Annotated in this window: 56 protein-coding genes (2 of these 56 cut by a window edge); 37 read left to right on the top strand and 19 right to left on the bottom strand. The window is 50.3% G+C overall.

Annotated elements, in window-relative coordinates; genetic code table 11:
• The 6 genes from ACJJIK_RS13820 to ACJJIK_RS13795 form a co-directional block, all read right to left on the bottom strand.
• Window positions 1–885, bottom strand: the start of a protein-coding gene (locus ACJJIK_RS13820) for a hypothetical protein (protein WP_444943088.1). Its footprint begins 1,071 nt before the window's first position; only the first 885 of its 1,956 coding nucleotides appear in the window; its start codon is at window positions 883–885; the stop codon falls past the left edge of the window.
• A gap of 6 nt (window positions 886–891) precedes the next feature.
• Window positions 892–1,416, bottom strand: coding sequence for an AraC family transcriptional regulator (locus ACJJIK_RS13815; protein WP_444943087.1), 525 nt, complete (start codon window positions 1,414–1,416; stop codon window positions 892–894).
• A gap of 116 nt (window positions 1,417–1,532) precedes the next feature.
• Window positions 1,533–2,531, bottom strand: coding sequence for an FAD:protein FMN transferase (locus tag ACJJIK_RS13810; protein WP_444943086.1), 999 nt, complete (start codon window positions 2,529–2,531; stop codon window positions 1,533–1,535).
• 12 nt (window positions 2,532–2,543) lie between these two features.
• The gene (locus ACJJIK_RS13805) at window positions 2,544–4,115 is read right to left on the bottom strand and encodes a hypothetical protein (RefSeq protein WP_444943085.1); all 1,572 of its coding nucleotides are present in this window, start codon (window positions 4,113–4,115) and stop codon (window positions 2,544–2,546) included.
• Between the two features lie 93 nt (window positions 4,116–4,208).
• Entirely contained in the window at window positions 4,209–6,728 is a 2,520-nt protein-coding gene (locus ACJJIK_RS13800; protein ID WP_444943084.1) for a LamG domain-containing protein, read from the bottom strand.
• A 3-nt stretch (window positions 6,729–6,731) separates the two neighbouring features.
• Complete coding sequence (locus ACJJIK_RS13795; RefSeq protein ID WP_444928878.1) at window positions 6,732–7,958, bottom strand: hypothetical protein; 1,227 nt, start codon at window positions 7,956–7,958, stop codon at window positions 6,732–6,734.
• A gap of 224 nt (window positions 7,959–8,182) precedes the next feature.
• On the opposite strand from ACJJIK_RS13795, the gene ACJJIK_RS13790 reads away from it, so the two are divergent.
• The 6 genes from ACJJIK_RS13790 to ACJJIK_RS13765 are packed head-to-tail and all read left to right on the top strand — an operon-like array spanning window position 8,183 to window position 14,142.
• The gene (locus ACJJIK_RS13790; RefSeq protein WP_444943083.1) at window positions 8,183–10,798 is read left to right on the top strand and encodes an HzsA-related protein; all 2,616 of its coding nucleotides are present in this window, start codon (window positions 8,183–8,185) and stop codon (window positions 10,796–10,798) included.
• A 3-nt stretch (window positions 10,799–10,801) separates the two neighbouring features.
• Entirely contained in the window at window positions 10,802–11,647 is an 846-nt protein-coding gene (locus ACJJIK_RS13785; protein ID WP_444943082.1) for an outer membrane beta-barrel protein, read from the top strand.
• Window positions 11,617–12,270 carry an outer membrane beta-barrel domain-containing protein gene (locus ACJJIK_RS13780; RefSeq protein ID WP_444928875.1) on the top strand — a complete coding sequence of 218 codons (654 nt, stop codon included), beginning with the start codon at window positions 11,617–11,619 and terminating at the stop codon, window positions 12,268–12,270. The genes ACJJIK_RS13785 and ACJJIK_RS13780 overlap by 31 nt, the downstream gene beginning before the upstream one ends.
• A 28-nt stretch (window positions 12,271–12,298) precedes the next feature.
• The gene (locus tag ACJJIK_RS13775) at window positions 12,299–12,775 is read left to right on the top strand and encodes a TlpA disulfide reductase family protein (protein ID WP_444943081.1); all 477 of its coding nucleotides are present in this window, start codon (window positions 12,299–12,301) and stop codon (window positions 12,773–12,775) included.
• 4 nt (window positions 12,776–12,779) lie between these two features.
• Window positions 12,780–12,995, top strand: a complete 216-nt coding sequence (locus ACJJIK_RS13770) for a DUF4266 domain-containing protein (RefSeq protein ID WP_444928873.1) — start codon at window positions 12,780–12,782, stop codon at window positions 12,993–12,995.
• Entirely contained in the window at window positions 12,982–14,142 is a 1,161-nt protein-coding gene (locus ACJJIK_RS13765; RefSeq protein ID WP_444943080.1) for a DUF3570 domain-containing protein, read from the top strand. Before ACJJIK_RS13770 ends, ACJJIK_RS13765 begins: the two co-directional genes overlap by 14 nt.
• An 82-nt stretch (window positions 14,143–14,224) precedes the next feature.
• Here the strand turns inward: ACJJIK_RS13765 and ACJJIK_RS13760 are convergent, their stop codons facing one another.
• Window positions 14,225–14,527 (bottom strand): antibiotic biosynthesis monooxygenase family protein, encoded by a 303-nt coding sequence (locus ACJJIK_RS13760; RefSeq protein ID WP_444943079.1) that lies wholly within the window; start codon window positions 14,525–14,527, stop codon window positions 14,225–14,227.
• Window positions 14,524–14,754 (bottom strand): NIPSNAP family protein, encoded by a 231-nt coding sequence (locus ACJJIK_RS13755; protein ID WP_444943078.1) that lies wholly within the window; start codon window positions 14,752–14,754, stop codon window positions 14,524–14,526. The genes ACJJIK_RS13760 and ACJJIK_RS13755 overlap by 4 nt, the downstream gene beginning before the upstream one ends.
• 200 nt (window positions 14,755–14,954) lie before the next feature.
• Between ACJJIK_RS13755 and ACJJIK_RS13750 the strand changes: the two genes are divergently transcribed.
• On the top strand, window positions 14,955–15,647 hold the full coding sequence (locus ACJJIK_RS13750) for an ArsR/SmtB family transcription factor (RefSeq protein ID WP_444943077.1): 693 nt from the start codon (window positions 14,955–14,957) through the stop codon (window positions 15,645–15,647).
• Window positions 15,648–15,652: 5 nt separating this feature from the next.
• Here the strand turns inward: ACJJIK_RS13750 and ACJJIK_RS13745 are convergent, their stop codons facing one another.
• Window positions 15,653–16,246 carry a DUF998 domain-containing protein gene (locus ACJJIK_RS13745; RefSeq protein WP_444943076.1) on the bottom strand — a complete coding sequence of 198 codons (594 nt, stop codon included), beginning with the start codon at window positions 16,244–16,246 and terminating at the stop codon, window positions 15,653–15,655.
• A gap of 262 nt (window positions 16,247–16,508) precedes the next feature.
• Between ACJJIK_RS13745 and ACJJIK_RS13740 the strand changes: the two genes are divergently transcribed.
• Window positions 16,509–17,936, top strand: coding sequence for a pyridoxal phosphate-dependent decarboxylase family protein (locus ACJJIK_RS13740; protein WP_444943075.1), 1,428 nt, complete (start codon window positions 16,509–16,511; stop codon window positions 17,934–17,936).
• Between the two features lie 123 nt (window positions 17,937–18,059).
• On the opposite strand, the gene ACJJIK_RS13735 is transcribed toward ACJJIK_RS13740, so the two are convergent.
• Window positions 18,060–18,845 (bottom strand): DUF2884 family protein, encoded by a 786-nt coding sequence (locus ACJJIK_RS13735; RefSeq protein WP_444943074.1) that lies wholly within the window; start codon window positions 18,843–18,845, stop codon window positions 18,060–18,062.
• A gap of 182 nt (window positions 18,846–19,027) precedes the next feature.
• On the opposite strand from ACJJIK_RS13735, the gene ACJJIK_RS13730 reads away from it, so the two are divergent.
• Window positions 19,028–21,421 (top strand): zinc-dependent metalloprotease, encoded by a 2,394-nt coding sequence (locus ACJJIK_RS13730; RefSeq protein WP_444943073.1) that lies wholly within the window; start codon window positions 19,028–19,030, stop codon window positions 21,419–21,421.
• 51 nt (window positions 21,422–21,472) lie between these two features.
• Here the strand turns inward: ACJJIK_RS13730 and ACJJIK_RS13725 are convergent, their stop codons facing one another.
• The 3 genes from ACJJIK_RS13725 to ACJJIK_RS13715 all read right to left on the bottom strand — a co-directional run bounded on the left by ACJJIK_RS13725 (window position 21,473) and on the right by ACJJIK_RS13715 (window position 23,069).
• Window positions 21,473–22,309: a transglutaminase domain-containing protein gene (locus tag ACJJIK_RS13725; RefSeq protein ID WP_444943072.1), complete on the bottom strand. Its 837-nt coding sequence runs from the start codon at window positions 22,307–22,309 to the stop codon at window positions 21,473–21,475.
• A 4-nt stretch (window positions 22,310–22,313) separates the two neighbouring features.
• Window positions 22,314–22,544 (bottom strand): DUF350 domain-containing protein, encoded by a 231-nt coding sequence (locus ACJJIK_RS13720; RefSeq protein WP_444928863.1) that lies wholly within the window; start codon window positions 22,542–22,544, stop codon window positions 22,314–22,316.
• Between the two features lie 231 nt (window positions 22,545–22,775).
• A complete protein-coding gene (locus ACJJIK_RS13715) occupies window positions 22,776–23,069 on the bottom strand; it encodes a putative quinol monooxygenase (protein WP_444928862.1) in 294 nt (97 codons plus the stop codon).
• A gap of 210 nt (window positions 23,070–23,279) precedes the next feature.
• Here ACJJIK_RS13715 and ACJJIK_RS13710 point away from each other — a divergent pair, with 210 nt between their 5' ends.
• Window positions 23,280–24,242, top strand: a complete 963-nt coding sequence (locus ACJJIK_RS13710; RefSeq protein ID WP_444943071.1) for a LysR family transcriptional regulator — start codon at window positions 23,280–23,282, stop codon at window positions 24,240–24,242.
• Between the two features lie 123 nt (window positions 24,243–24,365).
• On the opposite strand, the gene ACJJIK_RS13705 is transcribed toward ACJJIK_RS13710, so the two are convergent.
• Together ACJJIK_RS13705 and ACJJIK_RS13700 are read right to left on the bottom strand one after the other, a co-directional pair.
• Entirely contained in the window at window positions 24,366–25,868 is a 1,503-nt protein-coding gene (locus ACJJIK_RS13705; RefSeq protein WP_444943070.1) for a S8 family serine peptidase, read from the bottom strand.
• A gap of 1,757 nt (window positions 25,869–27,625) precedes the next feature.
• Complete coding sequence (locus tag ACJJIK_RS13700; RefSeq protein WP_444928859.1) at window positions 27,626–28,024, bottom strand: globin; 399 nt, start codon at window positions 28,022–28,024, stop codon at window positions 27,626–27,628.
• Between the two features lie 697 nt (window positions 28,025–28,721).
• Here ACJJIK_RS13700 and ACJJIK_RS13695 point away from each other — a divergent pair.
• The 3 genes from ACJJIK_RS13695 to ACJJIK_RS13685 all read left to right on the top strand — a co-directional run bounded on the left by ACJJIK_RS13695 (window position 28,722) and on the right by ACJJIK_RS13685 (window position 32,141).
• Window positions 28,722–29,885 (top strand): phosphoglycerate kinase, encoded by a 1,164-nt coding sequence (locus tag ACJJIK_RS13695; protein ID WP_444943069.1) that lies wholly within the window; start codon window positions 28,722–28,724, stop codon window positions 29,883–29,885.
• An 89-nt stretch (window positions 29,886–29,974) separates the two neighbouring features.
• The gene (gene fba, locus ACJJIK_RS13690; RefSeq protein WP_444928857.1) at window positions 29,975–31,039 is read left to right on the top strand and encodes a class II fructose-bisphosphate aldolase; all 1,065 of its coding nucleotides are present in this window, start codon (window positions 29,975–29,977) and stop codon (window positions 31,037–31,039) included.
• Between the two features lie 115 nt (window positions 31,040–31,154).
• Entirely contained in the window at window positions 31,155–32,141 is a 987-nt protein-coding gene (locus ACJJIK_RS13685; RefSeq protein WP_444928856.1) for an alpha/beta hydrolase, read from the top strand.
• A 1,107-nt stretch (window positions 32,142–33,248) separates the two neighbouring features.
• Here ACJJIK_RS13685 and rarD read toward each other — a convergent pair.
• Entirely contained in the window at window positions 33,249–34,157 is a 909-nt protein-coding gene (gene rarD / locus ACJJIK_RS13680; RefSeq protein ID WP_444928854.1) for an EamA family transporter RarD, read from the bottom strand.
• A 198-nt stretch (window positions 34,158–34,355) separates the two neighbouring features.
• Window positions 34,356–35,603: a phosphoglycerate dehydrogenase gene (gene serA / locus ACJJIK_RS13675; RefSeq protein ID WP_444928853.1), complete on the bottom strand. Its 1,248-nt coding sequence runs from the start codon at window positions 35,601–35,603 to the stop codon at window positions 34,356–34,358.
• 149 nt (window positions 35,604–35,752) lie between these two features.
• Between serA and ACJJIK_RS13670 the strand changes: the two genes are divergently transcribed.
• The 5 genes from ACJJIK_RS13670 (at window position 35,753) to ACJJIK_RS13650 (ending at window position 39,717) form a co-directional block, all read left to right on the top strand.
• On the top strand, window positions 35,753–36,415 hold the full coding sequence (locus ACJJIK_RS13670; RefSeq protein ID WP_444943068.1) for a fumarylacetoacetate hydrolase family protein: 663 nt from the start codon (window positions 35,753–35,755) through the stop codon (window positions 36,413–36,415).
• A gap of 184 nt (window positions 36,416–36,599) precedes the next feature.
• Complete coding sequence (locus ACJJIK_RS13665) at window positions 36,600–38,108, top strand: aldehyde dehydrogenase (protein ID WP_444943067.1); 1,509 nt, start codon at window positions 36,600–36,602, stop codon at window positions 38,106–38,108.
• Between the two features lie 260 nt (window positions 38,109–38,368).
• Entirely contained in the window at window positions 38,369–38,767 is a 399-nt protein-coding gene (locus ACJJIK_RS13660) for a hypothetical protein (protein ID WP_444943066.1), read from the top strand.
• A gap of 69 nt (window positions 38,768–38,836) precedes the next feature.
• Window positions 38,837–39,148: a putative signal transducing protein gene (locus ACJJIK_RS13655; RefSeq protein WP_444928849.1), complete on the top strand. Its 312-nt coding sequence runs from the start codon at window positions 38,837–38,839 to the stop codon at window positions 39,146–39,148.
• Window positions 39,149–39,330: 182 nt separating this feature from the next.
• Window positions 39,331–39,717, top strand: a complete 387-nt coding sequence (locus tag ACJJIK_RS13650; RefSeq protein ID WP_444928848.1) for an STAS/SEC14 domain-containing protein — start codon at window positions 39,331–39,333, stop codon at window positions 39,715–39,717.
• 147 nt (window positions 39,718–39,864) lie between these two features.
• Here the strand turns inward: ACJJIK_RS13650 and ACJJIK_RS13645 are convergent, their stop codons facing one another.
• Complete coding sequence (locus ACJJIK_RS13645) at window positions 39,865–40,692, bottom strand: DUF5694 domain-containing protein (RefSeq protein WP_444943065.1); 828 nt, start codon at window positions 40,690–40,692, stop codon at window positions 39,865–39,867.
• Window positions 40,693–42,131: 1,439 nt separating this feature from the next.
• On the opposite strand from ACJJIK_RS13645, the gene ACJJIK_RS13640 reads away from it, so the two are divergent.
• From ACJJIK_RS13640 to ACJJIK_RS13610, 7 genes are all read left to right on the top strand, one after another.
• Window positions 42,132–42,968 (top strand): hypothetical protein, encoded by an 837-nt coding sequence (locus ACJJIK_RS13640; protein ID WP_444943064.1) that lies wholly within the window; start codon window positions 42,132–42,134, stop codon window positions 42,966–42,968.
• Window positions 42,969–43,320: 352 nt separating this feature from the next.
• Window positions 43,321–43,563 carry a hypothetical protein gene (locus ACJJIK_RS13635; protein WP_444943063.1) on the top strand — a complete coding sequence of 81 codons (243 nt, stop codon included), beginning with the start codon at window positions 43,321–43,323 and terminating at the stop codon, window positions 43,561–43,563.
• Window positions 43,564–43,566: 3 nt separating this feature from the next.
• Complete coding sequence (locus ACJJIK_RS13630) at window positions 43,567–43,839, top strand: hypothetical protein (protein ID WP_444943062.1); 273 nt, start codon at window positions 43,567–43,569, stop codon at window positions 43,837–43,839.
• 451 nt (window positions 43,840–44,290) lie between these two features.
• Window positions 44,291–44,641 (top strand): hypothetical protein, encoded by a 351-nt coding sequence (locus ACJJIK_RS13625; protein ID WP_299589350.1) that lies wholly within the window; start codon window positions 44,291–44,293, stop codon window positions 44,639–44,641.
• A 107-nt stretch (window positions 44,642–44,748) separates the two neighbouring features.
• A complete protein-coding gene (locus ACJJIK_RS13620; RefSeq protein WP_444893094.1) occupies window positions 44,749–45,102 on the top strand; it encodes a hypothetical protein in 354 nt (117 codons plus the stop codon).
• A gap of 449 nt (window positions 45,103–45,551) precedes the next feature.
• Complete coding sequence (locus ACJJIK_RS13615; protein WP_444943061.1) at window positions 45,552–45,914, top strand: hypothetical protein; 363 nt, start codon at window positions 45,552–45,554, stop codon at window positions 45,912–45,914.
• 147 nt (window positions 45,915–46,061) lie between these two features.
• On the top strand, window positions 46,062–46,334 hold the full coding sequence (locus tag ACJJIK_RS13610) for a hypothetical protein (RefSeq protein ID WP_444943060.1): 273 nt from the start codon (window positions 46,062–46,064) through the stop codon (window positions 46,332–46,334).
• An 84-nt stretch (window positions 46,335–46,418) separates the two neighbouring features.
• Here ACJJIK_RS13610 and ltrA (ACJJIK_RS13605) read toward each other — a convergent pair whose 3' ends face one another.
• Window positions 46,419–47,690: a group II intron reverse transcriptase/maturase gene (gene ltrA, locus ACJJIK_RS13605; RefSeq protein ID WP_444943059.1), complete on the bottom strand. Its 1,272-nt coding sequence runs from the start codon at window positions 47,688–47,690 to the stop codon at window positions 46,419–46,421.
• Window positions 47,691–48,365: 675 nt separating this feature from the next.
• Between ltrA (ACJJIK_RS13605) and ACJJIK_RS13600 the strand changes: the two genes are divergently transcribed.
• The 12 genes from ACJJIK_RS13600 to ACJJIK_RS13545 all read left to right on the top strand — a co-directional run.
• Window positions 48,366–48,647: a hypothetical protein gene (locus ACJJIK_RS13600; protein ID WP_444943058.1), complete on the top strand. Its 282-nt coding sequence runs from the start codon at window positions 48,366–48,368 to the stop codon at window positions 48,645–48,647.
• 108 nt (window positions 48,648–48,755) lie between these two features.
• The gene (locus tag ACJJIK_RS13595; RefSeq protein ID WP_444943057.1) at window positions 48,756–49,220 is read left to right on the top strand and encodes a hypothetical protein; all 465 of its coding nucleotides are present in this window, start codon (window positions 48,756–48,758) and stop codon (window positions 49,218–49,220) included.
• The gene (locus ACJJIK_RS13590; RefSeq protein ID WP_444943056.1) at window positions 49,217–49,522 is read left to right on the top strand and encodes a hypothetical protein; all 306 of its coding nucleotides are present in this window, start codon (window positions 49,217–49,219) and stop codon (window positions 49,520–49,522) included. Before ACJJIK_RS13595 ends, ACJJIK_RS13590 begins: the two co-directional genes overlap by 4 nt.
• A 336-nt stretch (window positions 49,523–49,858) precedes the next feature.
• Window positions 49,859–51,148, top strand: a complete 1,290-nt coding sequence (gene ltrA, locus ACJJIK_RS13585; protein ID WP_444943055.1) for a group II intron reverse transcriptase/maturase — start codon at window positions 49,859–49,861, stop codon at window positions 51,146–51,148.
• Window positions 51,149–51,597: 449 nt separating this feature from the next.
• Window positions 51,598–52,095 carry a hypothetical protein gene (locus ACJJIK_RS13580; protein WP_444943054.1) on the top strand — a complete coding sequence of 166 codons (498 nt, stop codon included), beginning with the start codon at window positions 51,598–51,600 and terminating at the stop codon, window positions 52,093–52,095.
• 881 nt (window positions 52,096–52,976) lie between these two features.
• A complete protein-coding gene (locus tag ACJJIK_RS13575) occupies window positions 52,977–53,417 on the top strand; it encodes a hypothetical protein (RefSeq protein WP_444943053.1) in 441 nt (146 codons plus the stop codon).
• Between the two features lie 833 nt (window positions 53,418–54,250).
• The gene (locus ACJJIK_RS13570) at window positions 54,251–54,574 is read left to right on the top strand and encodes a hypothetical protein (protein ID WP_444943052.1); all 324 of its coding nucleotides are present in this window, start codon (window positions 54,251–54,253) and stop codon (window positions 54,572–54,574) included.
• A gap of 81 nt (window positions 54,575–54,655) precedes the next feature.
• Window positions 54,656–55,081: a hypothetical protein gene (locus ACJJIK_RS13565; RefSeq protein WP_444943051.1), complete on the top strand. Its 426-nt coding sequence runs from the start codon at window positions 54,656–54,658 to the stop codon at window positions 55,079–55,081.
• Between the two features lie 201 nt (window positions 55,082–55,282).
• Window positions 55,283–56,257 carry an IS4 family transposase gene (locus ACJJIK_RS13560; protein WP_444943050.1) on the top strand — a complete coding sequence of 325 codons (975 nt, stop codon included), beginning with the start codon at window positions 55,283–55,285 and terminating at the stop codon, window positions 56,255–56,257.
• A 54-nt stretch (window positions 56,258–56,311) separates the two neighbouring features.
• Window positions 56,312–56,632, top strand: a complete 321-nt coding sequence (locus ACJJIK_RS13555) for an IS4 family transposase (RefSeq protein ID WP_444943049.1) — start codon at window positions 56,312–56,314, stop codon at window positions 56,630–56,632.
• Between the two features lie 34 nt (window positions 56,633–56,666).
• Complete coding sequence (locus ACJJIK_RS13550) at window positions 56,667–56,945, top strand: hypothetical protein (RefSeq protein WP_444943048.1); 279 nt, start codon at window positions 56,667–56,669, stop codon at window positions 56,943–56,945.
• A gap of 84 nt (window positions 56,946–57,029) precedes the next feature.
• Window positions 57,030–57,090 carry the 5' end (the start) of a hypothetical protein gene (locus tag ACJJIK_RS13545; protein WP_444943047.1) on the top strand. Its footprint extends 266 nt past the window's final position, so the window shows 61 of its 327 coding nt (coding positions 1–61); its start codon is at window positions 57,030–57,032; its stop codon lies beyond the right edge, outside the window.

Below are 57,090 nucleotides of genomic sequence, written 5' to 3'. Positions count from 1 at the left end.
GTAGCGGTGCTTGTCCAGTAAAAATTGTAGTGCGTCTATGCCCGCCTGGTAGTCCTCAGCGTTGATGGAGGACCAGGCCATGCCCAAAAGCGCACGCGTGGCCCAGGGGGTGTTGAGGCGAACTCGGGAAAATGCTTGCCTGGCTGCACTGTGCTGCTCGGCAAGGGCCCGCGCATAACCCAGGCCAATATGGGCTTTATCGACGAGTATGGGGATTTCTGTCGACGGGGTATCTAAGGTTTCTGCGAAATTAATCGCTGCCTGATACTCGTTGATAGCGCTGGGCAATTGAGCGGACCTGGCGAAGGCCGCAGCCAGGTTAATATGCCCCAGTAATTGCTCCGCTGGAAATAAGCCACTGCTCTGCAGTAACTGTTGTGCTGCGCTGAGATCGCTGCTGCGCAGGGCCAGGTTGAGTGGTAGCGAGGACGCATCCGCAACCCCGGACTTGTGCAGGTGTGCCGCCGCGCTGACAAAATCACCGTTCAGGTAATTTAATTCGGCCAATTTTAACCAAGCGGTGCTGCGATATTTGGGCGCTGCGTTGGAGCTGCCCTGTTGCTCAAATAGTTCGGCCGCGCGCCTGTGTAAGCCGAATCCGAGGCTGATCCCGCCCTCTATCAACGCGGCATTGTCCCGGTGAACCTGAATCGAATCCCGCTGCTGGGCAACCAGTAGGGTACTCAGGGCAGCAAAATAATTTCCCTGAAAATAATCGTAGAGGGTGCTTCCATAGGCCAGGTCTTGAGCCCGCTGGTATTTTTGTGGGGCGCGTTGCTCGCTGCTGTCTAGACCGGCAGCAGTTTCTGCTTCCTGTGCACAGAGGCTGCCCGCTGAAAGGGCGAGCGCCAGGGATAGGGTGCAGGTAAAAGATCGATAGTACATGGCTAATTAGGGCGTTGGCCACAGTACTAACTCAAACTCCGGCTGTTGCTTGCCGGGGTTGTCTGAGATGACCAGTTCGATGACGGCGGGCTCGTCCGTTTTATTAAATTCCAACTTGGCCGCCCGCTTGTATTCGCGCCCTTCGGGTCCGAGACCTGTGACAAAAGCAGAAATGGTGTATTCACCGGATTTCAGGTTGCCCTTGTACAGTGGCTGGATACCGCCGCGAATCAGCGCTTGCCGCTGGTGTTCGGTATAGAGGTGGCTCGCACTTAGCTGGTTATCAATGTGGAGCTTTACCGCATCCAGAGTAAAGTAGTGGCCCACATCCATAGAGACATAAAAAGCGATTTGACTTTGTGCGGGATAGAGCAAATCCTCTTCAAGAATTAATAAATCCCGGTTTAATTTGAGTACATCGCGCTTTAACTCTTCCAATTTCTCTGCGGAGAAATCGCTTTGCTGGGCCTGCACAAGCAGCGAGGCAAAAAAGCCGATAAAGAAAATAAAGCACTGAAGAGGGCGTCGCATGGCAGACCTTTTGATGGGGATTGGCATTATTCTTTGGTCGGCGCAAATTATGTCAGGGGATCAACGATCTGGTGTGATCTTGTTGGCAAATTTTCTATATGGCTAAAATGGAATAGTTAAAGATTCTCCAAACCGCGACTGAAAAATAGTTTCCGGTTACTATCGATAACAACGGCTTCAAATTGCGGCAACCGATTGATCAATGCCAGGCCCTTTTCTTTCCCCAGAACAAACACACTGGTCGAAAGGGGATCGGTGTCAAAACCCCGGGGGCCAATAATGCTGACACTGATCAACTTATCGGTATCCTCTGCAGAAGTTGCGGCAGGTTTTCCTGTGGATGGATTAAAAATGTGGTGGACCCTATCCTGATGTTCATCAATAAAATAGCGTTCGTAGTCTCCAGAGGTAGAGATAGCGATATCGCGCAGGGGGATAACCGCAGCATTTTTGCTTTTCTCGCGGGGGTGGCGAATACCCACTAACCAGGGTTGGCCGCGTTTATCGCCGAGCATACGCGCATCGCCACCGGCACTGACACTGGCACAGCAAATTTCTGCCTGTTCAAGGATCGCAATCGCTCGATCGACCGCGTAGCCCTTGGCGATTCCACCCAGATCTATTTTGGTGTCCTCATGGCTAAAACGCAGTGTGTTGGATTTTTTATTCAGTTTTAGGTGGCGGTAATTCAGGGCGGCTAACAGGGAGTCTGTCAGCTGGGCATCGGCCTGTTTTTGCTGGCGGAAATCATAGTGCTTGCCCAGGGTGGCGTAGCTGATATCGAATGCGCCGTCGGTAAGCTGGCTAAACCACAGGGATTTATCAATAAGGTTACTGAGTTCTGCGGAAATATTGACGTTACCCCGGCCAGCCGTGCGGTTTACCAGTGAGAGTTCACTGTTTTTCTTGTAGGGCGAGAGCTGGTTGTCGAGGCGCTGGAATTCCGCCATAACCTCCTCAATAAGATGCTCGGCTTCATTACCATCGTGGTGCCAAAGTTGCAGGCGCACCTGGGTGCCCATAATGGCGCGTTCGGCGTAGTGCCACTCGGCTACCGTGGGAATAGCGCACAGTGTCGCCGCACAGAGTAATAGTGTGTTAATACAGCGGAGCATTACTTATCCAGGTTACACAATGGGGGCAAAGGCGGTCATGCTGTCTTGCAAGGTGCTATCGCCGAGTCCGTGGTCTGGAAATAGCGTGGAGAAATTACCTTGCTCCCCGTGCAGGGCCATATAGTTGAGTATTACCGTCTCCACCAATAAGTTAACGTTGTTGGCTGCGGGAGTGGAGGTGGTTTCTACATCACCGGAGCTGCGCATATAGCCGAGCTGTTGGTGAATTGCCTGTTCGTCTACGCTACTGCCGAGTAACTGCGGCCGCCCTGCCGGGTTGTACACCAGGAAAAATGAGGCGGCGGTCTGCTGGTCGTCACCGGTCCAGACGCCTTTGCCGCGCCCCTCTACCGAGTCGTCCAACATGCCGTTGGAGAAAACAGAACCATCACTAAAGACGTAGATCATCAGCGGCTGGTTGCGGCGTGCGGCATACTCCAGGCAGGCGCCGATACAGCGTCCGGCGCGTAGGTCGCGCAGTTCACCAGTAGCTCTGTCACCGGTGTGGTAGTCGTAACCGCCCATACTGATAGTGCCGGCGCCGGCGTAACCATTGACGACCAGCTTCATCACGGAAGCAGTTTTTTGGAACTCGCTGTCGCTACTCAGCTCTGAGCTGGTAAATACACCGGAGGGGCCGACGATATCGGGGTCGGATTCCGGGTTTAAATTGGCCGGGTTGCCGAAGCGATCAGCTAGGTCGGCACTTTTCATATAACCGCAGCGCACCAGATCTTTAATAACGGCATCGGTGCTGATTTGAGTATTGACGTTGCTGAGTTTTGCTTCGGAGATGCGGTACATAGACTCCATGACCGCAACGGTGTCCTCCTGGCTGAGCAGGCCCACCAGGTCTCCCACGTCCACAAGGCCGGTAACGTCTGAGGGGCGGTCTACTTTGGTTGGCCGCACTTCGGGGTTGATCATGGCGGACGGAGCCATAGAGTTGCCGCCGGAATCGCTGGAGCTGGAGCCGATTAAGGCCAGCAGCGAACCATTGGCACCGGCCTGGTTGATACCGTACATGGGGTTGTGGGGGTTGTTGCCGGTGTCGTTTTCCGAGCGTGCGGGAATCACCGCACCATTTGTCGCCGATGCGGTGCCGCTGCTGATTTTTTCCAGGATACCGCGCAGCATGCCGCTGTCGCTGTGGAAGGCGAGACCCAGATCGGTATTGATAAATTCATCGCCCAGCGATGGAATCATATCGCCGGGGAGTCCCTGTTTGTTGTAGCCGGCCGTACCGAGGAAATCCATTTGCCCGCCTTGTTTGCCTACCAGCACATTGGAGCCTGCGATATTGGCGCCGCCGGCGAGATCGAAACAAATAAAAGGAATTTTTCCGGCACCGAAAGAACTGACATCACAGGGCCCGCCATTGGTTTGGCGCAGTGCCTCCAGGTCTGAGGAGAGGGCCGCATGGGCACTGCGGGGGTCGGCAAACAAACTGAATACAGAGCCCCCCAGTACTGTTGCCATACCCGCGCGAAAACCCTGGGCGAGAAAATCCCGACGTGTTACCGGGCGGTGGTGGTCCGGATGCCGCAGGGGCTGGTCCAGATCAAAATGTTTTTTCTTGCTCATAATATTCCCGGGTAAAGTGTTCGGTATGCCGGTTATTTATTCTGATGCGGCTCTGGGCGAGTTGCCGCTAAAGCCGCTGTTGTTTTGCTGTAATTAGTGAATCAGGATCATGGCGCTACCCATTGCGGCGGCGCACACGGCTTTCACTGTGGTTGTTGTGCGGTCGGCATCACAGCTGCTGGCGCAGGCTGTCATGGTGTCGATCAGTGAATCCAGTTCTGTCTCTACCAATGCCAGGTCTGGTGCGCTGGCAAGTTGTGAGACGCTGCCGTCGTGCCAGTTCATCTCGTGGCCCAGCAATCCCTCCATCAGCGGGTCGATAATCTGAGCGCGCTTGCTGGCACTGTCGAAGGCGGTATCTGCGGAGGCACTGAAATCAAACCCGCTGAAATAACTGCTGCGATCACTGGAGTCCACCAGAGTGCTGCAATACTTCACCGCCAGTTGGGTGATGCCCATTTGCTGTGCGGCGAGGAATCCTTCGATGTCACTTTCTACCGGCAGTTGGCGTTTCACCGTTTCCCAGGTTTCATAGATATCCGGGTGGGCCATAGAAATTCCTGTTGCCTGGGACAGGCTTGCATGGATCTGTTCAAAGCGGCGCAGACCTATGCGGGATTGAGGTTCCAGGTCGGCGGCCTCAGACGGTTCCGCTGGCGTGGCCTCCACGCGGTTATATGTTTCGCTGCCGATTTTTTCGAAGGTCAGGAAAAATTCGTCGTCGAGAGGGCCCTTGTCCAGAGTGATAATGGTTCCGAGCCTGGACAGTTGCTGACCCTCGCCGGTTACATAGCTATCGTCGACAGCGGTAGCCAACTTGGCCCAGGCCTGGCCCACTTCCGCTTCGCGGCCATTAATGCCGATACGCATCCCCTCAATGGCGACCCCGGATGGGTCGACACTCTCATCGAGACTGACAAAGGTGGGCTCGCTAAATAGATAGGCATAATTATCGAATTGCTGCACGGTAAACATGACATAGCTTTCGGCAATACCGGTGTGCTCTTCAACTTTGAATAACAGCAGATATTTTTCCCCGACACCGACCTCGTAGTTGGTGGCGATATCTTCTTCCGACAGCGCGCGGGAGTGAATTGCCAGCAGGCGAATGGAGCCCTCCCAACTGTTGCCGTTACTGACCTCACTGCCTACAGCGAGGGCGAAGGTGTCGTCCCAGGTGGAGAGCAAACCGGCTTCGCTGGGGTCCAACTCGCCGGTATTGGCACCGTTGACGTAGAGCTTGCGTCCGTTAATGGGGTCGTAGGTGGCCACTACGTGCTGGAGGCTGGCTTGTACAACCTGATCGGCATCATCCGTTGCCAGGAACGGCATACCGTCCGCATCGGTGTTGTCGTTGCGGTTTTGCACGGTATAGCTGTATTGCTCCTGGCCGAGAGTAAAGTTGCGGATATCATCGCCGCCGGAATAGGTGACGATGCGCGCCGGGCCCTCCTGTGAGACATTGCCGGGAGCGGCCCAGATCTCGATGGAGTATTCGCCGGTGGCGCTGAGGGTATCGTAGAGCTTGCTGCTGGTTGCGGTAGCCCCCTGCGCTTTGCCGCCTTTTAATTGCAGTCCCCAGGAATCGATCCACTCCACATCGCCGGACAGGGCGAGATCGATCGCCGGGTTCACCCCGGAGGTGTCGTAGGCCGTGGTGCCGCTGCCGGTTTTAAATTCATAAAGAGCGATGGCATTGCTCTCGATACGCCCGCCACTGCTGGCCACAATGCCGTCGGTAAGACGCAGCGCTTTACTGATAACCCAGTCGGGGTCTACCTCGGTGAGACTGATCGTATCGGCGAAGGCCTGGATTGCATCGGTCATCTCAGCTTCGTTATCTGCGCAGTCATCCCAGCAGTTGTGATATTCACTGCCCAGGCGCACGGAGAAGCGCGAATCGGCAGGGGAGTCCAGGTTTATCTTGCTGACGGCATATTCGTAGGCGAGATCGACATCGGGACTGGCGAAGTAGGGTGTTTGTGCCGTCGTCGCATCTTCACTGTGACAGTCGGCACAGTAGCTGCGCAGCAGGGGATAAACGGTGGAGCTAAAACTGCCGCTGGACTCGGGGAAGCTCTTACTGGCCCCCACTTCGCGCTCGACCGGGGCGACCAGGCTAATTGTATTGCTCAGGCTGCCGCTGGCTCGCGCCCACTCCTCGATATAGTTGGTAATAATTTCCGCGCAGGCATCATCGCTGGAAAGCCAGCAGTTGTGCCCACCGCCGACCTTGGTTACCAGGCGGGATTCATCGGGGACCGATAGGTTAATCAACTCGCGGCCGGCATCGTAGGCCGCATTGATATCGTCACCGCGCACAAAGTGCGGGCTCTGATTATTTTCAATATGACAGCTGCCGCAGCGATTTGTCGCTGCCAGGTTATCCCAGATATAGAGCTTGTATTGGTTGACGTCATCAGTCTCAGGATCTGGCCCGGAATAGGACGCGGTGCTATCACTGTCGCTGGTGTCTGGCTGAGTTTCAGTGCCTTCCCCACTGCCGCCGCTACAGGCACTGAGAGCCAGCGCTGCGCAAAATAGTGAGGCCATTCTCAGTGTGCGAGCTGTCAGTGAATTTTCTACCACTGGGAGATATTTATAGAGTTTCATTTTTTAATCTCCCGCACAGTACACCGCAGTGTCTGCGTATACCTGCTTGAGTTTGTAGCCGGTATTGCTGAAGTCGTCGGCTATCGTTTCTATACGTGCGCGGTCGCTGGCATCTTCCGGCTCGCGCAGGCAAACCTGATGAAAAACTTTAGTCACTTGGCACTCGGCAAAAGCGCGGCTATTGGACAGCTCCTCTCCCAGGGATTTAATTCCATTGCCACTGCCCGACAGGTCGTCGCTCCAGCCCAGGTGCATATTGGTTCCCTCGCGCCAGTAGTTAATCCAGCTATCATCGTCAGTGATAAATCCGTGGGAGAAATTACCGCTGTTAATCAGGTTTTTAGCCTTGACGCGGCTGCCGGTCTCGGGGTCGATATCGCCTGCGGTGTTGTAGTCCAGGACTCCCTCTTCACCGTCGGGATCATTGTCCGCATCGTATACATAGTCGTAGTAGGCAAATGCCTGGGCCATGGGGTCCATGCCGCTGTGGCAGCCGATACAGTTATTTTGAAATACGCGGCTGTCGCCTCCGGGGCTGCGGCTTACATCCTGGCGGATTCGATCCGGCGAGCGCGAGGTGTCCTGCACCTGCTCCATGTCATTGCACAGGTGATTGAGCATGGTGAAGCGAAACATAGCGCGATTGGTTCCAGCGCTAAAAAATGCCTTGGCCGCAGCGCGGCTGGTGAGAACGCCGGCGGTGGCATCTGCGGGCAGACCGTTTAGAGAGGATTGGGTTTCCTGCACCAGGTTGTCCTGTAGGGAATAACCTCCGGCCTCCAGGGTTTCGTAGTGGTTGTTGTTGCCGGTGTTGTAGGCGGGCAGCCCGGAAATATCGCCGATATAGAGAATATTGGCCGACAACAGCTGGCGAAAATCCATATCGTCCCGAACCATACCGATCACCGTCGCGCTGTAATCGTTTAATGGTTCAAATACATCCTGCTCCTCATTGGTCCAGGGGGTGGCCAGATTTTTTAACGTGACATTGTAGAAGGCATCGTCCTCCATTGCGGTATATGCCGCAGCGGTAGGATCGCCGTTCTCAATATCCTCTGCCATATCCAACAATACGCTTTCACTGGGCATGGTGCCGGTGAGGCGGTTGTGAATTTGCAGGGCCTGGTCCTGTGATGCGGATAGGGCAGAATTACTCCACAGACCTACTCCGAGCAGTGCCGTTACCGTGGTGAGCCGGAATACACGCGCTCGAGACGAATTATTTTTCATTGGACTATTTTTGTCGGTGAGATCACTGGGATGTGGCGAAGCAGTCTAAAAGCAGATTTCAATAATGTCAGAGTGACTTTTAATATTTGCGTCCCAGTTGGCAAACTTTTTGTGCGCAACTTGCGAGAATTACCCTCAGCGGTCAAAGCCGTATAAAAAAGTTCTCAGGCGAAGAGCACAAAAAGGCGAGCGCTGCTCGTACCAAACCCCGGTGGATAACAAAAATGAAATGTTTGCGTGCGGTGCCGCTTTTGCTCCTGGTGGCGGCGTGTAGTGGCGGTGGCAGCTCCAGTGGTGATGAAGACCAGGCCGAAGATCCCGTCGTGGAAGATTATCCCGTTGCCTTTGTGCGGCGCCAGTTAACTAGTGGCGATGATGGCAGCCTGCTTCAGGACAATATTTATCAACCCGGGGAGTTTTTTGCCGGTGCCGAGCTGATTTTAAAAGATCGCGCAACCGCCAGTGCCGCAGAAACCGTTATTAGTGCAGATATTTTTGACGGCGATTACGATGTTAAAGACCTGAACACTTCGGCCGATGGTAGTCAGCTTATATTTGCGATGCGGGCACCGGAAATTGAAGATGCCGATGATGACGAGCAGCCCACCTGGAATATCTGGGTATACAACTCCGAGACAGGAGAACTCAATCGGGTAATTGAGTCAGATTTAACCGCAGAAGAGGGCCAGGATATCGCCCCGGCCTTTTTACCCGACGGGCGCATTGTTTTCTCCTCTACACGGCAGCGGCGCTCCAGAGCTCTACTGCTGGATGACGATAAACCGCAATTCTCGGCTCTGACCGAAAACCGCGAGGAGCCCGCATTTGTCCTTCATGTGATGGAGGCGGACGGAAGCGATATTACCCAGATATCGTTTAATCAGAGTCACGATTTGAATCCCGTTGTGCTGAGTGATGGACGCATCCTGTTTAATCGCTGGGACAATACGGCAGGTATCGATAAATTAAGTCTTTACAGCGTCAATCCAGATGGCTCTGATCTGGCGGTTTACTACGGTTATCACAGTCAAAACACCGGTACGCAAGACACCGAGGCGGTTTTCAATCGCCCGCATGAAATGCCCGATGGCCGCCTGTTGGTGACGCTGCGCGCTCCCTCGGGGCTCACCTATGGGGGCGATCTCGTTACTATCGACGGAATTGTTTATCACGAAGCCTACAGTGAGCCGGAGCAAAGCGGCGAAATGGTCGGACAGGCCTCTATCAGTGTCGGGGATGTCACCACCGACGATACTATTTCTCCACACGGCACTTTTGCCTCCGCCTGGCCGTTCTACGATGGCACCAGTCGCCTGCTGGTAACCTGGAGTGAGTGCCGGATTATTAACGGGGAAACCGAGCTGCTGGAGACCTGCCCTGACAGTGTTGCTGAAGAGGAAGAGGTCCAATTGGCGGACCCACTCTACGGCCTGTGGATTTACGATTATATTGCCGGCACGCAACTTCCCATTGTTGTTGTGGAGGAGGGGGAAATGATTTCTGAAGGGGTGACTCTGGAGCCCCGCAGCGAGCCCACCTATATCCCAGATCCCGTTGCCGGAGTCGATGTCGATGCAGATCTGGTCGAGGAAGCGGTTGGCATCCTGGATATTCGCAGCGTTTACGATTTTGATGGTGAAGATATTGTCGGAATCGAAGCCCTGGCAGATCCTGCCCAGACCACCGCAGACCTGCGGCCCGCACGATTTTTAAAAGTTTCCAAGGCCGTGGGCATTCCCGACGATGATATTCTCGACTTCGATGGAGCCGCATTTGGCCGCAACGGTAATTGGGGTATGCGGGAAATACTGGGATATACCCCTATCCAACCCGACGGTTCCGTCAGGGTAAAAATTCCAGCAGATATGCCCCTGGCAATCTCTGTAGTGGATGCGGATGGCAAGCGTATTTTCGATGCGCACAACAACTGGTTACAGCTGCGGGCGGGAGAAGTGCGCAGCTGCAACGGTTGCCATAGTGGCGATAGCGAAATTCCCCATGGGCGTACGGATATGCAATTGGATTCCGCCTGGGATGGCGCGCCTACTTCGTCTGCACCATTTGCCAATACTGAGCCTGCGCTACTGGCGGAAATGGGCGAGACCATGGCCCAGCTATTGGCCCGCTACACCGGTGAGGCTGAACTCGAAGGGGATCTGCATTTTACTGATTTGTGGACAGATACAGCGCTGCGCGCCAAGGATGATGAGCTACTGCTGTCATACAGTGATTTGAGCACCGAGGCACCGGTAGATACCACCTGCTTAACGGAGTGGGACAGCAGCTGCCGAATCGTTATTCACTATGAACAGCATATTCAGCCGCTATGGGACTTATCCCGCGAGGTACTGGATAGTACTGGTGCGGTGATCGATGATTATACCTGTAGCGCTTGTCACTCCCCGCTCGATGCCGCTGGAGCCATACAGATTCCCGCTGGACAATTAGATCTCACCACCTCGGCCTCTTCGGTTAACGATGCCTGGTTTATCTCCTATTCGGATCTGGTGGCTGATCGTGCCGAACTGGAATTGCTCAATGGCGTATTAACAGCGCGACTTGTGCAGGAGTATGACAATGATGGCAACCCTGTTTACGAAGTCGATGAAGACGGTGAGCTGCTGCTCGATAGCAGTGGTGATCCAATTCCGCTGATGGTCACCGTCAATATTTCCTCTCCCTTGGCGGGCTCGGCACTTGAGAGCTCGTTTTTTTCCCTTTTTGCTGAAGGCGGTTCGCACCAGGGATATTTAGCCGATGCCGAATTGCGCTTGATTGCCGAGTGGTTTGATATTGGCGCTCAGTACTATAACGATCCTTTTGCGGCACCGGCAGATTAAACCATGTTGAAATTACACCGCTATTTTATCGGTCGTTTCTCGCTATTTATATGGCTTCTTGTTGTTGCCCGGGCGGCCTCTTCCGAACAGGCGTTGCTGGAATCTGCTGTATCAGCTGAAACCCCACCAGAAGCGTTGCGTGAGGCTGAACAGCAAAATAAAGGTGAAGGCCCTGAGGATGCTGAACTGGTTACAGTGGGCAATACATTTATCAATATTTACCGGGGCCCGGGCCGCAGTTATCCCATTTTCTATGTGGCGGAATACGGTGAGAAAATTTGGTTGCTTAAGCGCCGCACTGACTGGGTAAAAGTGCTGACTGCGCGCAGTAAAAGTGGCTGGGTAAAAGTCGATGATCTGCGGGAAATCTACGGCGAGAATGGCGAAATTGTCCGGGTGCCGTTGCCCGATTTCTCCGACGTTGATGACGGTTATTTTTATCTGGGTTTGAGCTACGGTGATTTTGCCGGGGCGAATTCTCTGGGGCTCAGTCTGAGCTACCAATTTACCGCCAATTTATCTACAGAATTACGTGCGACCCAGGCGGTGGGTTCCTATTCAGACAGCCAAGTGTATCAGTTGGCGATGGTGCACCAGCCCTTCCCGCACTGGAAAGTCTCCCCTTATTTTGTTTTGGGCGCTGGGGTAAATATTACCTCTCCAAATGCCACGATTGTCGCCAGTGAAGATCGGCAGGATACAAGCATGCTGGCGGGGCTTGGATTGCGCACTTACCTGTCGCGGCGCTTTGCCCTCAGAGCGGAATACACCAATCACTACTTGCTTACCACGCAGGAAAATAATCAGGAGATAGTCGAGTGGAAACTTGGTTTCGACGTATATCTGTAGGCTCTGCCGCCCTTTCCGCTCTAGTCGGGACTCAGGTCTGTAGTGCCCAGCAGGGGGATGATGCACTTGCAGATATTATCGCACCTGACTTGGAACGGCGGGAGATACGCGATGCCCTTATTGATAGTGAGAATATAGAAATCGGCCTATTTGCCGGCATTATCAACGTCGAGGATTTCGGCTCGAATACCCTCTATGGCACCTCAGCGGCCTACCATATCAGTGAAGATTTCTTTATTGAGGCCACCTATGCACAGACTGAGCTGGGTGAATCCAGCTTTGAACGCTTGAGCGGTGCCGCGCCACTATTGACCGATGAGCAGCGCGATCTCAGTTATTACAATACTTCTGTGGGCTGGAATGTTTTCCAGGGCGAGTACTTTGTCTTTGATGACTGGGCTTTTAATGCCAACTTCTATGTTGTGGGCGGTGTGGGGAACACCTCCTTTGCTGACGAAGAGCACTTCACCTACAACTTTGGTGCTGGGGTGAGAATGCTGGCCAACGATTGGCTCGCCGTTCGCCTGGATGTGCGCGATCATGTTTTTGAGCATGAATTATTTGGCGAAGCACAAGTTACCAATAATCTTTCCGCCCAATTGGGGTTTACCCTCTTTTTTTAGATAATCAATAAATAACAAGGACTCTTTCATGAAATACCTGGCCGCTTTATTGACGGTGCTTTTATCGGTGTCGCAGGCCTACGCCGCTGAGCCCTCGAAAGATTTTACCCTGAGTTCCAACCAGGGCGGAAACCTAAGACTCGCGGAGCAGCGCGGGGATGTCATTATGCTGAATTTTTGGGCCTCCTGGTGCGGCCCTTGCCGACAGGAAATGCCATTGCTGGATCAATTACACGAGCGCTATGCCGCAGCGGGTTTTCAGGTTTGGGGAGTCAATGTGGATGCGCAGCGTAAAGATGCCGACGCGCTACTGGCAAAAATTCCGGTGGATTTTCCCATCCTGTTTGATGGCAGGGGAGAGGTGAGCAAAATGTATGGCGTTGCCGCTATGCCCAGCAGCGTATTTATCGATCGGGATGGCAATGTTCGCTATATTCACAAAGGTTATCGCGATGGTGATGAAGCCGCCTATAAAAAAATAATTAAGGAATTGATTCGGGAGTAGCGCTATGCGTGCACTGTTGCTAGTTTGCGCTCTCTTGATGAGTACAGGTTGCACCATTAATCCCTGGGTTGCCCCCTATGAGCGGCAATTTCTCGCCGATCCCATTATGGGATTTGAGCAGGACCCGGTAGCTGCTCGCTATATGAACCACGTTTACGAAGCCCGTGAAGCTGCGCGTGGAGCCGAAGGCGGCAGTGGAGGTGGATGTGGCTGTAACTAAACTCCTATCGCGCTGGGGTGCTTGGTTATTTTTAGGGCCGGTGATTGCTGTTGCCGCTGTTCTTCCCGAAGAGCGGGCCGACAATATGTATCACGCCTATAGCGGTGGAGGTGTGACCATTGATGGACCCTCAGTACTGATTCGTAAGAATCTCGGCAACAATATCTCCCTGTCTGCCAATTACTATGTGGATATGATTTCCGGTGCCTCTATTGATGTGGAGGCGACAGCCAGTGAGTACACTGAGCAGCGGGATGAGTTCTCCCTGGGGGCAGACTATTTGGTGGATAAAACTACCATCAGTATGGGTTACACCAACAGTTCCGAGAATGATTATGAGGCGCAGACCATAGCTTTCGCTATCAGTCAGGGTTTCTTTGGGGATTTGAGTACCATCGGCTTGCGCGTCAGCTACGGAAGCGATGATGTGTTCCGCAACGGCGATGAAAATTTTGCGGAGGAAGCGCAGCATCGCCGCTATGCACTCAGCTGGAATCAGATTCTCACCCAGAAGCTGATCGCTGAATTAAGTGTGGAAACGGTGGCCGATGAAGGCTTTCTCAACAACCCCTATCGCAGTGTCAGATATCTCGATGAAGCATCTGGTAGTGGCTTTAGTTATCAGGCGGAGGTTTATCCCACTACGCGCAATAGCGATGCAGTTGCCTTGAGGGCTAAATACCGTCTGCCCTACCGTGCGGCAATCAAAGGGGAGTACCGCCGCTATGCAGATAGCTGGGGGGTTGTTGCAGATAACGTGGAGTTCCGTTATATCCATCCGTGGAAGGAGCGCGATGAATGGGTTTTGGAGGGGAAGATTCGCTATTACCAGCAGAGTAGCGCAGATTTTTATAGCGATCTTTTCCCCTATCTCAATGCCACCAACTTTCGCGCGCGGGATAAAGAGTTGAGTAATTACACAACGTTGGCCCTTGGTTTTGGTATTTCCTATGAGTTGCCGAAGCGTTGGTCCGTATTGAAACAGCGGAATACGATTAACCTTTATTGGGACCATATCCTGTTTGATTATGAGGATTTTCTCGATGTCACTGTGCACGGTGCCGACACATTGATCAGCCCTGGGGATGAACCGGCCTATAGCTTCTCGGCCAATGTAATACGCTTATTTTGGTCTGCTCGTTTCTAGGGATAGAAGCCTCTGTTATTTTGTTCTTTTATGTAAGAACGGGGCGCAGAGGCTTCATCCATTGAGAAAGTTGCGTATCTTCCTATTGCTGGGAGTAATCTCTAAGCACTTCTCCTATTCTTATACGATAGCTGTCAAACAGCTGATTTTTACCCAGGTTTTGCGCCTGCCAATGTTCTTTGTTATTTTTCCAGTTCTTCACAGATTCTTCATCCCGCCAAATAGAGAGTGATAACAGCTTGTCGGGCTGGTTGAGGCTCTGAAACCGCTCTACCGAAATAAAGCCATCTAAGTGAAGCAGTTGCTCCTTTAGCTCTGCGGCTATGGCCAAGTATTTATCCCTTCCTGACGCTTTTGGTATAACTTCAAATATGACGACAATCATGCCTTATTTTCCCCTGATGCTTTTAGGTAGGTTTCTGGCACGACATTTAAAAAGCTGCGCCTTTCTTCAAGAATAAATTGTTCTCTTTTGGCAAATTCAAAATTTTTACTGCCTTGGGGGGACTGTTTTAATCGCTGTCGATACTGCTTGTAGTGAGACAAGCTGGTAAAACTGATAATACCGAAGGCCTGGAAGTTGGTGCCTTCGGAGGGGAGGAAATAACCCAATAGTTACCCGCCGCAGGCGGGAATAATTTCACCCCAGTTCTCAGCGTACTGGCGGAAAGCATCGATCTTAAACGGGTCGATTTTGTATTCGATAAAACAAGTTACGCTCATTTCAGTTGCCTCTATTCAGTATTTGCTGGCATTCTAGAGGATTTGATTTTCTATACTTCGATGGCCAACGAACTGTTGTGGTGGTAACTATGGAACCTGATATTTCGGTGATCTCCAATCTGATAGGGGATAGGGCGCGCGCAAAAATACTGATGGCACTTATGAGTGGACAGGCATTGACAGCGACAGAGCTGGCCTGCGAGGCAGATGTGACTGCGCAAACGGCAAGCAGCCACCTGTGCAAGCTGGTAGAGAGTGGGCTCTTGGTCGTACGCAAGCAGGGTAGGCACAAGTACTTTCAGCTGGCGAGTTACCGGGTTGCCGAGGCGCTAGAGATGTTACTTAACCTGAGTAGCTCCCTGGGGCCGCAAAAAATAACTACGGGGCCCGCTGATCCCGATTTAAGAAAATCCCGCATCTGTTATGACCACTTAGCCGGGGTCACCGGTGTTCTACTATACGAGGCTTTGCTGAGCGCTGAAATACTTACTGAGGAGTCACAGCAAACCTCCCTAACCAAAGAGGGTGAGCTATTTTTTCAGAAGCAGGGAGCGGCGCTAGATAGTTTGAAGCAGCGCAAGCGCCCTGTGTGTAAGTCGTGTCTGGACTGGAGTGAAAGAAAAAGCCACCTGGCCGGCAGCTTGGGCCAATGGATACTTGAAGATGCCCTGGCTAAGCAGTGGGCGCTCAGAAGACCGGATTCGAGGGTGATTACTTTTTCCGAAAGGGGAATCACACAATTCTCTAAGCGCTATCAAATTGATCCGGCCAGGCTGTGCTAGGCGAGCTATCCGCTGTATACCAGGTTGGCAGAGAGCCCGGCCAGCCATATTAGCTGTGCGGCATAGCTGAGGCGCTGGTGCAAACCGGGGTTGGTTTTCTGTTCGTAGGCCTTTTTTAAGGTAACCGTAAAATAGATAGCGAAGAATAAACAGGTGGCACTAAATAGTCTGAAGCCCATTGAGAAGTCATTAGTGAAAATACTAAGCAGTGGGGCAAGCAGTAATGATAGCAGCATAAACATGCCCGCCCAGGAGTGTATCTGGCATGCACGGCTGGGGTTTTGGGTGTAGGGGTCTGCATCCATGGGAAAATAGCCCGCAACCCAGGTCCCAATTCCGTGAATAATAATTAAACTTCCAATGAGGGTAAGTAGAATAGAAGCCTGTTCAATTTGCAGTATATGTAGGCCAAATAAGCAGAAGAATAGACCCAGCGGATAGTTGTTAATGAGGGGGGAGAATTTTTGCGTCGGACTTCCTGTTGCGCCCAGCTCACTACAGAATTGTTTTGAGTGGCTATAACCGGTGTATTTTATTCCCGCTAAAGTGACACCGGCCACCATCCATACAAACGAGATAATTCCAAAGTAAGCAAACACTTTACTGGTCCAGGTTGGCTCTATTGGAAGAGAAGATAGCGCTGAAAAAAATTGATTTCAAGCAGGTTTATTGCTGCATCATAAGGAAAAATGCTCTGCACGGGAGGTGCGCTGTGAATTTATGTGCGTAAGCCCGCAGAGGTATTGTGGCGTTATCCAGAGCCCCCTTTACTGCCAAGGGTGTAACTATTTTGTCCTTATTGTTCGCATCTGTTTTATTTCTTTTGTATTTATTTAAATTTGCTGGAGAAATTCACTTACTATGCGCTATCAGCTTGATAAAAAGGGCAGGGAAGCGGATATGGATGGTAATAACAGCGGGAAATTTTCTGATGCTAAAAAAGCGCTATCTCTGGCAGCGCGATACGCGAAGGATTACGTGGCCGCTATCCGGGATCGGCGAGTCAGTCCGTCTGCGCTGGATCTCGACAGACTGCGGCATTTTAATCGTGACTTGTCTCGGGCCGGGCAGCCGGCGGAGGCGGTGATCGAAAGCCTGCACCGCTATGGCTCCCCGGCAACGGTTGCCAGTACCGGTGGGCGTTTCTTTGGTTTGGTTGTCGGTGGGGCTACCCCGGCCGCTATGGGAGCTGCGGTAATGAACGCGGCCTGGGATCAGGTGGCGGTTCTGGAGGCGTCGGCACCTTCGGCCATTTACTTGGAGCGTATAGCGGCACATTGGATTTTGGAGTTGCTCACACTGCCGCAGGCAGGCAGCGTGGGTTTTACGACTGGCTCCTCTATGGCCAATATGGTGTGTTTGGCGGCCGCGCGTAATGCGCTCTACCAGAAGCTCAATATCAACCTGGCGGAGACTGGGCTCGCCGGTGCGCCGCCGCTGCGTATTATTGTTTCTGAGCAGTCCCATGTCACGGTTCACAAGGCGCTCTCTATCCTCGGGTTTGGCACCGGCCAGTTGGTTGAGGCACCCTGTGACGCACAGGGTCGGGTGCGGGCTGATACATTTCCCGAGGTCGATGAAACCACCATCATCTGCTTGCAGGCGGGCAACGTAAATTCCGGAGCTTTTGATCCATTTGCAGAAATTATTCCCCGAGCTAAAGCGAGGGGAGCCTGGGTGCATGTGGATGGCGCCTTTGGTTTATGGGCGGCGGCCTCCCCGGCGAAGTCAGTGCTGACTGCGGGGGTCGAGCAGGCGGACTCCTGGGCTGTAGATGCCCACAAGTGGCTAAATACGCCTTATGACTGCGGCTTGGCAATTTGTCGGCAGCAGGGGGCGGTACACACGGTGATGACAACCCAGGCGCCCTACTTACAGGCGGGGGTGGACGTTGCGCCTAAGGATATGGTGCCAGAGTTCTCCCGGCGGGCCAGGGGCGTGGAAGTGTGGGCGGCGATTCAGGAGATGGGGGCCGAAGGCATTGCGGCGATGATCGAGCGCTGTTGCCGCCACGCCGAACATCTATGTGCGGGCTTGGCAGATATGGGCTATGAGATCCTCAATGAGGTGGTGTTAAACCAAGTGGTGGCGACGATAGGCACTGCGGAGGATATTCAGCAAATCGTCAGGGCGATACAGGAGGAGGGCGTATGCTGGTTTGGCGCGACAACTTGGCGGGGCAAAACGGCCCTGCGCCTCAGTGTCTCTTCCTGGGCGACTACGGAGCGGGATATTGCCCTCACTCTGGAGGCTATTCGCCGGGCGACTGAGACTCAACTGGCTAAATAGCTCTGATCTAGGTATCACCGCACAATAAAATTTTTCCGCTGGCAGGGGCTGTAATCAAGCGCCGGAGAAATAGAAAAAGAGGCCGCATTGCGGCCAAGTATGGGGGGATGAAAATCAAAGGGTCTAATGGGCGTTAATCGGATCAGTTTTAATTAAATCGTAGCGGCTGAGTTCCGGTACCAACTGGTGGAGATCGGTTTCCAGCTGATCGATGGTGCTCAGTTGTGTACACAAGCGGTATGCCGACTGCTCAATATTCTCCGCGCGCTGCTCGATTAATCGCTCCGCCTCTTCGGTGGCCTGTTCCTCGATACTTTCCCCCCCGGTAAAGGCGGCTTTGAGGGCATGCCAGGCAATCGTTCCCGCAGACTCCATAGCGAGGCGCTCGATACGGGGTTCAAACTCTTCAGCGATGGTTTTCTCTATATAGTTACCCATCTCTTCGTCCCCCAGCTGATAGATCTCCCCCTCTTGATTGAGGCGGTCTTCAGTGCGCTGGATTAGCTCGGCGGAAAATTGTTGCAGCTCGAGGATATCCGGGTGATCTGGTCCGGCGAGGGCGCTGATGGCGATGGACAGGCCATCCATCGCAATATCGACCGCTTCGAGAGTGAGCACCAGTGTGTCGCGACCGGCGATATGTAATTGCTGGCGATACTCTTGCAGCAGCTGCTTCTGCTGGGAATTGAGGGGCAAAGGCTCGCCATCGATCAATAATTGATTGGGGTGCTGAAATGTCACTAACTGCTCGTTTTCCCGGCCCACGTTAAAGAAATCCGGGCCTACCTCAATGGCGTAATCTGTGGATACGTTGCAGTCGCTGGTATCGACATGAAGGGAATCGTGGGCCATGGCCTGGGTGCTGATGCCTAGGCCTATCAGGGTTGAAAGTGCAATTGGCTTCCACATATGCCGGTTTCCTATTGTGTGTCTTTGCAATGGGACGCGCCGGGATCGCCGAATGGATGCAGAGGCACAGAAATTTTTCTGTTTTTTTGCCGCAGATGCCGGCGCCTGAGTGCCGGGCGTGGATGTTGTGGCGGCTATTCGGTATTTTTAGCCCATAACACTTAATAAATTGAGGGTATTCAATGTCCATAAGCAGGTTCATTGTCGCACTGGGCTTCCTGATCGCCAGTGCCATAGCGCAGGCTGGGAGTATTGCCGAGTACACCGCCGGCATGCACCGGCACGGCGGCTTCCACAACTTTTACTGGGATGAGACCAATGGCCGGGTGCTATTGGAGATCGATGAGTTTGAGCGCGAGCTGCTCCTGCTCACCGGACTCGCCCAGGGGCTGGGTTCCAACCCTGTGGGCCTGGACCGCAACCAGGTGGGTGAGAGCCGGCTGGTGAAATTCCAGCGTGCGGGTAACAAGGTATTACTGCATCAGGTGAACCTGAAATACCGCGCCCAATCAGAAAATGCAGCGGAGCGTCGTGCGGTTGAGGAGGCTTTTGCCTCGTCGGTACTCTGGGGTTTCAAGGTACTTGCCCAGAGCGGGCAGAGCCTACTGGTGGACTTTACCCCTTTCCTGCTGAGTGATCAGCACGGCATCGCTGCACGTCTCAAGGGGGCGGAGCAGGGCAGTTACAGTGTGGATAAGAGCAAATCGGCAATTTATCTGCCCCGCACTAAAAACTTTCCCAAGAATAGCGAGTTTGAAGCACAGCTGACCTTTGCCGGCGCAGCTCCGGGCAACTACTTGCGCGAAGTGGTACCAACGCCCACATTAGTATCTCTGCGCCAGCATATCTCCCTGATTGAGCTGCCGGATAGCGACTACCAACCCCGTCGCTTCCACAGTCGCAGCGGTTACTTCCCGTTTGCGTATCGAGACTACGCCACCGCGATTGAAGAGCCGCTGGATCAGCGCTACATCTATCGCCACCGACTGGAAAAGAAAGCGGCTAGCGATGAGGTTGTGGAGCCGATTGTTTACTACGTGGACTCCGGGGTGCCGGAGCCGGTGCGCAGTGCCCTGATCGAGGGGGCCAGCTGGTGGGATCAGGCATTCGCCGCTGCGGGGTTTAAAAATGCCTTTCGCGTAGAGGTGCTGCCAGAGGGGGTCGATCCTCTGGATGTTCGCTATAACGTGATCAATTGGGTACACCGCGCCACTCGCGGCTGGTCCTACGGTTACTCGGTTTACGACCCCCGCACCGGCGAAATCCTCAAGGGGAATGTTACCTTGGGGTCCCTGCGTGTCCGCCAGGATTTTCTGATTGCCCAGGGGCTTGTACAGCCCTATCGCGGTGACTCGGTCAGTACTGAACAGCTAAAAGATATGGCCCTGGCGCGTATCCGCCAGTTATCGGCCCACGAGGTGGGCCACACTCTGGGGCTGGCGCACAACTTTGCCGCCAGTACCGAAGAGCGTGCCTCGGTGATGGACTACCCAGCTCCGTTGGTCTCCCTGTTGGGAGGTAAGCTGGATCTGGCCGATGCCTATGCTACCGGTATCGGCCGCTGGGATAAGCTGGCGATTCGCTATGGTTACGGCGAGAGTGGCGATGAAGCGAACTACCTGGAGGGCATTATCGCCGAGGCCGGGGAGCAGAAGCTGCGTTTTATTTCAGATCCGGATTCCCGCGCGATCAATAATGCCCACGCCGTCTCTCACCTGTGGGACAACGGCACTGACCCCCTGGCGGAATTCCAGCGAATGGTCGAACTGAGGCGTCACGCCCTGGAGAATTTCTCCGCAGCGGCAGCGCCGCTATCTGCGCCCCGCTCTGACCTGGAAGAGACCCTGGTGCCGGTGTACTACGGCCACCGCTATCAGGCGGAGGCCGTGGGCAAACTGATCGGTGGCCTGGACTATGACTATGTCTATAACGGTACCGAACAAAACAGCTACACCCTGGTGCCCGCCGAGCGACAACAGCGGGCGATCGATGCACTGCTGGATACGCTGTCGCCGCAATTTCTCACCTTGCCGGAGCGGGTCTTGCAATTGATTCCGCCCAAGTCCTATGGCTACGAACGCACTATCGAAAGCTTCCCCGCCTATACGGGCGTTGCTTTCGATGGAGTGGCCCTGGCAGAGGCGGCGGCCGGACATACGCTCGCTATTCTGATGGACCCACAGCGCGCGGCGCGTATGAATCAACAGCGTGCCCGCAGCAGCGAGGTGCCGGGGTTTGCCGGCGTGTTGCAGCGCTTGACCGCACAGGCCTTGCACAATGGCGGCTACACCGGTTTACAGGCGAGCGTACACCAGCGGGTTAACCACGCCTATATCGAGCAATTGATGCTGCTGGCAGGCAATAGCAAGGCGGATGAGTCGGTGCGGGCCAAGGCACATTTGGAACTGGCCAAGCTCCTCCAGGAGATCGGCGCTATGCGATTATTCGGCGATGACCCCGAGGGCTACAGCGCGCACTACTACTATGAAGCGCAGCGTATAGACGCCTTTAAGCAGGGCAAGCTGGAAGTAAAACCCGGAGCGGTTAAGGGGATGCCGCCGGGATCTCCGATCTGATCTGATATGTATAAGCGGGGATGGGGTATTTTCGCCTATCCCCGTTTGCGATTAACCGCGAATAAACTGGGATTTTTTTATCCAGTGGTTGCCCCGATATTGGCGCGAGGGTAGCGGGCTTTTCTTGGCCCAAAAGAAGTGGCGGTTAAATTGAAACTCCGCATCGTAGCCCTCCGCCAGCGCAGCCAGGGGCACGGCCTGCCAGCTGGTCTGGCGGCGTTTACTGGTTGCCTCCAGCAGGTATTCCCGGTCGTTCAAGATGGCCACCACCCAGGCGTGGCCCTGACCTTTGTGGGTACCGAGTGCCACCCGCGCATCCACTCCCAACTCGATTAGCCAGTCCGCCAGTAAAATTGCGTGGTCTTCACAGTCGCCGCGTTTTTGGTAATAGGCCTGGCGGGAAGTTTGCCAGATGTCCGATAAGCCGGCGTATTGCAGGTGATCGTATTGGTACTCCTTCTGCATTGCCAGGGTATACAGCGGGACCCACAGCTGTTGGGTTTTAAAGGGTTTAAATCCCACCAGGTAGCTATTGGCAAAGTGGTGCTGTTGGTCCAGTCCCCGGGCGGAGGCTGTCACCGCCTCAATACCCTGCCAATTCCACACAGAGACATGAGCGCTCTCTTCCCGTGAGCGTCTGTCGACGACTTGCTGAATGGTTTTTTCTTCCAGCGGGTGGCGGGTACCCACTACCCGCACGACGCCCTGCTGTGAGTCCACAGTAGGGGCTGCGCTATCCCCGCTACTGCCAAAAGTGCGCAAATTGTCGGAAAGCGGTATTTCCGGTGCGCTTTTTGTTGGTGCTTCCTGGCTATTCCCTCGCCGCACAAGCTCTGGGGTGATCAGTGCGAGGGAAAGTACCAGTGTGATAGCTAGCCACTTGCGCACGGAGCTAACCCTTAAGACCAAACGAAATAATGATGGCGACAAATATTAATATGGTCGATGCAAATATAGATACCGCGATATTTCCATTTTTTAGCTCACCTTCGATATCTACTGAGCGAAGTAGTTTTTTATCAATGGTAATTAGAGCGGTGATACCAATAAACAGTGCTAACAGTGTGTACAGCAGATTGATACCCAGGTTAAACAGGGTCGCCGTTAAAAATTCCAGTTCCATAAGACCTTCAAGTCAATGAGATTTTTTTGTGATTGTTAATGGCAGAATTTAAGCACAGGCTTTAATGAAGCGCAAAGCACCGCCCATTTCCTGGAGGGAATTGTTTATCGGTAAGTGCTGCTGGTTTGTTCGCGCTGCTTATGGCGCTGGGGAGCAAAAGTATGGCGGGGGAAGCTGCGGTTAAAATTGAGGTTATCCAGGCCTGGGGCCTGGATAACCTAGCGGCAGAGATCAGTTATCAATCTCGCTCATTTCGTTTAATACAAACTCTTCGACGGCACCTTCAGTCGCCTTCATATACTCTTCCAGGTGCTTGTTATTCATGTGGGTTTGCCACAGGTCGCGTGTTTCCCAGTTTTCATAAAACAGGAAGTGTGCGGGGTTGTCATTGTCCTGGTGGAGGTTGTAATTGATGCAGCCCGCTTCCGCTCGGGTTGTATCAATCAGTTTTAAGAGTTCAGATTTCACCAGGTCAATTTTGTCGGCCTTGGCTTTAATATTGGCAACGATAGTGAGCCTACCCATGTGAACACCTCTGTGTGTCGATATGTGTTGAATTCAGGTTTGTACTCTTTTCCGGGGTCTTTCTGCGGGGGAAGCTTGATGCTGTTGATTTAGCTGCCACCCTCCCAGAGAAAGCACTGGGGTGTCGAGTTGATAAGTTCATTCTAGAACTAGATAGCACCGCTAAAAACACTATAATCTTTGAATCTTTATCAAAAAAAAATTGAAAATATGCAGCTTGAAGACTTGAAGGTCATCCTCAAGGTAGCCGAGTTTCGCAGCATCACGGCGGCGGCTGCCAGTCTCGACCTGCGCACTGCAACTGCGAGTGCGGCGATTAAGCGTGTGGAGAGTGCACTGGGGGTCGATTTATTTATTCGCACCACTCGGCAACTGCGCCTGTCCAGTGCCGGGGAGAGGTTTATCCCCAAGTGCGAGGAGGCCCTTCTGACCCTGGAGCTGGCCCGGCAGAATCTCAAAGAAGACAGCGGCCAGATCGATGGGGAGCTGCGTATAGCGGCCTCCTCAGACCTGGGCAGGAATCTTGTTACCCCCTGGCTGGATGAGGTATTGCAGGCACACCCGGGGCTGAGTCTCAGGGTGAATATCAGCGATAGCCAGGTGGACTTCTACCGGGACCCGGTGGATATCGCATTGCGCTATGGCCCCCCCGTGGATGCCAATTTATATGGTTTTAAAATTTGCGAAGTGCCCCGCTTACTGTGTGCAACTCCGGCCTACCTGGAGGAAAAGGGCTCCCCGCAAACACCGGATGAACTCTCCGCTCATAACGGCCTCTTTTATCAGTTGCACGAGATTGTGCACAATCATTGGGAGTTTTTTCGCGGCGAGTCGGTGTACAAGGTGCGGGTGGCTGGAAACCGCTCCTCCAATGACGGTGATCTGGTGCGGCGCTGGTGTGTGTCGGGTTACGGCCTGACGATTAAGTCATGTTTGGATATGTCGGCGGACTTACTTTCCGGCCGGGTAGTCGCCACTATGCGTGACTATAAGCCCAAAGCGACGGAGTTGTGGCTGGTATCCCCGGGAAGGCAGTCAATTACGCCGACGGTGCGATTGGTGCGGGATACCCTGAGGAGTCGGTGCTTAGCGGTTTTAAAGCAGTTACTTGCGCAGGACATACTCTCGGACACGGATTTCAGTGGCGGGGTGGAAGCCCAACTGAATTCCTAGTTATTTCTATCCCTGCAAGGCTTTCTCAGCAAAAGCGGTGAAAAAATGATGTGTGGGTGCCGATAAAAAGAAGGGGAGGCCTTGCTCCCCTTCCGGTTTTAAACCCCAGTTAATCCGAATGGATTAGGAGCCGGAACAGCCGTAGGTATCCAGGTAGTCGTAAGCGGCTTTTGCCTGTACCAGACCGTAGCCGTAGGCATTGTCTCTGCCCGCATCGCCGAGGTCTTCAGCGGTAGCGGTCAGGGCGTTGCGGATCTCGGTATTGCTACAGTTGGGGAAGTGGCTCCATACCAATGCGGCAACACCGGCAACATGGGGGGTGGCCATAGAGGTACCGTTGTAATACTCGTAGCTGGTAGCCTCACTTTCCAAATCTACGCTGGCGTTTAACTGTGTGAGTAGAGCCGCACCATCAGTGTCAGAAATACCAACCGAGGGAATAGTCGTCACAGTTTCGCCCAGGGTGGCACTGGAGAGTAAGCCCTCTTCATTGTTGTAAATAATGGCACCGATGCCGCCGCCGGATTCACAGTTTAAAACCTTCTCGGCGAAGCTGATATTGCCTCGAGCAATCAGGCAGATCTTACCTGCCGCACTGGTGCAAGCCGATTCAGCGGTGCCACAATCCTCCATGGAAGCGGTGATTGCGCTAGCGGGAGAGCCATCAATTGGAGCGGACTCGATATCAACACTGTCGACGGCGAGAGAGGAAATTCTGCCGCTGTCGGTGGGGACAGAAGATAAAACCTGCACGCCGGGTGCAGAGAGTTCTACCTGGTTGGTCTGCTGGGAATAGGACCAAATAGCTTTATCGCTATCGACCGCGCCGACGGACACCACTGAGGAGTAGGAGGCGGGGTAGGAGTGCGCAGTGTTACCGTCATTGCCGGCTGCGGCAATAGACAGGATGCCCTGGTTATTCAGGCTGTTAAAGGTTCGCCTCTCGAGGAAATTGGGGCTGTCACCGCCCAGGCTCATATTGATTACGTCGGCACCGTTGTCGGCACAAACCTCAGCAGCCGCCATCAGGGAGGAGGAGTAGGCCCAGCCGTCAGCGCCAAATACTTTTACAATATGCAGGTTGATATTGCTGCTGGGCATCACGCCAACAACGCCGGTATCATTATTTATCGCTGCGATAGTACCGGCCACATGGGTGCCGTGACCATCTTCGTCTTCATACCAGTTGCCGGCACCACTGGGATCGCTGGTACCGGTAACGGCATTGCCGGACAAGTCTTCGTGCACAAGGTCGTAGCCTGAATCAATAATACAGACGGTGCGATTGCCAGCTTGAGAGTCGCCCAGCTGATCGGCCTGAACCATAGTGATGCCGTAGGGCGTTTCCTGGGACAACGGGTAGCGCTTAACGTCTTCTTCAATAAATGCAACATCTGGATTGGAGCGCATTTCTTTTAGGGTTTCTGGAGAAAGATGCGCGGCCATTACATTCTGGCGGCGCATCTTAAGGGCCTGGCGCCCACCTCTCTTCTCCACAAAATTCTTAACGGACTCGCCTTTTCCCTGCTTGAAACTCACGATGTAACGCTTGTCTTCAGCCGTGGCATTACCGGTGATTGCTAGCGCTAATACACTGGCACTAAATACAGATAGGGCCTTTCTCATTGAATACTCCTAGATGTTTTCTTTGTTTATTGTTGTTGCTGTTTGCGTGGAGAATCTATCAGGATTTTCCTGACGTATAAATAATCATTTTGTATGTAGTTTCGTTTTTCTTTGTTGTGGGATTTTTGTTTTTTTAAAGTTTGCTTTATTTGGGTGTTTTTATAATTATTTTTGGGTTTTTTTGTGCTTTCTGTTTTTCCTGTTTTTAATTTTTAGGTTGTTTTTATTTTGTTGGATCTTTGGTTGGATATATGGTTGCTTTGGCCGGTGGGTTGGGGTAGGGGAGGTCGTTTTCTTGGTGGTGTTTGCTGCGGTTGGTCGAGAATAGTCATTTGCAGAGGTAATGTAGCATCTGGAGTATTTAATAAGGCCCATTCTGTGTTAGATGGAGTTATTCAGGAGTTCTACTGGAGTGTATTTTAACAAAATTAAATCGGCTAACGAGATGGCTATATTTTTAAGTTGGCCGCGACTGCTCTTCTATTTTTCCTCATTTGAGGCTGCTTGATGAATCTTTATTCACCCCAATTTCGACAGCCTGCTCCATGTCAAGCTTGAAGTTCTGTTTTATCTTAATGGTAGTCCTGATCAATTGATTGGCTTTGTGGTGTTGCGGGAGAGTTTAGGTCGACTTTGTGAACTTTATTGGCATAGCTCTCCGTATAATTAGAGGATAGTCATAAATGGCTATGGCTGTGGTGGCGCTCGATACGGAAGGGGGGGTATCAAATCGGTAGAGGAGATGGTTGAGGTGCTTGCTTTTGATTTTTTTAAAGCTCTTCTTCTATTAGACAAATATTTGCCTGGGGAAGTGTTAGCTTATTGGTCCTGTTGGAGCTTTTGGCGAGGAAAAGCACGTCACTTATTTTAGATGTTGGTGTTTTGTAGTTGATATGCCTGTTGATTAATGTCTGGGAAAATTGCCAGCTCCGGCAGTAAAGCTCGATATTTTTGTGTATTTATTTGTTGATTGGTTCTCATATTTTTATTTTTTATTGGGGGATCTCTTTTGGCTTATTTACTTTGTATTTTGATCGTACTATAAAAAATTTCTTTGAAGAGGAAATGTTGGCAGGAGAGTATTATGAGAGGTTTATTTTCGGCGCTTTTTTTCGGAGTTTTATTGGCAGGGAGTGTCTCTACATCGGCTGGCCTTCCCGAGGAAATACAGTGCTGGGTAGATTGTAGAGAGAGTGGGTATGGCTCTGAATACTGTAAAGCGTTCTGTGACACCTGAATTTGACCGAAAGTGGTTGAAATGGCCGCTCGAGGAGAAGTTGTTCTTGAGTGGCTATTGCCACTTGCTTTCCATTCTACTTAGCAAAAGAGGTGTTCGATAAATTTCTATCTGCTTAAGTCCGGTAGCTGATCCCGCGCCAAGCTTGGTGATTTTATTTTCACCCTAATTGCATCTCATTTCTTCTTCTGTATTCAGCTCTAAAGTGTATTAGTTAATTGTCTGGAAGCGAGCGGTTAGCTGAGCCGGCTGTCCCCGGAAGAACGCTGCACTTGCGTACTACTTTAGCTTGTTTGTTCGCTACTTTCTCTTAGGTATGCAGCTAAAACTTTATAGCTATTTTTATTTTGCGAGATAGTTATATCTGGGTATTTAATAATTTATTACAGGCTCGGAGGGCAGCCCTATGCCGGTACTAGGCATTCGGTATGCCTATACATAAAAACTGTCGGAAAATCCGATCATAAATAGCCGGCTTAGGGCTTGGCAAATTTATCTTATATTTTTTTAGCTCAGGGAATTAGTACGCTTGACGTATAATTTCAATGCCCGGGAGGATTGCCCGGTTCCAGGCGGCTTCAATTTCGGGGGAGAATTCCTCGTCGTGCTGCCTGAGGGTGGCGAGTAGGGCGTCGAGCCAGAGACGATACCACTCCGGACGGATATTGTAGCCGTTGCGATCGTGGCTTTTACCCAGAGCGCGCAGCTTGGTGTCCGGCATGCCGCGCGAGTGAAGTACCAGCTGCATGATGCCGTTGCGCAACAGATGGCGCTGGGCCTTCATATCGGTATTGATAAAGAGCTGGCGAATATCGGTAGAACTTCCCATAAAGCGATCGTAAAAATCTACAAAGAACTGTTCTTTATTGCAGCAGCGTCCATAACTTTGAAAAACGATATCACTATCCGTTGGTTGCATCGTTTGGATTACCTCTCTTGTTGGCCATCCCGAGTTTTATGATCAAGTGGCCTCTGTGATTAATGTGCATTTTGGAAGGGGGCGGCGATTCTAGCGGGCGAATTGGACAGCGGGAAGTGCCATTTACCTGTGTTGGCTTATTCGCTGGCACCGTGAATGGGTAGTCCGCAGGGCGCTAATCGGCCTGACTTTTTGGTCATAAGTTTGGGGGTTAGGGGGGCTCGGCATAGCGCCACAGTATCTAGCCCCTGAGGGCTCTCGCTAGAGTTGCAACACAGTCGCTGTGGTTTACAGGGGCCTGCGAATGCGTTGGTAAGCTTTGTTGCCGGTTGCAAGCTGTAGCGTATTGATGGGATTTATAGTTATCAATTGCAGCATTTATTCGGGCCTGGCTAGGCTGCCATCCCTTTCTTGGAAAGAGGTTGCGCTAGGGCGGGCTTACATAGCGACCCGGAAATTGGCCTCAGGTGGCAGTTTTTCCTGAAGTGATGACTCGCTAACCCGCAGGGCGTATAGACCTAAGGTGAGGCGGGTGCTGGGTGTATGCCCGGTAAGAAAGTAATTACTGCGCTAATAATGCGCAGATTGGCTTTTATAACAACGCTTTCCCCTGTTTTTAATATCGGCATCAATAGGTTCCTATTGATATAATCGCCGCCCACATTTTCAGTTATCCGAAGTAGAAGAGGGTTGGCTAATGGCGGTCAAACTGATGACAGATCTCGATCTCGCTGGTAAGCGCTTACTTATCCGTGAGGACTTGAATGTACCGATTAAAGATGGTCGTGTAACTTCCGATGCGCGTATTCGTGCGGCACTACCAACTATAAAAGCCGCCATTGATGCCGGGGCTAAAGTGTTGTTGATGTCTCACCTGGGGCGCCCCACTGAGGGGGAGTACGCTGAAGAGTTCTCCCTGGCCCCCGTGGCTGCACACCTGGGCGAGCTGCTGGGCCGCGATGTGGCACTGGTTAAAGAGTGGCGCGATGGCGTTGAGCTGGCCGATGGGGACGTCGCGCTGCTGGAGAACGTGCGCTTTAACAGCGGCGAAAAGAAGGACGATGAGACCCTAGCACAGGCCTACGCTCAGCTGTGCGATATCTTTGTGATGGACGCTTTCGGCACCGCGCACCGGGCTCAGGCCTCTACTCACGGTGTGGCTAAATTTGCCCCGGTTGCCTGTGCGGGGCCGCTGTTAGCGGCTGAGTTAGATGCCCTGGAAAAAGCCCTGGCAGAACCGGCGCGCCCACTGGTTGCTATTGTCGGTGGCTCCAAGGTTTCTACAAAATTAACCGTGCTTGAGAGCCTGGCTGACAAAGTGGATCAGCTGATTGTCGGGGGCGGCATTGCCAATACCTTCCTGGCGGCCAGTGGCAAGCCGGTAGGCAAGTCCCTGTGTGAGCACGATCTGCTCGATACCGCTAAAGCCCTGATGCAAAAGTGTGATATCCCCCTGCCCACCGATGTGGTTACCGGTAAAGAGTTCAGTGAGTCCGCTGCTGCGGAAAGCAAAAGTGCCGATGCCGTCGTTGAAGACGATATGATTTTTGATATCGGCCCGAAATCTTCCGCGCAACTGGAAGAAATCCTCAACAGCGCCAAGACTATCATCTGGAATGGTCCTGTCGGTGTGTTCGAGTTTGACCAGTTTGGCGGTGGCACCGAGCACCTCTCCAAGGCTATCGCTGCCAGTGCAGCCTTCTCTATCGCGGGCGGTGGCGACACTCTGGCGGCGGTGGATAAGTATGGAATTGCCGATAAGGTTTCCTATATTTCCACCGGTGGTGGGGCCTTCCTGGAGTATGTGGAAGGTAAGAAACTGCCGGCTGTCGCCATGTTGGAAAGCCGCGCACAAGATTGAATAACGATAAATAAGGCCTGCCGCAATTGCCAGGCAGGTCATAAAAGCAAAAATACAAATACTACGAGTAGACGAGAAAGGAATTAATTATGGCTCTTATCAGCCTGCGCCAAATGTTGGACCATGCCGCAGAGCATGGCTACGGTGTCCCTGCATTTAATGTTAACAACCTCGAACAAATGCGTGCGATTATGGAAGCGGCCAAGGAAACCGATTCCCCAGTAATCGTTCAGGCTTCGGCCGGTGCCCGCAAGTATGCCGGTGCCCCCTTCCTGCGCCACCTTATCCTTGCCGCTATTGAAGAATTCCCCGAGATTCCGGTGGTTATGCACCAGGACCACGGCACCAGCCCGGCAGTTTGCCAGCGCTCCATCCAGTTGGGCTTTAGCTCTGTGATGATGGACGGCTCTCTCGAAGAAGACGGCAAGACCCCGGCCTCCTACGAGTACAACGTAGATGTTACCAAGCGCACAGTAGACATGGCGCACGCTTGTGGCGTGTCTGTCGAAGGCGAACTGGGCTGTCTGGGTTCCCTCGAAACCGGCATGGCTGGAGAGGAAGACGGTGTCGGCGCCGAGGGCAAACTGTCCCACGACCAGCTGCTGACCGACCCGGAAGAAGCCGCTGACTTCGTCCAGAAGACCAAGGTGGATGCCCTGGCAATTGCCTGTGGTACCAGCCACGGTGCCTACAAGTTCACCCGTCCGCCCACCGGTGACATTCTGGCGATTGACCGCATCAAGGAGATTCACGCGCGTATCCCCGGTACTCACCTGGTGATGCACGGTTCCTCTTCGGTGCCCCAGGAGTGGCTGGCTGTTATCAACGAGTTTGGCGGCGAGATTCCGGAAACCTACGGCGTTCCCGTTGAGCAGATCTGTGAGGGAATCAAGCACGGTGTGCGCAAGGTCAATATCGACACCGATCTGCGCCTGGCCTCTACCGGCGCTACCCGTCGTTTCCTGGCCCAGAATCCATCTGAGTTTGACCCGCGCAAATTCTACCAAGCGGCCACCAAGGCGATGAAGGAAATCTGTATCGCCCGCTACGAGGCGTTTGGTACCGCTGGCAACGCCAGCAAGATTCGCCCTGTCAGCCTCGATGCGATGAGCGCGCGCTACACCGCTGGTGAGCTGGAGCCGCAAATCAAGTAACGCCCCTCCGGTGTTTCGAAAAGGTGGGCTCTGGGCCCACCTTTTTTCATTTCGGATCGCTTTTCCCGCAACGACACCACTACCTCTCCCGCCAAAATGCAGTACCATTACATGAATGGATACCTTGCAAGATTTCAGCACATACGATAATAGCCCGGTAATCAAGCGTCCGGACTATTCTGCACTGCGTCAGAAATTGCCAGAACTGGATTTTGGCGCTGACGAAACACCGCTGTGCAAAGAGCTACAGGATTATCGTAATTTTTACGATTTGCACTTTCCCCTGGCTCACAAGACCGGGGTGGGGACTTTTAAAGTCGCCGGATTTGAGCTGGTTTCTCAGTATTGGATGGTGGAAAAGCCGCGCGGCACTCTATTTATTTGCCATGGCTATTTTGATCATACCGGTATTTATGGTCCGGCAATTCGCTTTGGTTTGGAGCGGGATCTGAATGTGGTGATTTTTGATTTCCCCGGCCACGGTCTTTCCAGTGGTGAGCGTGTTGCTATCCATACTTTCCTGCAATACCGCCAGGCTTTTGATGGGCTGCTGGCGATTGCGCGCGAAAAATTGCCGGGGCCCTGGCACGCACTGGGGCAGAGTACCGGGGGCGCTGCGCTACTGGCGCACCTTCAGTACAGCTGTTGGCAACCCCTGGATAAGATCTTTTTATTGGCCCCGCTGGTAAGGCCCTCAAAATGGGCTTGGTTCAATCGCTGGAAATACTATTTGGGCCGTCTGTTTATCCGCGAGCCCGGCCGCGCATTTACGATTAATACCCACGATGTAGAGTTTTCCCGGCGCCAGGCGCTAAGGGACCCGCTCCAGTCACAGTCTATCTCTATGAGTTGGCTCAAGGCGATGGTGGATTGGTTGCAGACATTTCCCCACACGGCGCGCAACCAGCGCCCCATCCTGTTGGTACAGGGGACGGATGATAAGACGGTTGACTGGCGCTACGGTCTCCATGTAGTTCGAAATCGTTTTCCCAATTGCCACCGGGTATTGATTCGTGGTGCCCGGCACCAGATGATCAATGAGACTCAGCCCTATCGCCACCAGATACTGGCGGCGATGGACGAGTGGCTGAACCGTGAATAGTTTTTACTCTTTATGAGATCCATTTAAAGTGCGGGGGATAGCGGCCGGGGCCGAGGAGGCGCAGCGGCAATGGTGAAGTGGCTATCTCTGAGGAGGGGCAGAATTTAATGCCTCTCTATTATACGAGTAAATATAAATCCTTCTCTCTTCTGTGCCGTACAGGCGTCTGTGGCTATTATAGGTTCGGCAATTAAATACGTCTGGGTCGAGTTTTATTATCTGACTTCTTGTCAGGACCAAGTCAAAAGGTGATTTTTGTCCTTTGTATCCTCTCCTGTTCTCAACGGTTAAGTTTCCGTTAGTGTTGCTAATAGGGGCTCCTTGACCACGCAAAAAATGGTGTTCTGTTAGTAGAGCTTGAGGTATAAAAGGCCATGGACCAATAATTATTGCATTGCCACTTGAGTCAGAAACTTTAAGGTAGCCGTGACTTGGATTATGGTGCTGTAGGCAAGTGATTTTATGATGGCAGCTCAAATAATTTCGAGCTACCACCCACGCCACAGCGGTTAGAGAGTTGCAGTTTTCCACCCTCGGCGGCTATTGCCTTCGCTATTCTTCGACCAAAACAATAGTAATTATTATTTTGGAATGACCGATTAAACTCCTGATAATCGCCGCTATTATCGCTTCGCGTGGTAACCCATTTATAGAAATCCATGACCTTGCTGGGGATCATTGTTGTGCAGTTATTGTCATCGCAATCATCCTTCTTGTTACGGTTATTTTTGAGCCCTTCGGGACGTGATTATTGGTTACCGTGATAATTTCGTTCCCCCGCCTAAGCCGGTCAAATTGTTCATGATTTACACTACACAATGTAGGTTTAGCCATGTGCCCCTCCCTGGTATTTATCGTCAATTCACTATTTTGTTGTTAATAACTCCAAAATAGTGAACTTTGTAGCCCTAATTTAGAGTGCTTATCAGCAAGCTTGGCGGTGTTAATCGGGTAACCCACCTGAAGTGCCTTGACTTATATTTGATGAAACTGAGGGCTATGCCGTGGGGTAGTCGGAGATTGTCGGAGGCCAAAATAGCGCTGCCAGTGCAGCCGTGAGTGGCCGCTTTCGGTGAACGCCAGCGGCCATTCCGACACAAGGGGCCGTTAAAGAGCAGCCTTACCCTGACGGTGCAACTTCCTGCGCTGCACCAGGGCGTCGATAGAGTAGAGAGCCAGTCCCAGCCATACAAACATAAAGGTAGTGAGCTTTTCCTCACTAAAGGACTCGCCCAGCGCCTGGGTCGCCACCACCAGCATCAGTGTGGGGCCGATATATTGCAGGAAGCCCAGTGTGGATAAGTTGAGCCTGCGCGCGGCAATGGTAAACAGCAGCAGGGGAACCAGGGTTATGGGGCCGGCAAACAGCAGTAGGCCGTTTAACTCCAGACTGTTGTTTAACAGGTTGCTGGTCGGGGTATCACTCCACAGCAGATAGGTGAGAGCTACGGGCAGCATAAACAGCGTTTCCACTGCGAGGCCGGTCAGGCTCTCTACCGGGGCCTGTTTGCGGGCCAGGCCGTAGAGCGCAAAGGAGCCGGCCAAAAACAGCGCAATAATCGGCACGCTACCAAACTGCCACAGTTCGTAGGCAATACCGGAGGCAGCCAATGCCACTGCGAGCCACTGTAGTCGCCGCAGCTTCTCGCCCAGCAACAGAACACCCAGCAAAACGTTGATCAGTGGATTGATGTAGTAGCCCAGGCTGCTTTCCAGCAAATGGCCATTATTGATCGCCCAGATAAATACCAGCCAGTTGCCACTGATCAACACTGTGGTCAGAGCCAGCATACGCATCTTCTTGCTGTCGCGCAGGGTGGCCACAAGGTCCGGAACTTTGTGCAGGATCAGCAGAATACTGATAGCCAGTACCAGCGACCAGATACTGCGGTGAGCGAGGATTTCCGCTGCGGGAATCCCCTGTAATTTGTTGAAGTAAAGTGGCGCCAGTCCCCAAATGAGGAAGGCGGAAATCCCGGCGAGAAGGCCGGTTGAAGCGGAATCATGACTACGCAAGGGAGCACCTGCTGTGGATAACTCTGGCTTTGCTTCAGGGGTGGCACGGGGGTGGACACCTGGACCTGAAGTAAAAGAATAGGTTCGCCCATTGTAGAAGCGGTGGGCGGCGGGGATCAATCTTTTTTACCGCGAGGAAAGCTCTGCTTGGCGTGTGGCTGGCGGGCACTGATAGGTACCCGCCAGCTAGCGGTCGGCCTAGAAAAGTACGCGGCAGCGCAGGGTGCCGGGGATACTTTTCAGCTTTTCCAGTGCCAGGTCAGAGTATTCGGCGTCTACATCAATCACCACATAGCCCAGCGTCTCATTGGTTTGCAGGAACTGGGCGGAGATATTGATCGCATTTTCCGAGAACACCTGGTTGATGGCGCTCAGTACACCGGGCACATTTTTATGAATATGCAGTAGGCGGTGGGTTTCCAGGTGGCCGGGCAGTGCCACTTCGGGGAAATTCACTGAGCTGGTGGTGGTGCCGTTATCGGAGTAGTGCGCGAGCTTTTCTGATACCTCTGTGCCGATATTCTCCTGAGCCTCCATGGTGGAGCCTCCCACGTGGGGTGTCAGCAACGCCTTGTCGATACCGCGCAGGGGGGAGACGAACTCATCGCTATTGCCGCGTGGCTCTACTGGGAAGACATCGATGGCCGCACCGGCCAGGTGATTGCTCTTCAGGGCGTCGGCCAGGGCATCAATATCTACCACTGTGCCGCGAGAGGCATTGAGGAGGATACTGCCGGGTTTCATCTGTGCGATTTGCTCGGCGCCCATCATCATCTTGGTGGAGGGCAATTCCGGTACGTGCAGAGAGACCACATCGGCTTCCGCCAGCAGCTCTGCCAGCGAGTTCACCTGGGTGGCATTGCCCAGCGGCAACTTGGTAATCACATCATAGAACCTGACGCGCATGCCGATCGCTTCGGCCATAACAGATACCTGGGAGCCGATAGCACCGTAGCCGATAATACCCAGGGTTTTGCCGCGAGCCTCGAAGGAGCCCACCGCCGATTTCTGCCAGCCGCCGCGATGACACACGGCGTTCTTCTCCGGGATGCCGCGCAGCATAAAAATAGTTTCGGCAATAATCAGTTCGGCGACGCTGCGAGTGTTGGAGTAGGGCGCATTAAATACCGCGATGCCCAGCTCTGTCGCTGCCTGTAAATCCACTTGGTTGGTGCCGATACAGAAACAGCCCACAGCGACCAGCTTGGAGGCATGCTCCAGCACTTTGCGGGTTAACTGAGTGCGCGAGCGAATACCGATAAAGTGCGCATCGGCAATTTTCTCGATCAATTGATCTTCAGGCAGGGAGGTCTTGAGGTACTCCACATTGGTGTAACCTCGGGAGCTGAGTAAGTCGACGGCGGACTGGTGTACGCCTTCTAGCAACAGAATGCGAATTTTATCTTTTTGCAGGGACTTTTTTTGATCGGAACTGTGCGCAGCCATAAACTATCTCTTCACTGAGTGCGAATAACAAGTGCAAAGTGCTTGGATCACTTCTTCGGGGTGCCGCAATTTTGGCGAAGGCGCGATCATAGCACATGCAGCCTGTAAGGCTTTATTCGAAATTTCTATCCTAACTATCTTATTTATCTATGTACCAACATCAATTTACTTGTGGCAGTAAAACCCCGTTTGGCCTGGGGAAGATCGTCTGTGTCGGGCGCAACTACGCAGATCACGCGGCGGAGTTAAATAACCCGGTGCCGGCAGAGCCTCTGCTGTTTATCAAGCCGGCCACCGCTGCGGCACCGATCGCGGAGACGATCCACTTGCCGGCGGGACGCGGCAGTTGCCATTTTGAAGGCGAGCTGGCGCTGTTGATTGGCAGCCGCTTGAGCGATGCCAATGTAGCAGAGGTTCCCGGGGCCATTGCGGGCCTGGGCCTGTCGCTGGATTTAACCCTGCGCGACTTGCAGGCAGAGTTAAAGAAAGCGGGGCATCCCTGGGAGAAAGCCAAGGGCTTCGATAAATCCTGCCCGCTCTCCCCCTTTGTAAAACTCGATTGGCTGCCGGATTGGGACAAGCTCAGCTACTCCCTGTGGTTAAATGGTGAATTGCGCCAATTGGGCAAAAGCGAAAATATGCTGACCCCGATTCTCGATCTGGTGGCCTATATCAGCAGTTACTTCACGCTCGAACCCGGTGATGTAGTGTTGACCGGTACCCCCGCTGGGGTGGGCCAGCTACACCACGGCGACAAGTTGTCGATGCAGCTCGAAGATGACTGGCTGCAAGTGGAAACACAGGTGGCCTAGTTCGCAACTACAGTGCACCCCTTTGATTTGTGATCACATTTTCGATATAACCGGGAAAACGAAGGGGCTTCTGAATAGCTCCGTGATGCCTCTGCAAGCTCTGAAGGGCGGGCCCTACAGGTCCTGAGACATTGCGGCGCTGTTTAGGGGGTCTCTGCCTGTCCCAAACTAAACGAGGTGTGCCATGTCAGCGCAAAATAATATCCCCCAAAACCTGCAAGAGTGGCAGGCTCTGGCGGCCTCACTGAAGATCGAGGGTCGCGCCTTTATTAACGGCAACTATAGCGATGCTCTTTCCGGTGAAACTCGCGCCACTTTTAATCCGGCCAATGGTGAAGAGCTGGCGCAAATTGCCAGTTGCGGCCCAAATGATGCGGACTTGGCGGTAAAGGTGGCCCGGCAAACCTTCGAGTCTGGCGTTTGGTCGAAGATGCCGCCGATGCAGCGTAAAAAAATTATGGTGCGCTTTGCCGAGCTGATAGAAGAGCAGCGGGTGGAAATTGCCCTGCTAGAGAGTCTGGATGCGGGTAAACCGATTGGCGACACCATGGCGGTGGATGTCCCCGGTGCGGCCACTACGATCCGCTGGAGTGGTGAAGCGATTGACAAGATCTACGACGAAGTGGCGCCGACCGGTCCCGGCGAGCTGGGCCTGGTGACCCGGATGCCCCTGGGGGTGGTGGCTGCCATCGTGCCCTGGAACTTCCCCTTGTCCACAACCGCCTGGAAACTGGGGCCTGCCCTGGCCACGGGCAACAGCGTTATTCTAAAACCCGCCTCCAATACGCCGCTGACCGCGATTAAGCTGGCGGGCCTGGCTAGGCAAGCGGGTCTGCCAGACGGCGTGTTAAATGTACTGCCGGGACCGGGTAGCAGCTTGGGCAAGGCCTTGGGCCTACATATGGATATCGACTGCCTGACCTTTACCGGTTCCACCGAAGTGGGCAAAACCCTGACCGAGTACTCCGGCCAGTCCAACCTCAAGCGCACTTTCTTAGAGCTCGGCGGCAAAAGTCCGAATATTGTCTTTGCCGATGCGGACCTGGATAAGGCGGCAGGAGCAGCGGCCCTGGCCATTTTCTACAACCAGGGGGAGACCTGCACGGCCGGATCGCGTCTGCTGGTGGAAAAATCCATTGCCGATGAGTTTATCCAAAAGGTGAGTAGAGCCGCAGAGTGTTTTAAACCGGGTCATCCCCAGGACCCGAATACCCGTATGGGGGCCCTGATCGATCGCAGTCAGTTTGATACGGTTGAATTTTATGTGGCCAAGGGCCTGGAGCAGGGTGCGCAACTGGTGTGCGGCGGCAAACCGGTGGACGAAGTGGCAGGCGGTTACTATTACGCGCCAACGGTATTTCGCGGTGTCACTGGCGATATGACCATCGCCCGCGAGGAGATTTTTGGCCCGGTGCTATCGGTTATTGAGTTCGAAAGTGAGGAAGAGGCGCTGGCTATTGCCAATGACTCTATCTATGGCCTGGCAGCGGGTATCTGGACCAATAACCTGGGTCGCGCCCACCGTATGGCGCGGGATATCTATGCCGGTTCTGTTTGGGTCAACAACTACTTTGGCGGAGACATCACCGTACCCTTTGGCGGTTTTAAACAGTCTGGTAACGGCCGTGATAAATCACTTCACGCACTGGATAAGTACTGTGAACTTAAATCCACCTGGATCGATTTGAGTTAACACTGCGGTTGGGCCGGCTCGCCGGCCCCTCCCTAGCCTCCACTCAGCGCAGAACTCCCCATCGATATATCGGCTTCCACTGCCGCCTCTATTTTTTATGTCCCGCCATAAAGCACATGGCTATATTGGCGCCTAAAATATTTCTGGCGCGAATTACCTAGTCAGCTATACCTAATTTATTGCCCGGGGAAAAGCATGGGCGAATTATTCAGGGAAGAGTATTCCGCTTCATGGGTTAGCTAACGTGCGGGAGTGCTGACTTGAACAAGATTATTGTTCTCTGTGTGATTTTTGCCGCCAGCGGGGTGTCCTCTGCCCAGGGGGAAAAATCCCCTGTTTTTGGTCAGATAGCAGGGCTTGTCGCCGTGGAAAAGCTTGATGTGAGGGCCTCTCGCACCACCCCTCATAGGCAGAAACAAAGAGAGTGGATACGGTTGTTTGTCAATCGCGGCGATGTGGTCAGGAAAGGGCAAAAAATTGCCGAGCATCGCAATAGCAAGGGCAAGGTGGTTCTTGAGTATATTGCCAATCGAGCCGGTCGAATTTTATTGAAAGATGGTTCAACAAGCGACGCTGTCGATACGACTCTGGAGATTATTACTGTTGGCGAGGATAAATACTGCGAGTATGAGAACTGCACACAGATAGGTACCCGCTAGCTGTACAGGGTTTGTTTGCCGAGAGAGAGCTGTGTAATCTGGAGTTCCCACTAACTACACGGCTTGCTAATGAAACTTATTTATACCCATGAGAACCGTTTGTTGGTTGAGTTGGTAAAGAGCCGGCTGGAAGTCGCCGGAATAAAAACCCGCCTGAAAAATGAATATGCCCAGGGGGCAACTGGCGAGTTGGCCCCCAATCAGGTCTGGCCAGAGTTGTGGCTGGAACGCGATAGAGATTTGGAGCGGGCCCGGCAAGTGCTTGCGGAAGCCGAGGGAGAGTCACACAACTGGATTTGTCCAGGCTGCGCTGAAGAGAATGGCACGGCGTTTGATTTCTGTTGGCAGTGCGGCAGATCACGGCCGGCAGAAGTAGAGTAACTCAAAGCGAGTGGGATATAGGCGTATAACAATTTGCACAGATCAATGGCGGTGTGAAGCTCGTACCCCCCAGATAGCGATTGTCAGGCTGTGCTAATGCGAATTCACTATGGTGACATGGCCTATCAAAGCGAAAGTAGCGCGGCTGCATCAAGAGATCGCCAAAGATTTGCAGGTGTCTTATGACAGTTAGGTCCCACGGTATATCTATCGGTTTGGAGCGGAAGTCCGATTATATTTTCCTCACCCTGAAGGCCCGTGGCAAGTTGACTCATGGAGACTACGAAACCATGGTACCAATCTTGCGGGCGGCCATCGAAAAGGTCGAGCAGCCAAAGATAAACGTATTTATGGATGCGCGAGAGCTTGAGGGCTGGGAGCCACGGGCCGCCTGGGATGACTTTAAACTGGGCATGGAATACGGCCGGGCGTTTAATCGGATTGCGGTACTTTCAGATAAGCGCTGGATAAAAGTTGCCGGCAAAGTGGGTGGCTGGTTTATCGGTGGTGAATTCCGAACTTTTACATCCGAAGCTGAGGCCATGGCCTGGCTGGAGGTGGATAGTTAGAGCTTCTGTGTGTCGGTCGGAAAAAAACTGGGTAAAAATAGTTTATAGAAATCTGGGCTGCCCTGCCTCTGGAGTAGAGATAAAGTTTCTGAATGGTGCCAATGGCAGGGCTTCTCTCCCTAAGGAACGGGTTTAACGTTAACTTATTTAGAAGTAGTCCCTGACATCCCAGGTTTTACGTTTGTCATCCAATTCCAACATGGGCCGCATTATAGAGCTATGCCCCTGGCCGCCGAGGACAAATACTTTGGTGCCCGGCTCGGCGATGTCTTGGATATTGGCATACATGCGGAAGTTTCTCGCCCACCATTTGGTGGATAGTTCGGCCCCAATAAAATTATCGCCCTGGCCAACGTCATTGAGCATTATATAGGAGCCTACATTTATTTTATCTTCAGCGGGATCATTGTGCTTATCAAGAGCTTGTTCCAAGGTTGATGAGGCATACATATCACTAAAACGCTTTTCCCAGGCTGCAAGATAATCATCTATCGATTTTTTCCGCTCGGGAGAACTCTTCTCCAGGTAGGATAAAAGCTCACCGAAAGGAAGATCCTGATCCGAGTCATAACAATTTACTTTTGATAGGCCAGCTTTCTTGGCGACCCTAAATCCCAGCTGTTCGCTTTCTCCTCTATTTAGCTCGTGCTCACCTTTGATATATTGTGCAAAGCGCTGATTCATTTTTCTTTCGTCATTGGTGTGGCACTCCAGAAGAACGTGTGTTGGCGAGTCAGCGGCGATTCGCGCTGATAAATATTCCAAATACCTTTGATTTTCTTCGGTATAAATATCAATGCCTTTTGTTTTTACCATATCCTTACTGGGGCTGCTAAAGTGGCTAAAGTGAAAGCTACCAAAAAGCATAACTTGTGCAGGTTCTGTATTTTCTCCTGACTCCGCATAGGCACTTAGGCCAATAAGCCCCAAAGAAAGTATAATTGAGCTAGCGACTTGTCTTGCTATTTTTTTCATTGAATATCCTTATTTTGTTTCCCTGCATTCAACTCTGAAGTGCATCAGTTAATGTTCTGGAAAAGAATGGCCAGCTGAAGATAATATCTGCCGCTTCTTCTCCACCAAGAGATTAAGTGATGACAAAACGTTACCGACAGCTGAGCGAAGAGCAACGATGCCATATTTGAGCGCTAAAGAAAAGTGATTGGAGTCAGAGGGAAATTATTAGAGGGATTGGTGGTAGCCGGCCTACAATTAACAGGGAGCTCACTCGCTATCGGAGTGGAAAAGGCCACCTGAGACCATTGTGCTAATAGGGGGAAGCTGAAGCTGTAATGGAGCCCAGAAAATTTCTCGGTTGGTTAAACCAGGAGGAAGGCCTGGTGGGGCTCTGAATAAGAAGGTCTATTTTTCACATACATATTTATCTTGGGAGAGGGTCTTAAATGAGAATGCTAATGGCCTGCTGCGCCACTACTTTCCGAAACAAACTGACTTTAATTTTGTGAGTCAAGCAGGTGTCGAAGTGGCTACTGAGTGTTCAAATAATCGGCGGAAAAAATATTGGGCTATAAAGTTTTTAGATGAGTAATCGGAGAATATACTGCTGCCGCAGCAACTTAAAGGGTGATGCGCTTCAGAATTGAGTGCAGGATACAGTTAGAATTGGCGGTGGCAGAGAAGACATCGCAGATGCTCTCCAGGATATTACTGGTGAGTTACAACAAGGGAATTTTTCAATATAAATGCGATTTTTGAATTAAAATCTGATCTAAGCCGAAAATATACAGCTTCGATTAACTTGGTTAATAACAGCTTTCAGTCTTTAGGGTTGTTGGACATTTGCCAGAAATCGTTGAGTAAAAATTGGCTATCCCCGCCCCAGTGATTGAGTACATTACTGAATACTTGGAAGTTCAAGAATTACAGGATGTATTTATTCCAGATATAGTGCTTCTTGGGTTTGGCTTTTGTTTAAGGCCCTATGGTAATGACGTTATTTTCATTATCATTAAAAATCGCCTCCTGGTACGACAGTGCCCATTTTTTAAATAGGCTGCTCCAGAATGTGTATTTTGTCCTCTAGCTTGGCAGATAGATTTGAGCAAGTAGCACCCATAACTGCCTCGCGCTGCTGCTTTTACATACATTTTGTTGATTTTTTGCCCCATCAATGTCGAAGATCAAAAGCAGCCGCACATATCCACAGTAAAATAAACGTTAACTTATTGATTTTGAATGGTTTACGCCTGTGATAAAAAGCAGCAAAATATCAGGATATAATGCAGCTGCAACATATCCATTAGAGTGATTTTTCATCAAGTCTAACTAACATGCTGATTTATATGTATTTTTTTGGATCGAGGCATTTTCTAGCCTTGGGATATATTGGCTGGTGATATAATGCAGCTGCTTTTGAATACACTGTTAGATTGAATCAGAGAAAGGAGTAAACGTTGAGCGCTAAAGATAAGCTTAAGCTATTAAAGGAAAATGAGCAGAGCCTCTTTATTGTTCACTATTCCTGCCAGAATTTGAATGACAATAATGAGAACTATTCGCCAAGGATAACTTCCATTGCTGTGTTGCATGTGGGTAGCTCTACTATGCATAGTTTCTCTATTCATCTAATAGCTGAAATAAAGGGAATTGCCAGAGAGGACATCAATGATCATTACGATGATCTCGAAGGTGAAATGCTAGATCTGTTCTTTGGTTTCGTGGCTGAGAATGACAATGCTTACTGGCTACACTGGAACATGTCGAATATTAATTATGGCTTTGAAGCGCTTGCGCACCGGTATAAAGTTCTAACCCAAAAAGATGCTAAGCGTATTCCTGACTCAAGAAAATTTAACCTCTCAGCATTGATCCTGTCTGTTTATGGAAAAAACTGTGTGGAACATCCAAGAATGGCTAGTTTTATGAAGCTGAACGACGGTGAGCACAGAGATAACCTTTCAGGAAAAGAAGAGGTTGATGCTTTTGCTGCGAAAGAATATGTGAAATTGCACAAGTCAACCATGTCTAAAGTATATTGGTTTCAGCATATGTATTTTTTGCTGCAGCAAAATAAAGTTAGAGTTCATAATAAGAACTGGGGTTACAAGGTTAATCACTTTCTTGAAAGGCCAACAGTCAAAGCGCTAGGGTTTGTTGCTGTAATTTTTTCGTTGTTTCAAATCGTTCAGCTGGGTTTGTCTTCATTAGGCAATAATGAGCAACAGCTCGCTAAAGTAGAAGAGCAATCTAACAAATCAATGCAGCCGACCACTAAAGCGTCGGCTGATTGAAGCGTTAGGTGTCCATGAGAACTGAGACTAAGACTCAAGAGTGGTTCCTGAAGGATCCGAGAACTAGGAAATGGATAAGGCAGTGTGCTGCCTGTGGCCAGTACGGCAGAGATCCAGAAACTCCAGATAATATTCCAAAGGTAAATTTTGAGAATATGTTTCCTGAAATGGATTTGGATGATCGTGGGTTATGTCAATTTTGTGCGTCGAGGTTTAAATAGACAATGTGCCAAGTAAAAACACCTAACAAGTTTGTCAACGATCGCCCTTCGGGCTGGACCGCTAAAAGCGCGGCTTCGCCACAACGCGGCCCGTTACAAAGGCGTTATGTTTCACGAGGTAAGGAGCAAGGATGACTGAAATACTTCTTGAAAGGGTAAGTATCAAGGGGCGGAATTGGGTGCGAACCCACGCAACTGATACAGAGGGCTTCGCTCTTTGCTCAAAGGCTATACACGAAGAAATCGAAGCAGTGGAGCTTGGTGAAGGCAAAGTAACATGTCCTGATTGCATTGAGATCATAAAAAAATGCAAAGGAATACCTGACGCGGATCAACAGCCAGAATATGACAACGAACTCTTCTGGAAGCGGTAAAATATGAGTAAGAATATAGTCCGATTTCCTAAACGTTCTGGAGACAGAAAGCGCTTAGAGGCTAAAGAAGGAAAGCTAAGCTGCGAAGTTTCAGAGCGCTGGATAAAGTTTCCTTCCGCATCTGACAAATTTGATGATATTGAGTACCTCTCACTTGACGTTATGACTAGAGGTTCAAACGACAAAGACAGGAAGATTTGTGAAATCATTATTGATAAACAACAGCTTCTGAAAATGTTAGCAGAGTTGCCAGTCAATGACAGAACCAAAACATAACAATCGCAGGCACTGGGACAAAATTTACGCTTCGCTCCAATTTTGCCCGTGCTGCGGGCGTTATTGTGGCGGCCGATTTTCAGATGTTCTGTAGCTGCTGCAAGCATCAATCTCTATCTGAGCACTTTTTTCTGAGAGTTTTCCTGTAATTTGGTACTACAGTTTCGTTCCAGTGCCATCGTTTTAAGTCAGCAAGCCCTGCAAGCCAGCTACGCCATCATGGAGTGCCAATCAGATAGTTAACCGGTTGGGAAAGTATGGTATTTTCCCCTTTAAATTTATCGGGCAGTGGCCAGCCAAAGTTGGCTGGTAGAGAGCAAGTAGGTGGTTCAGTGCGCGCCAGCCATAACCAGGCTAGTCAAGCTCGCCCAACCCCTCCGGGGCTGGGCTGGACAGCCTACGCGTTGCTTCGGCTGCCCTTGCTAGCGGCGTGATGTTTTGAGAAAGAGTTATGGCTCCAAAATATAGAAGATTCGAGTATGGTATCTCTGGTGATGATCCCAGATTCAATATAGAAAACATGGACGAGAGCGTAGATGAATTTAAGGCTCAAAGAGCCAAATACAAATTGAACGGAGTCGAGTATGAAAATATAAGTTTAATCCCGGAAAAATATGCTCAAGAAGTAGGTGAATACCTAGAGCAATACCCTGAAGGAGATAAATATATTTTCGTGTTTCACAAAGATCCACCGAAATTAAGGAAAGCAAAATTAAGTAGAGTGCTCCCAATTTGGGTTTGGCTTACTTTATTGTGTGGTGTAATCGTGTTTAGTGAATGGTGGTCGGCCTTTGGAAGTTAAACATAACAATTACAAGCAGGCTGCTACGGGCCCTTGGCCCTTGGCCCTTCGCGGGACGGCCTACGCTACGCTCCAGTCGCCCCTGTTGTAGTCGTTAGGTTTACCCAATGAACATTGTGATTGTCGTCGTATCTGGAATTTTGTACTTGATATTCGGTGTGGTAGTTGGCTTCGCGTTAAGCTCACATAAAGATGTATTATTAGGTCGTAGGCCAAACACACAAAATAAATTCATACTATTTTTAGCTAGGCCAACTCAGAGTATGCAGGGTATTGATAAGGTTGTATTCGTAATTGCTATGCTCTTATGGTTTCCAGTGTTTATATGCTTGGTTGCAGCGCCTATTGTGTTGGCATCTAAATATGCTCCTGAATTAGAGCAATTAATCTTTATTATGCTAATACCGTGTGTGCTTGCTGGTAAGTTTTATGGTTCTTATAAGTGGCGTACTTTGCTATAAACCTAACGAGGCAATGTAGCACAGCCACTTTGTGGCTTGGACAGCCTAGCCGTCGCTCGTTTTGTGCATGGCTACGCCATTGTTGCACAAAACAATCAACAACTAGTCTGCCGCTGATTGCGGCGCTAAGTTTTATACACAAGTGAACCAGTGAAAATTACTACTCTGATAAGCTCTACAAGAGTATTGAGAACTTCAACTCTATCTACTACAGGCAAGATCAGATACCTAAGTAGAGAGGGATACTGGTGATTATATAATCAATATGCGCTCTACTCCAGGGAGAGCGTTAGATTTAGCGTAAAACTCAAGCGCTTTTGGTCTTACAGACAGTTAAATTTCATCCATTCCAGTCGGGAAGCTAGGCTATTTCTCTGTATGAGGCTTTGAATAGGATTCAAATATGTGTATAAAACACAGTTGCGGCGTTATGCTCGGGTAGGAATAAAATGAATCGCATATTTCTTGCAATAGTTCTAATCGCTCTTGGCGGTTGTGCATCCCAGGAAGTGAGGGATATAGAGCTTCCTACAATCATGAATATTGAAGGTGAAAATTTTATTTCTGCAGCCGCATTCAGCGAACATGAGGTAAGTATCACCAGACCAGAAAGTGCTGAGTTGATAGTGAGTATCCCTGAAAAAGAGGCGCCAATTTATTGGTCTTGTGGTGGGGTCTACTGGGACGGTCTCGTTCAAGGCCAAAATATATTAGAAGAAGCAGATTTGGTCTTGGACTTTAAAGGCGTTAAAGAGGTTTGGGTTCCAATAGAAGGAGAGCCCAAAAAACTGTACATTTTCGAGGTCCGCTAGCATAACAATCAGCGGCAGAGCGACAGCCAACGCTACGCACCGTTTGTGTTACTCGCTGCGCTCAAACATTAACATAAAATGCGCTCCGCGCTGGCTGCGCTTGCGCTGGGCGTTATACAAACCAAATGAGGCCTTCCTAGATTGATGTTGAAATTAAGTGATAGCCTTGAAAGGCTAATTGATAATGAAGTGCCTCCTATAGTAATCGCTCTATTGGCTAGCCATGAGATGATTGAAAAGGATGATCTGAGTATCTACGACGTGATGTCTGATGATGTGCAGTCAGAGATAAGGTCTTTAGCTAAGGCTTACGAAGAGAAAGGGGAAGTCGTTCTTGTTGGTGGAGGTGGGCCTTTCGATCACACTGAGCTGGCTAAAAATATCGTATCTTTCTTTCAAAGTAAGAATGTACAGTTTTAGCGCATGGTATAAATCGGGTAGCCGGTAGTTTCTAGCTACCGGCCCCCACACCACCCATCGTGCGGGTCCGCAATGGGCGGTTCCCTATCCGTAATGAATCTCTACCCAGCGGTCACGTAACGAAATCAAGCCCATCTTTTGGAAAAGCTCATTGTTGAGTGCAATATGAATACCTTCGGTCTTTGCATTTCGCCAGTAACTCTTACCGGACGATCCACAAGTGACAGCCAGTGATTCACTCACACCCATGCGTAGTAAGTTTCGGACTTTCGTTCTCACTTTACGCCAGTTTTTCCAGTAGCTCATTCTCAATCTTCGCCGTATCCAGCAGTCAAGATCGATACATTTTTGATAGCCTTGCGCTATACCAAAATAATTGATCCAACCACGGAGGAACACGGTAAGTTCTTTCAATTTCTTTTCCATAGAAATACCACGGGATCGCCCTGTAATCTGGCGGATGCGGTATTTAAATTGGAGCAGGGACTTATCATGCCAGACGAGCCTTGCACCGCGAAAAGAGAATCCCAAAAACTTACAGCGGCTGACAGGAACTACTTGGCTTTTAGTATCGTTAACTTTGAGCTTAAGCTTGCGTTCAACAAAGCGTTTAATACTCGCCATAACCCGTTCACCCGCGCGCTTAGAAGCAACAACAATCACAAAATCATCCGCATAGCGAACAAAATCATGTCGGCGTTTTTCCAGCGCTTTATCGAGCAGGTCGAGTACAATGTTGGAGAGTAGCGGCGATAAAGGGCCCCCTTGTGGCACCCCCTCATGACAGGCTTTCCAGCATCCATTTTCTACACTTCCTGCACGCAAGTAACTTGCGATCAACTTGAGTAAACGCTTATCGCTGATTCTTTGGCCAAGTAAACTCATGAGGAAGTCATGGTTGACCCGGTCGAAGAACTTAGATAAATCGACATCTACGGCTATTCGCTTCCCGCCTTCGATATACTTCTGTAGCTTTTTCACCGCATGATGCTGTGATCGCTTTGGGCGGAATCCATAGCTGAACTCCGAAAAGGTTTTATCGAAATTGGGACCGATGATTTGGGCGATAGCCTGCTGAATAACACGATCAAAGATCGTAGGTATCCCGAGCCCACGCCGGCCACCATCTGGCTTGAGAATGTAGACGCGCCTGACGGGAAGCGGCTGGTAATGACCCTGTCGAATAGTCTCGATGAGGTCGTCGCCAACTGCCTTGAAGTGCTGCACAAAATTATCGACAGTAATCCCGTCAATGCCTGCGGCACCTTTGTTGCTTCGCACGTGTTTCCATGCAGCATTAAGATTTTCTTTGCTGAGGATGATTTCAAGCAGATTTTCATTTGAGTTGAGTGTCATGGCAGTGCGCTACGTCAATTTTATATCCGGCTGGCAACACATCGGTAGGCTAGCCCTGTCTTTTAACTCGTGGATTTTGGGTTCAGGCCTTCACCGTATCCAAGGTATTAATCTTGGCATTAGGCTACTATGCCGTCGGCTGACTTCTGTTCAATTACCTTGGCCATTACTGGCCGAGGCGCCGCTGTATTCCCCCAATTTTGTTTACCCCCGCGATGGTGGCTAGCGGGCTGGGCCTACTTATGAGTCAGCGGCCACGCTGACAGCTTTACAGCAGCAGGTTGAACAGATCTCCCCAGATAAGAACGTGAACTTTCACTACACAACTGCATCATTTACTCTACCCGTTAGACCACATGGCTTCGGTATCCTTGGCTACCTCGCCTCCAGGCTAAGCCTTATATGATGTTTCTGTTCGTCAGCTCGTAGCTTTGCTAGTGGCTTCCTCCCCACAAGACCTCACGGTCTTGCAGTTGCCATTTGCTAGTAGTTAGCATTTAATGGAGACCATTAAACGGTGATCCTCCTACAGGGGACTTTCACCCCATTAGTTCACGCCCATGCTGGGCGTACCAAGTTGCGCAAGAGAGACGTATTTTTAGCTGCTTCAATTTGTGCTTTAATAGCACAAATCAAAACAACTAAAAAACGCCCCTTCGCAAGGTGTTAAATACCATGAGAAATCCATATGTTAATCCAATACCTATGAATCCGATCACTCCAGAAGAGTGTAAGATTGTTGAGATTATGAGAGAACAGACTCTAGATACTGTTATAAATGTCTGGACTAAAGAGAGTTACCCGTTCGATGAAGAGGATGAAAAATTTGAGTGCACAGCAGGCTTTGTGGTGCATACAAGTGAACTCATAAATGGCCTGTACGTCGGTACAAAAATATACATTGTGTGGTATACCTCCAAAAAAATTAAAATAGAGTTTTATGGCAGCAGCATTTAACAATTACAAGCAGGCTGCTACGGGCCTTTGGCCCTTCGCGGGACGGCCTACGCTACGCTCCGGCCGCCCCTGTTGTAGTCGTTAAGATTTTAAAAATGGAATTGAACTATGGAACAGTTTCGAATAATCCAAGATATTCGAGAGTATATTAAGAGCTACGATGCGTTTTTTGCGAGGCCAACACAAAGAGGTGAACATCCAACTCTTTACATGGATGATCAGCAAGGGAAAACGTACAATAATATTCGAGAAAAGGATTACCTTTTTTCACAATGTAAGCAATGGGTTGTACCACACCCTCAAATGGGGCTTTCTTTTTCAGCTCATTGGCGGCACTTAAAGGACCAGTTCAGGCTCAAAAAGAAACACGCCAAGGGCAGTCCGGTCGATGTATTTTGGGTAATAGAGAAATGCGATCTACCAGAAGGACTTGAGTTTGTGGCTGATGAGAGGGACAAGCAGCATTATTTCTTAGCGGTCACTCGAGAAATGACCACAACCCAATTGCGGCAAAAGCTTGTTTGGCTTGCTGATAGAATGTCAGTTATTAGGGAGGCTCAAGACGCTTTATGATCAAATATAGATTTAATGAAGAAAAAGACATTATTCTTCACTATGCAAACGCCCTTGGTGATAAAAAAACAAGCGCTATAATTTTCAATGGTATGGTTTCTGATTCAGAAGAAGCATTTCATTTAGCAAAGTTTTTTTGGGCTATGGTCGATTTATCCGTAGAAGATATAGAAAAAGGAACTATGGTTTGCGGGCATAAAGACCTCGAAGCTTGGAATGAATACATAATGAACTCCTTACGTTCATATTTACGATCAAGTGGCTACGCAGATGAGTGGGAGAGGGCTTCGGACCAATCTTAACAATCACAGGCAGTCGGACCTACGCAAGCAAGCTTGCTTCGTCCGCTGCTGTTAGCGTTAGGGCTACGGCACGTCAAAGCTATGGATAAATTCTCAAGAAAAGTTAAAGCTCAATTTATCCAGGAATTTCCCGACTGGGAAAAATTTTGCTTTACTGCAATGGATGAAGGAGAAGAGGTACTATCAGTCAAAGTTCCAAGTCCTTCAGGTGGTGAGGAGTGTCCGTTGAGTGTTGACACGTTTCGAGCGGGAAAGCCGATTACATGGCGAAGGGGCTGACAGTAATATCGGTGTGCAACAGAAACATAGTCCGGACAAAGTAGGGCTGGATACACTATGACAACCGCCTTGCACGCCATCGCATTTAAAGCACAGAGCCACCCCACGCACAGGTTTCAGAATTTATACGGACTGCTAAATTCCAACCTGCTGTATCAAAGCTGGGGCCAGCTCAACAAGCAGGCCCGCCCCGGTATCGATGGAGTAACAACCGAAGCTTACCGGCAAGGTCTGCCACAAAATATCCAATGCCTACATCAACGGCTGTGTGACAAGCGTTACCGTACCCAGGCGATTAAGCGGGTATTGATTCCCAAAGGCAACGGCAAGCAGCGCCCACTGGGGCTGCCTACGGTGGAAGACAAACTGGTGCAGCAGAGCGTAGCGCAGCTACTGCAAAGTATCTGGGAGCAGGATTTTCTGCCCTTTAGCTACGGCTACCGCCCCAGGAAAAGCGCCCACCAAGCCGTACATAGCCTTGGCTTAAACCTGCAATTCAAAGGCTACGGTTACATCGTTGAAGCCGATATTAAAGGCTTCTTCGATCAGCTGGATCACGACTGGCTACTGCGCATGCTAGCCCTTCGTATCGACGATAAAGCCCTGCTGACACTGATTAAACAGTGGCTTAAGGTGCGCGTGCAAACTCCAGATGGTAAGTTCAGTAAAGCGGCAGCAGGCACCCCGCAAGGTGGCGTGATCAGTCCGGTACTGGCGAACATCTATCTGCACTACGTCCTGGATTTGTGGTTCGAGAAGAAGGTTAAGCCGCATATGCGTGGCAGAGCCATGCTAATCCGGTACGCCGATGATTATGTAGCGGCTTTCCAATTGAAAACGGATGCAGAGCGATTTTACCGGGTACTACCGCAACGGCTGAACAAGTTTGGCCTGCAGTTAGCCCCCGAGAAAACGCACCTGAAGCGCTTTAGCCGCTTCCATCCGGGCCGAAAACGGCAGTTCCAGTTTCTGGGTTTTGAGTTCTACTGGAGCCTGGACGTCAACAAACGTCCCAGGCTCAGGCGCCGGACTGCCGCAAAGAAACGGAAGGGCACAATGGAAGCGCTCTACCACTGGATCAAAGCCAAGCGCAGTGAGCGTCTGAGAGAATGGCTGCCCACACTGAAGCGCAAGCTACAAGGCTTCCAGAACTACTTCGGTCTGCCAGACAACAGTCGAAGCTTGTCCCGTTTGTACAGCTATGTTCTACACAGTATGCACAAATGGCTCAATCGACGGAGTCAGCGCAAGAGTTACAACTGGAACAGTCTAAAGGAAATGCTGGGATATTTTGGGCTAAAGCCACCGCGAGTATACAAACGCAGTATACTTGTGGACTGGTATTAGGGTTCGTGCTTTACACGAGCGAATATATTACTGAAGAGCCGGATGCGGTAGTTCCGCACGTCCGGATCTGCGTGGGGGCAGTTAGGGTAACCGGCTGTCCTACCACTACTGAGTATATTGAGAATGTTAACTAAAACTCCTGAATTTTGGGGGCGGCGCCTAGAAAAAGCTTCAAGAGATCTTAAACTAGCTTCTGGTTTACTTATCTTTGGCATTGTTGCGTCTATGGTTCTTTGGTTTTGCAACTCAATTCTCTTTGTTTTTTCTGCATCGATAATTGCGGCGGGAATACTAAGTTTAATTTTTAACGGGTTTCTTTACTGTGAAGCAAAATCTCATGTATTACGTAACAGAGGCTCATAACAAGTGGCGGCAATGCGCAGCCTTTGGCTGCCAGACTCAGCACTTCGTGCTTCGCCGTTGCGCCAGGCGTTAGCTGTAATTGAATTATGAGCATTGATCTAGAAAAAGTACTGAAGTTGTCAGCAGAAACAGACACTATAAATCTTTCTGTCTTAAATGAGACTTCTTGGTTTAACGTGACTTGGCTCTGTGGTTATATTTGGGTGTCATCTGCGCTAATAGCTAAAGAAACAACATTCGAGGATTTTCTTGCATCGGTTTTTAAAAATGATCCAACGGATCCCAACCTCCCGATTGATCGTTGGATTCCTCATTGCGATATTCGCGAGGTGAGCAAGGAAAAATTATTGTCACACCTCGATCATGCACGATCAGATCTGGCGGAGGCAAAATCAGAGGAAGGGTGTGAATTCCCTACCGTGGATATGCCTTTAAATGAAAGTAGTACTTTAAATTTACGAAGCTGCTATGAAATTGTAGGGATAACTAATCCCTGTAATAAACATCAATATGGGCCAACATATATCTATGTTTGGCGCTCTGGAGATTGGTATCATTACTGTGAAATACACAATGAGTCATAGCACAGCTAACGAGGCCAGGCACAGCGACAGTTTTTCCGTTGCGGCTTCGCCTCCACTACAAAGCTGCGCGTGTTGGCGGCGTTAGTGCGACAAGCGAAGCTTGTTGCATCTTGCTGGGTGAAAGTCCCAGCCTGGTAAGAGTTAGCCACTCACCAGTATCGAGTCTTGCGCGTTGTGCGGAGCTTTAAATTGAGAGGCAGGATGCACGAGCGAACAATCAACGTGAAGCGTAGACAGAGAAATATGTAGGCCATAGGGAGTGCGCGCTCCTGAAGTGCTGGTATCGCTTCGAAATGCAAATTCTAGGTGACGAGGCTTGTAACGCGGTCGAAGTCCATACAAAGCAATCGACTCAGGAGTGAATTTGTTTTCGCTACCTGAATGGCAAGATTGTGGAGACCTAGCGGAGTTCTTAAGCCGTGGCATGCATACAGAGATGTAATGAGAACTTGTGAGACCCAAGGTAACTCCCAAAGGAATGGGTAGGGCAGTGTAGCTGAATAAGCGAGACGAACGATGGTGTCTTGGGAGTCGGACCAGCTCATAGTAGTCGGAGGGCGGGAAAGCCGTCTACAGGGCGAAGGGGCTGTCAGTTATATTGAGCTTGCAGTCGATACATACACCGGACATGTAGGGCTGGATATTGTATGAAAACAAAAGTGCAAGCATTACATTCAGTTGAATCTGAGTTTATGCACTGCAGTCATTGGGTGAAAAGGCGAAGAAGGGTGGAGTGAATAGCTTTGATAGGATTTAGCTGCTCGGTAAATAATATAACTGAGGAGCCGGATGCGGTAATTCCGCACGTCCGGATCTGCGTGGGGGCAGTCGGGTAACCGGCTGTCCTACCACTACGGTACAAACGTTCCTAGAGGATAGAAATGAATTCGCAAAGATCTGGTGCTAAGGCCGCTAGAAAGGAAATTGATAAGTTTCATCTGTTGCTCAACCATGATGCGATGATTCCAGCGCAGTGTTACAGAATGAGCGACAATCTATACGGACTTGTTTGTTATACAAATCAGGTCGTTGCCCTATTCATAAGTAGAAACTTCGAGATGATACCGATATTCATTAATCGTGCTTATAAGCAATTGCAGAGATTTGATAGTCAGTCTGGTGTCGCAGGCTATAGAAATCTAGTTTTCGATTATTTTTGCCAAGTAACGCATTATTTAGATCGTTACTGTAATCTTGATGATGATTGGTTTAAAGATCGGATACCCACGCAGATTTTGATTGAGGGTGAGAAAAAAGCTCCAGAATATGATCATGAGAAAATGTTTATCAAGTTACCAGATAACTGGCGCATCGATAGATAAAGCACCTAACAAGCGCAGGCATAGCGACGGCTTTTCTGTTGCGGCTGCGCCTCCACTACAAAGCCGCACGTGCTGCGAGCGTTATGCGTCATCCGGTTGGGAGAGTTATGAAAAAATTAGAATTTTATTCCTATTGCTTTTGCCTCTATCATCTATTTCTGTGCAAGCTCTAGACGGGCAGGAGTGTAAGTCGAGCGTAGAAGCGTTCAGAGGTTTTAACGTAGCAGTTTCAAATGATGAGAATTGTACATCTATAAACTGCTCTGGGGTCAAAGCCCGAAACATAGAGTCCGCACTTGCTCTGTGTCATCAAACAGAAAAGGACCACAAGTTTTGCGGTTGGCATGGCAGTCAAATCGTAAATCATGCAAATATCCTGTTGGTTAATCCAGGTAATTACAATGTATCTATTAGCAAGTGCAGCACATAACAAGGCGCTGTTGTCGCAGCCTGCGGCTGCTGGGACGTCCCACTGCGTGGTCCGTCCCAAAGTTTGGCGCTGTGTTTTATACACATATTTGAATCCTATTCAAAGCCTCATACAGAGAAATAGCCTAGCTTCCCGACTGGAATGGATGAAATTTAACTGTCTGTAAGACCAAAAGCGCTTGAGTTTTACGCTAAATCTAACGCTCTCCCTGGAGTAGAGCGCATATTGATTATATAATCACCAGTATCCCTTTCTACTTAGGTATCTGATCTTGCCTGTAGTAGATAGAGTTGAAGTTCTCAATACTCTTGTAGAGCTTATCAGAGTAGTAATTTTCACTGGTTCACTTGTGTATAAAACTTAGTGCGGGCGTTATGCGCTCAAAGCATGATCGAGAAATATTATGAAAATAGACATTGATCAATTAACTGAAGAAGAATTAATTGAACTCAATCATCGTATTGTTGAGAGGTTAAAAATTATAGAATCCTTTCATGTTCACAATGAAATGATGGAGTTCACTCCTGGCGAGAAAGTTAGTTTCGATCCGCCTGGTAAAGGCCGTCAAATAGGAACGCTCGTTAAATTTAATAAGAAAACTGTTACAGTCATTACCGAGTCTGGGCAAAAATGGAATGTATCTCCACATTTGCTTAGCAAGCTAAAAAAGGTTAAGTCCAAAAAGGGTAAGTCTGGTAAAGTGGTTAAATTGCATGAGCAAAAGTAATTCGCATAACAAAGGCAGGCATGCGGTCGCTGAACAACGCGTCGCATGCTACCAGCGTTAGGGCTAAGTATGCATCGAGCCGTGATTACCTTAATTATACTCATACTTCCGGTTGCTTCCTTTTCAATGGACTGCCCGAAATTCAGTATCAATGATTATGCAAGTGAAAGCTCTACCATTTTTTGGGGAGTTCCTGTGGAGGCGAAATTAATAAGCAAGGATTTTGAGGGGAAGGTTCGCTATCGATTTAATGTGATGAAACAAATCAAAGGGAAATTAGATGGTGTGGCCCAGGTTTACGCTGAGAATTATGAGTTCCAAAAATTTCAGCTAGGGTATGAGTATATTGTGTTTGCAGATGTTAGTGGCTCTGTTGATTTATGTGGCCCTTCTCGAATTATACGAAGTGATTGGAACTCAGAGGACTTCTTTGATAGAGCGGATATAAACGAGGATACTAAATTCTTAGTTAAGAAAGTCTTCGGCGTATTAGAGGATTCGCCCTAACAAAGCCATCATAGGGACAGCTTTTCCGTCGCTTTGTTTTGTGCTTGAATAGCACAAAACAAATCAACTCCAAAGCTGCCCGATATGGCGACGCTAAGTTTTATACACAAATTTTTCTGGTTTTATTATATAAATCAATGAGTTACAGTTTTGCATGGTAAGAATCACAGGTTTGGTTGGGTTACTATGCAGGTCTGGGTTATGGACGAAGTGAAAAATCAGGTTATGGCTGATGCTCGATTGAATAAGCGTTTGTCTAATATTCTCGGTAGTTTAAGTTCCGACCCAAAGAGTAGTATCCCCTGTGCAAGCAAGACCTGGGCTGAAACGTTTTCGGTCTATCATTTTATCGAAAATGATAAAGTTAATTTTGACTCTATTATGAGTGGCCATAAAGCGGCGACACTTGAAAGAATCAAGGCGCAGCCCGTTGTTCTTATCCCTCAAGATACCACTTTTCTTAATTTTGCCACTGACTTAGAAAGTAAAGAGATGGGAACGCTTAGGCGCAAAGAGGCCAATCAGCAACTCTTGCATACCTCCATCGCCATAACACCATCGAGGGATAACTTAGGTGTTGTTGAAGGTAGTATGTGGCAGCGAGACAAAGAGTCAAGCGCTAAATCACGCCATACCAAGTTGATAAAGGATAAAGAGAGTCGGCGCTGGTTAGATCACTACGAATCGGCCTGTCAGCTCCAAGAGCGCTGTCCTGAAACTACAATCGTGAGTATTGCGGATAGAGAGGGGGATATTCATGAGTGGTTTCAATTGGCTGAAGATCAAAGTGAACAGCGTCGTGCAAACTACATCGTTCGCGCCAAGGCCAATCGCACGTTAGAGATTGATGGAGAAGAAACAGCTTTACTTTGGGACCATATGAATGATCAGAAACCTGTTGGTCAATACAGAGTAGATATTCCTCGGCGAAATGGAGAGCCCGAAAGGAAAGCCAAAGTCAGCGTATCCACCACTGAGATACGGCTGCTTGGGAAAGGAAAATCTAAACGACCACTTTCTCTATATTCTGTATTGGCTAAAGAGTTAAACCCACCTGAGGGTGAGAAAGGTATTGAGTGGATACTATTGACAGATCTTCCAGTTGAAGATTTTAAGCAAGCGAGGGTCATTGTTGATTGGTATCGAAGTCGATGGGAAATTGAAACCTATTTTTGAGTGGTGAAGGGTGAGTGCCAGATAGAAAGCAACCGTTTTAGAGCAGAGCAGCGAATGCTAAACTGCATTGCGATCTATATGATTATTGGTTGGCGACTACATTCGCTGACTACACGAGCACGAAGGCTTCCCGATACGCCGTGTACGAGTGTCTATTCTGAAAAAGAATGGCGCATGATATGGGTAATGCGAGATAAAATCACCCCGTCAAATGAGCCTCGAAGCATAAGGGAGATAACTCGCATGCTGGCAGGTCTAGGAGGTTTTCTGGCGCGTAAAGGTGATGGTGAGCCTGGAGTTAAAACTGTTTGGCAGGGCTACACCAAGCTACTCCAGTATATTGAGGCAGCAGAAGCTTTAAATAAGCTTAAATGAAGTGTATAAAACACAGTGTGGGCGTTAGGTATATATGAGTATTACCATCGAAGGTCCAACTTTTTACGACCAAGAAGACGAAAATATCTTCTTCGAGTGTTTATATAGCCTCCCGTCGTTCAAAGAGGTTAAGGGGCATGGAGTAGAGCTTACAATTGAATTTACAGGTGAGCCAGAGGAAGAGGCCATCGTTAAATTACTGGTAATCTGTCGGCGCTGGGGTATTAATATTAGCCCTCTAAATCTGTATAAAAGCCGTTTTAGTCCGGAGAATTTTCTGTGGAAAAACAGCATACCATTAAAAAATACCTAATAAATTTAGCCATCATCGCCCACGCAGAGAACTCGTGGGCAGGGCTCGCTATCACTCGCTGCTACTAAAGGCGTTAATATACCTATGGATATCGAGAGTCTGATAGAAAATTTACGTACCCATAGTCCAGATCAATTAAATGAGA

The organism is Microbulbifer regidiadema (SeqCode), from assembly GCF_052466995.1.
The sequence above is the reverse complement of the archived record's forward strand: the minus strand, read 5'-3'. Positions and strand labels throughout refer to the sequence as shown.

What these genes read in the sequence shown, in the direction of transcription:
- ACJJIK_RS13815 (WP_444943087.1), bottom strand. Translation starts at nt 1,416, where the DNA reads ATGCGACGCCCTCTTCAGTGCTTTATTTTCTTTATCGGCTTTTTTGCC.
- ACJJIK_RS13810 (WP_444943086.1), bottom strand. Translation starts at nt 2,531, where the DNA reads ATGCTCCGCTGTATTAACACACTATTACTCTGTGCGGCGACACTGTGC.
- ACJJIK_RS13805 (WP_444943085.1), bottom strand. Translation starts at nt 4,115, where the DNA reads ATGAGCAAGAAAAAACATTTTGATCTGGACCAGCCCCTGCGGCATCCG.
- ACJJIK_RS13800 (WP_444943084.1), bottom strand. Translation starts at nt 6,728, where the DNA reads ATGAAACTCTATAAATATCTCCCAGTGGTAGAAAATTCACTGACAGCT.
- ACJJIK_RS13795 (WP_444928878.1), bottom strand. Translation starts at nt 7,958, where the DNA reads ATGAAAAATAATTCGTCTCGAGCGCGTGTATTCCGGCTCACCACGGTA.
- ACJJIK_RS13790 (WP_444943083.1), top strand. Translation starts at nt 8,183, where the DNA reads ATGAAATGTTTGCGTGCGGTGCCGCTTTTGCTCCTGGTGGCGGCGTGT.
- ACJJIK_RS13785 (WP_444943082.1), top strand. Translation starts at nt 10,802, where the DNA reads ATGTTGAAATTACACCGCTATTTTATCGGTCGTTTCTCGCTATTTATA.
- ACJJIK_RS13775 (WP_444943081.1), top strand. Translation starts at nt 12,299, where the DNA reads ATGAAATACCTGGCCGCTTTATTGACGGTGCTTTTATCGGTGTCGCAG.
- ACJJIK_RS13770 (WP_444928873.1), top strand. Translation starts at nt 12,780, where the DNA reads ATGCGTGCACTGTTGCTAGTTTGCGCTCTCTTGATGAGTACAGGTTGC.
- ACJJIK_RS13760 (WP_444943079.1), bottom strand. Translation starts at nt 14,527, where the DNA reads ATGATTGTCGTCATATTTGAAGTTATACCAAAAGCGTCAGGAAGGGAT.
- ACJJIK_RS13750 (WP_444943077.1), top strand. Translation starts at nt 14,955, where the DNA reads ATGGAACCTGATATTTCGGTGATCTCCAATCTGATAGGGGATAGGGCG.
- ACJJIK_RS13740 (WP_444943075.1), top strand. Translation starts at nt 16,509, where the DNA reads ATGCGCTATCAGCTTGATAAAAAGGGCAGGGAAGCGGATATGGATGGT.
- ACJJIK_RS13735 (WP_444943074.1), bottom strand. Translation starts at nt 18,845, where the DNA reads ATGTGGAAGCCAATTGCACTTTCAACCCTGATAGGCCTAGGCATCAGC.
- ACJJIK_RS13730 (WP_444943073.1), top strand. Translation starts at nt 19,028, where the DNA reads ATGTCCATAAGCAGGTTCATTGTCGCACTGGGCTTCCTGATCGCCAGT.
- ACJJIK_RS13720 (WP_444928863.1), bottom strand. Translation starts at nt 22,544, where the DNA reads ATGGAACTGGAATTTTTAACGGCGACCCTGTTTAACCTGGGTATCAAT.
- ACJJIK_RS13715 (WP_444928862.1), bottom strand. Translation starts at nt 23,069, where the DNA reads ATGGGTAGGCTCACTATCGTTGCCAATATTAAAGCCAAGGCCGACAAA.
- ACJJIK_RS13710 (WP_444943071.1), top strand. Translation starts at nt 23,280, where the DNA reads ATGCAGCTTGAAGACTTGAAGGTCATCCTCAAGGTAGCCGAGTTTCGC.
- ACJJIK_RS13705 (WP_444943070.1), bottom strand. Translation starts at nt 25,868, where the DNA reads ATGAGAAAGGCCCTATCTGTATTTAGTGCCAGTGTATTAGCGCTAGCA.
- ACJJIK_RS13700 (WP_444928859.1), bottom strand. Translation starts at nt 28,024, where the DNA reads ATGCAACCAACGGATAGTGATATCGTTTTTCAAAGTTATGGACGCTGC.
- ACJJIK_RS13695 (WP_444943069.1), top strand. Translation starts at nt 28,722, where the DNA reads ATGGCGGTCAAACTGATGACAGATCTCGATCTCGCTGGTAAGCGCTTA.
- fba (WP_444928857.1), top strand. Translation starts at nt 29,975, where the DNA reads ATGGCTCTTATCAGCCTGCGCCAAATGTTGGACCATGCCGCAGAGCAT.
- ACJJIK_RS13685 (WP_444928856.1), top strand. Translation starts at nt 31,155, where the DNA reads ATGGATACCTTGCAAGATTTCAGCACATACGATAATAGCCCGGTAATC.
- serA (WP_444928853.1), bottom strand. Translation starts at nt 35,603, where the DNA reads ATGGCTGCGCACAGTTCCGATCAAAAAAAGTCCCTGCAAAAAGATAAA.
- ACJJIK_RS13670 (WP_444943068.1), top strand. Translation starts at nt 35,753, where the DNA reads ATGTACCAACATCAATTTACTTGTGGCAGTAAAACCCCGTTTGGCCTG.
- ACJJIK_RS13665 (WP_444943067.1), top strand. Translation starts at nt 36,600, where the DNA reads ATGTCAGCGCAAAATAATATCCCCCAAAACCTGCAAGAGTGGCAGGCT.
- ACJJIK_RS13655 (WP_444928849.1), top strand. Translation starts at nt 38,837, where the DNA reads ATGAAACTTATTTATACCCATGAGAACCGTTTGTTGGTTGAGTTGGTA.
- ACJJIK_RS13650 (WP_444928848.1), top strand. Translation starts at nt 39,331, where the DNA reads ATGACAGTTAGGTCCCACGGTATATCTATCGGTTTGGAGCGGAAGTCC.
- ACJJIK_RS13645 (WP_444943065.1), bottom strand. Translation starts at nt 40,692, where the DNA reads ATGAAAAAAATAGCAAGACAAGTCGCTAGCTCAATTATACTTTCTTTG.
- ACJJIK_RS13635 (WP_444943063.1), top strand. Translation starts at nt 43,321, where the DNA reads ATGACTGAAATACTTCTTGAAAGGGTAAGTATCAAGGGGCGGAATTGG.
- ACJJIK_RS13630 (WP_444943062.1), top strand. Translation starts at nt 43,567, where the DNA reads ATGAGTAAGAATATAGTCCGATTTCCTAAACGTTCTGGAGACAGAAAG.
- ACJJIK_RS13625 (WP_299589350.1), top strand. Translation starts at nt 44,291, where the DNA reads ATGGCTCCAAAATATAGAAGATTCGAGTATGGTATCTCTGGTGATGAT.
- ACJJIK_RS13620 (WP_444893094.1), top strand. Translation starts at nt 44,749, where the DNA reads ATGAACATTGTGATTGTCGTCGTATCTGGAATTTTGTACTTGATATTC.
- ACJJIK_RS13615 (WP_444943061.1), top strand. Translation starts at nt 45,552, where the DNA reads ATGAATCGCATATTTCTTGCAATAGTTCTAATCGCTCTTGGCGGTTGT.
- ltrA (WP_444943059.1), bottom strand. Translation starts at nt 47,690, where the DNA reads ATGACACTCAACTCAAATGAAAATCTGCTTGAAATCATCCTCAGCAAA.
- ACJJIK_RS13600 (WP_444943058.1), top strand. Translation starts at nt 48,366, where the DNA reads ATGAGAAATCCATATGTTAATCCAATACCTATGAATCCGATCACTCCA.
- ACJJIK_RS13595 (WP_444943057.1), top strand. Translation starts at nt 48,756, where the DNA reads ATGGAACAGTTTCGAATAATCCAAGATATTCGAGAGTATATTAAGAGC.
- ACJJIK_RS13590 (WP_444943056.1), top strand. Translation starts at nt 49,217, where the DNA reads ATGATCAAATATAGATTTAATGAAGAAAAAGACATTATTCTTCACTAT.
- ltrA (WP_444943055.1), top strand. Translation starts at nt 49,859, where the DNA reads ATGACAACCGCCTTGCACGCCATCGCATTTAAAGCACAGAGCCACCCC.
- ACJJIK_RS13580 (WP_444943054.1), top strand. Translation starts at nt 51,598, where the DNA reads ATGAGCATTGATCTAGAAAAAGTACTGAAGTTGTCAGCAGAAACAGAC.
- ACJJIK_RS13575 (WP_444943053.1), top strand. Translation starts at nt 52,977, where the DNA reads ATGAATTCGCAAAGATCTGGTGCTAAGGCCGCTAGAAAGGAAATTGAT.
- ACJJIK_RS13570 (WP_444943052.1), top strand. Translation starts at nt 54,251, where the DNA reads ATGAAAATAGACATTGATCAATTAACTGAAGAAGAATTAATTGAACTC.
- ACJJIK_RS13560 (WP_444943050.1), top strand. Translation starts at nt 55,283, where the DNA reads ATGGACGAAGTGAAAAATCAGGTTATGGCTGATGCTCGATTGAATAAG.
- ACJJIK_RS13555 (WP_444943049.1), top strand. Translation starts at nt 56,312, where the DNA reads ATGCTAAACTGCATTGCGATCTATATGATTATTGGTTGGCGACTACAT.
- ACJJIK_RS13550 (WP_444943048.1), top strand. Translation starts at nt 56,667, where the DNA reads ATGAGTATTACCATCGAAGGTCCAACTTTTTACGACCAAGAAGACGAA.